Genomic DNA, 56,339 nt, shown 5'->3' with positions numbered 1-56,339 from the left:
CTCCTCCGCGGCCAGGAACCCGGTGTCCACGAGCGTGCGCACGTGGTGCAGCACGGTGGCCGGGTTGCGGCCCAGCGCGGCGGCGAGCTCCTTGTTGGTCAGCGCCCGGTCCAGGCACAGCCGGAGGATCCGCAGCCGGACGGCGGACGCCAGCGCCCTCGCCTCGGCGTCGGTGGCCGGCCGCCGGGGACCCTCGTACTGCGACACGGGCCCAGCCTAGAACCTAGTGATTGACACTCCCCAATCACTGGACCACGCTGCCCGCGTGAGCTCCTCCCGCAGCCTCTGGCGGCACCGCGACTTCGGGCACCTGTGGGCCGCCGAGACGGTCAGCCAGGTCGGTACCCAGGTCACCCAGCTGGCCCTGCCGGTGCTGGCGGTCGGCGTGCTGGCGGCCTCGCCCATGGAGATGGGCGTGCTCACCGCGCTGGAGACCGCGGCGTTCCTGCTGATCGGGCTGCCGGCCGGCGCCTGGGTGGACCGCTGGCGGCGCAAGCGCGTGCTGGTGATCGCCGACCTCGTGCGCGCGGGGGTGCTGGCCTCCATCCCGGTCGCCTGGGCGCTGGACGTGCTCACCCTCGGCCAGCTGTTCGTCGTGGCCGCGGCCACCGGCACCGCGACGGTCTTCTTCGACGTCGCCTACCAGAGCTACCTGCCCGCACTGGTCGACCGGGACCAGATCGTCGACGGCAACGGCAAGCTCGAGGCCAGCCGTGCGGTGGCGCAGGTGGCCGGGCCGGGCGTGGGCGGTGTGCTGCTGCGGGTGCTCGGGGCGCCGTGGCTGCTGCTGGCCGACGCGGTCAGCTTCCTGGCGTCCGCCGCGTTCCTGGCCGGCATCCGGCGCCCGGACGTTGTCCCCGACCGGGCCGTCCGGCGGCCGCTGCGCACCGAGATCGCCGAGGGCCTGTCGTTCGTCGTCCGGCACCCGCTGCTGCGCCGGATCGTGGCGTGCACCGGGACGGCGAACCTGTTCGGGTCGATCACCTCGACGCTGCTGGTGCTGTTCGCGCTGCGCGAGCTGGGGCTGTCGGAGTCGACGCTCGGCCTGGTGCTGTCGGCCGGCGCCGCGGGCGGGCTGGTCGGCGCGGCCACCGCCGCCCGGTTCGCCCGGTGGGTCGGCGAGGGCCGGGCGATCCCCCTGTCGGTGCTGGCGGTCGTGCCCTTCGCGGCACTGGTGCCGCTGGCCGCGCTCGGCGCGCCCGCGGTGCTGCTCGTGGTCGGCCAGTTCGGCACCAGCTGGTGCATCGTCGCCTACAACGTCACGCAGGTCAGCTTCCGGCAGCGGCTGTGCCCGCCGGCGCTGCTGGGCCGGATGAACGCCTCGGTGCGGTTCCTGGTGTTCGGCACGATGCCGGTGGGCGGGCTGCTCGGCGGGGTGCTGGGCAGCACGCTCGGCCTGGCGCCGGCGCTGTGGGTCGCCGTCGCCGGGCAGGGACTGGCGGCGCTGTGGGTCACCGCGAGCCCGTTGCTCGGCATGCGCGAGCTGCCCGACGAGCTGGACGGCGTGCAGCAGGCGGCCGACGTGGCCCCCGCGCGGGACTGACCGTTTCCCGGCCGCCGGGCCGCGGGTAGGCCGCAGCGCATGAGCCTCAACCGCGACGAGATCGACGACCCGGGCGCCGACCCGAAGGGCCTCAACCCGCCCCGCAACCCGCTCGGTGGTCCTGACCAGGACACCGGCCGTGGCGAGCCGCGCGGCGACGACGGGGACGCCCCCGGCGACAACGACGCGGCCGCGGGCGGCGCGGCGAAGCCGTGAGCCGTCCGGGGGTCAGGCGCCCAGCCACTCCCCGGTGAGCGTGCCGGCGGCGACGACGACGGCCGGGCCGGACAGCACCGTCGTCGTCCCGTCGAGCTCCACCGTCAGCCGGCCGCCCGGCACGTCGACCGCGACCGTGCCGGTGGTCCGGTCCCCGGCGACGAGCGCCGCGTAGGCGGCCGCGCAGGCGCCGGTGCCGCACGAGCGGGTCTCCCCCACGCCCCGCTCGTAGACGCGCAGCCGGATGTGGGCGTGCGCGCCGGTGGGCGCGTCCTCCGCCGACAGCACGTTGACCACCTCGACGTTCACGCCCTCGGGGAACACCGCCGGGTCGACCCGGGGCAGCTCGCGCAGGTCGAGGCAGTCGACCGAGACGTCGGTGAGGCAGGCCAGGTGCGGGTTGCCCATCGACACGCCCAGCCCCGGCAGCTCGTGCCCGGGCAACCGGGCGCTGCTGCGGCCGAGCGGGCGGGCCGGCCCCATGTCCACCCAGTAGCCGCCCTCCGCGCGGGCGCCGACGCGGCGCGGGCCGCCGCGGGTGCCGACCAGCACGCCCGCCTCGGCGGTGGCCCGGTCCAGCAGGCCCTCGGCGAGCAGCACGTGCAGGAACAGCCGGATGCCGTTGCCGCACATCTCCGCGTGCGAGCCGTCGGCGTTGCGGTGGTCCATGAACCACTCGCAGGAGGGCAGCGCCTCCCCGAGGACGGCGGCCGCGTCCGGCACGTGGACGCTGCGGACGACGCGCAGCACGCCGTCGCCGCCGAGCCCCGCGCGGCGGTCGCACAGCCGCCGCACCAGCGCCGGGTCCAGCCGCTGCTCCGGCCACACGTCGCCGTCCGGGTCGGGCAGGACGACGAAGTCGTTCTCGGTGCCGTGCCCGAGCAGGACCCGCGGGCCCTGCGCTCCGGTCGAACCGCTGTCGATCACCGCCCGATCGTACGGTCGCCGCCGGTGCCGCCCGCGGCGTCCAGCGCCCGGTGCACCTCCTCGGCGACCCGGCTGGCCAGGTCGGGGGCAGCGGCGTCGAACCAGGTGGTGGCGGGATCGCGGCGGAACCACGACCGCTGGCGGCGGACGAACCGGCGGGTGGTGGTCACCGTCTGCTCGCGGGCCTGCTCCGCGGTCAGCTCGCCGTCGAACTGCCGCAGCACCTGGGCGTAGCCCAGCGCGCGGGAGGAGGTCGGCCCCTCGCGCAGCCCGTCGGCGGCCAGCGCCGCCACCTCGTCGACGAAGCCGGCCGCCCACATCCGGTCGACCCGCACCGCGACCCGCTCGTCGAGCTCGTCGGGCACCCGGTCCAGCCCGACGGTCAGCGCCGGGTAGTGCGGGCGCGGGGCGGGCAGCCGGGCGGTGAACGGCTTGCCGGTCAGCTCGACCACCTCCAGCGCGCGCACCAGGCGCCGTCCGTTGCTGGGCAGGATCGCCGCGGCCGCGTCGGGGTCCAGCCCGGCCAGCCGGGCGTGCAGCGCCCCGGACCCCACCTCGGCGAGCTCGGCCTCCAGGCGGGCGCGCAGCGCGGCGTCGGTGCCCGGGAAGTCCAGCTCGTCGAGGACGGCGCGCACGTACAACCCCGAGCCGCCGACCAGCAGCGGCAGCACCCCGGCCGCGCGCAGCCGGTCGATCTCGGCGCGGGCCCGCAGCCGGTACTCGGCTACGGACGCGGGCTCCCGGACGTGCCACAGGTCCAGCAGGTGGTGCGGCACGCCGCCGCGCTCGGCCTGGGTGGGCTTGGCGGTGCCGACGTCCATGCCGCGGTAGAGCTGCATCGAGTCGGCGTTGACCACCTCGGCGGGCAGCTGCCCGGCCAGCCGGTGCGCCAGCTCGACCGCCAGCGCCGTCTTGCCGGTCGCGGTCGGACCGACGACGGCGACCACCGGGAGGACGGCGCTCACCGGGCGGTCCAGTCGGCGACCAGGTAGCCCACGCCGAACGGGGCGTCGTCGTGGTGCAGCCGCGCCTGGACCGCCCGGCCCGCCAGCGCGCCGCCGACGGCCCGCCACACCGGCACGCCCGCGGCCAGCAGGCGCTCCCCCTCGGCCGCGTCCAGGCCGGCGAGCGCCGCCGCGTCCCCGGCGGCCAGCGCGGTGGCGACCGCGGCGTCGAACGGGGCCGCGGCCGGGTCCAGCGCGCCGGGCGCCTTCGGGCTGCGCCGCGCCGAGCCGTCGCCCATCGCGAGCACCCCGACGGGACCGTCGACGTCGGCGAGGGCGGCGGCCAGGTCGGCCGGACCCACTCCCAGCCGGGCACCGGTGTGCCCCTCGCGCTCCAGCACCCAGGCGCCGAGGGTGTGCGCCAGCGGCAGCGCCCGGCCGCCCGGACGGACGCCGCCGGAGAAGGGAACGGGCAGGTCGACGCCGTGGCCGTGCAGGTCGCCGGCGTCCCCGGGACCGAACCGGACGCCGGGGGCGACCCCGCTGCCGACGACGACGACCACCTCCGGCTGCGCCGCCAGCAGGGCCTGCACGGCGGCGCTCACCGCGGCCCGCAGGAGGGCGAGCGCGGGGGTGCTCGCACCGGACACGGCGGGCACCAGGAGCGGCGGCTGCGGGCAGAAGGCGACCGTCACCGGATCGGGTTGGCTCACGCCAGGGAGTGTCGCCGATGGATCGTGGGAGACTCCCTGGCGTGTCGAGCACGGAGAACACCGCGGACCGGACGCAGCAGCCCACCCCCGCCGTCGAGGAGACCGCGATCACCGAGGTCGCCCCGGTCGACGAGGGCCCGCTGGCCGCCACCCCGGACGCCGTCGTCCCGGATCCTGCAGAGCCCACCACCGACGAGGCGGCCACCTCGTCCGGCGAACCCGCCGGGACCGACGTCCCGGCTGCCGGGGAGGTGACGCCGGAGCCGACCGGGCCCACTGCGGTGGCGCCGGTCGACGAGGGCCCCCAGGCCGCGACGCCGGACGCCGCCGGCCCGGACGCCGCTGGTTCGGCTGCCGTCGAGGAGGCCCCGGCCGGGACCCACGCCGAGGCCGCCACCCCGACGGCGCCGGCCGAGCCCGCGCTGCCGCCGGTCCCGGCGAGCGACCCCACCGAGTGGGGCCGGGTCGACGAGGAGGGCACCGTCTACGTGCGGACGACCGCCGGTGAGCGGGCCGTCGGCTCGTGGCAGGCCGGCGAGCCCGCCGAGGGGCTGGCCCACTTCGGCCGCCGCTACGACGACCTGGCCACCGAGGTGTCGCTGCTCGAGGCACGGCTGGCCGCCCACACCGGCAACCCCAACGAGATCAAGACCAAGGCCGACGAGCTGGCCGAGCAGATCCTCACCGCCGCGGCCGTCGGCGACCTGGACCACCTGGCCGACCGGGCGCGGGCCATCAGCAGCATGGCCGAGACCGCGGTCGCCGCGAACCGGGCCAAGCGCGCCGAGCAGCGGGCCGTCCAGGTCGCCCGCAAGGAGGCGCTCGCCGCCGAGGCCGAGCAGATCGCCGCGGAGTCCAACCAGTGGAAGGCCGCCGGCGACCGGCTGAAGGCCATCGTCGAGGAGTGGCGGACGATCAAGGGGATCGACCGCAAGACCGACGAGGCGCTGTGGCACCGGTTCGCCGCTGCCCGCGACGCCTTCGGCCGCCGCCGCGGGCAGCACTTCGCCGAGCTGGACAAGCAGCGCGGCGAGGCCCGGGCGCAGAAGCAGGAGCTCATCGCCGAGGCCGAGCGGCTGTCGACGTCGACCGAGTGGGGTCCGACCAGCGCCGCCATGCGCTCGCTCATGGACCGCTGGAAGGCCGTCCCGCGCACCGGCCGGGACACCGACGACGACCTGTGGAAGAAGTTCCGGGCCGCCCAGGACGTCTTCTTCGCCGCCCGCACCGCCTCCGACAAGGTCCGCAACAGCGAGCAGGAGGCCAACCAGCGGCAGAAGGAGGAGCTGCTGGCCGAGGCCGAGCAGCTCGACCCGGCCAACCGCGGCGCGCAGAACCAGCTGCGCAAGCTCCTGGAGCGCTACGACGCCATCGGCCACGTGCCCCGCGGCGTGATGCGCGAGCTGGAGGACCGGATGCGCGCGGTCGAGGAGAAGTTCCGCGGCGCCGGCGAGGCCTCCCGGCCGCGGGTGCAGCCGGAGAACCCGCTGCTGGCCTCGATGCGCGCCGCCGTCACCAAGGCCGAGGACCAGCTGGCCAAGGCCCAGGCGTCGGGCAACGCCAAGCGGGTCAGCGAGGCCGAGGCCAACCTGGCCACCCGCCGCGAGTGGCTCGCCGAGGCCGAGAAGGCCGCCACCCGCCGCTGAGGCAGCCGCACGAAGGGCCCCCGTCCAGCCGGACGGGGGCCCTTCGTCGTCCCGGTCGTGTAGCGCACAACTGGTCGGGTAGGGCAACTGACGGCTGTGACCGGTGCGCCGGTCACCACATCCGTCGAGCAGAGGAGCTGACCATGAAGGCCGTCGTCTACCAGGGCCCGAAGCAGGTCGCCGTCGAGGAGCGCCCCGACCCCACGATCCAGGCACCGACCGACGCGATCATCCGGTTGACCACCACCAACATCTGCGGGTCGGACCTGCACATGTACGAGGGCCGCACCTCCGTCGAGGAGGGCAAGGTGCTCGGCCACGAGAACATGGGCATCGTCGAGGCCGTCGGCGACGGCGTCGACCGGATCGAGGTCGGCGACCGGGTCTCCGTGCCGTTCAACATCGCCTGCGGCACCTGCCGCAACTGCGAGACCGGGTGGACGTCGTTCTGCCTGCGGGCCAACCCCACCGAGGGGATGGACGGCGCGGCGTACGGCTACGCCAACATGGGTCCCTACGACGGCGGGCAGGCGGAGTTCCTGCGGGTGCCGTGGGCCGACGTGAACCTGCTCGAGCTGCCGGCGGGCACCGAGCACGAGAACGACTTCACCATGCTGTCCGACGTCTTCCCGACCGGCTGGCACGGCGTGGAGCTCTCCGGCTTCCAGGTCGGCGACCGGGTGGCGGTCTTCGGCGGCGGGCCGGTCGGCCTGATGGCCGCGCACAGCGCGATGATCCGCGGCGCCTCCCAGGTCTTCCTGGTCGACAAGGAGACCGACCGGCTGGCCCTGGCCGAGAAGTACGGCGCCACCCCGGTGGACTTCTCCGCCGGCGACCCCGTGCAGCAGATCCTGGACGCGACCGGTGGCCGTGGCGTCGACCGCGGCGTGGAGGCGGTCGGCTACCAGGCGCACGACCACACCGGCGAGGAGCACCCCGAGCTGGTGCTGGACAACCTGGCGCAGGTGGTGCGCTCGACCGGCGGCATCGGCGTCGTCGGCGTCTACATGCCCTCCGACCCCGGGGCGTCGTCGGACCTGGCCAAGGAGGGCCGGATCCCGTGGCAGTACGGGACGTTCTTCACCAAGGGCCAGTCCATGGGCACCGGGCAGGCTCCGGTGAAGCGCTACAACCGGCAGCTGCGCGACCTCATCGTCGCCGGCCGGGCCCACCCGTCGTGGATCGTCAGCCACGAGCTGGGCCTCGACCAGGCAGTCGAGGGCTACGACAAGTTCGACCGCCGCGAGGACGGTTGGACCAAGGTGCTGCTCAAGCCCTGAGCCACCTCAGGCAAAGGAAGCTCTGCACCCGGTCTGCCGCGCGGAACCGGGTGCAGAGCTTCCTCTGCCTGACGTGTCAGCCGCAGGCGGGGGCGGCGACCGGGAGCGGGGCGGGGACGCCGATCGTGGGCATGCCCAGCGAGACGCCGGGCGTGGTCGGCCGGGTGCCTGCCTCGGCGGCGTCGCCGGCCCGGGTGCGCCGGTGCGAGAGCAGCGCGCCGTCCGCGACCAGGAAGTGCGGCTTGCCCTCGGTGACGACGGTCTCGACCACGTCGCCGGGCCGGACGCCGTCCGCTGCCGTGAAGTGCACCAGCCGGCCGTCGCGGGCCCGGCCGCTCATCCGCCCGCGGGCGGCGTCCTTGTCGCCCTCCCCCGCGGCGACCAGCAGCTCGACGCGGGTGCCCACCAGCGCCTTGTTCTCCGACCAGCTGACGTCGTCCTGCAGGGCGGTGAGGCGCATGTAGCGCTCCTGCACGACCTCCTTGGGCAGCTGGTCGGCCATCTCGGCCGCCGGCGTGCCGGGGCGCTTGGAGTACTGGAAGGTGAAGGCGCTGGCGAACCGGGCCTGGCGGACGACCTCGAGGGTCTGCTCGAAGTCCGCCTCGGTCTCGCCGGGGAAGCCGACGATGACGTCGGTGGTGATCGCCGCGTCCGGCATGGCCGCGCGGACCCGGTCGATGATGCCGAGGTAGCGCTCCTGCCGGTAGCCGCGGCGCATCCGGCGCAGCACGTCGTCCGACCCGCTCTGCAGCGGCATGTGCAGCTGGTGGCAGACCGCGGGCGTCTCCGCCATGGCGTCGATGACGTCGTCGGTGAACTCCCGCGGGTGCGGGCTGGTGAAGCGGACCCGCTCCAGGCCCTCGATCGCGCCGGTGGCCCGCAGCAGGTCGGCGAAGGCGCCGCGGTCGCGGAACTCCACGCCGTAGGCGTTCACGTTCTGCCCGAGCAGCGTCACCTCGAGCACGCCCTGGTCGACCAGCGCCTGCACCTCGGCCAGGATCTCGCCCGGACGGCGGTCCTTCTCCTTGCCGCGCAGCGCCGGGACGATGCAGAACGTGCAGGTGTTGTTGCACCCCACGCTGATCGAGACCCAGCCGGAGTGGGCGGAGTCGCGCTTGGCCGGCAGCGTCGAGGGGAAGACCTCGAGCGACTCGGCGATCTCGACCTGGGCCTCCTCGTTGTGCCGGGCCCGCTCCAGCAGCGCCGGCAGCGAGCCGACGTTGTGGGTGCCGAAGACGACGTCCACCCAGGGCGCGCGCCGGACGATCTCGCCGCGGTCCTTCTGCGCCAGGCAGCCGCCGACGGCGATCTGCATGCCGGGGTGGGCGTCCTTGACCGGCCGCAGGTGGCCGAGGTTGCCGTAGAGCCGGTTGTCCGCGTTCTCCCGGACGGCGCAGGTGTTGAGCACGACGACGTCGGCGTCGGAGCCCTCGACGGCGGCGGTGTAGCCGGCCTGCTCGAGGAGCCCGGACAGTCGCTCGGAGTCGTGCACGTTCATCTGGCAGCCGTACGTGCGGACCCGGTAGGTCTTGCCGTTCACCACCTGATCGTACGGAGCCGCGCTGCGGAGCCGGCCGGACCGCTCCCGGGGACGGATCGTGACCGGATCGATACCCGCACGGGGAACTCTCAGCGGGTCCCCATGTTCGTTACGCCCCCGTGATCGCAGGCGCCCGGCCGTTGCCTAGGGTCGTTCGCTGTGACCGACCGTCCCACCGGAGATCCACTCGTCCGCCTCGCCGGCGTCAACAAGTGGTTCGGCGATCTGCACGTGCTGCAGGACATCGACCTGTCCATCGCCCGCGGGGAGGTGGTCGTCGTGATCGGCCCGTCCGGGTCGGGCAAGTCGACGCTCTGCCGCACCATCAACCGGCTCGAGCCGATCGACCAGGGCGAGATCTCGATCGACGGCGAGCGGCTGCCGGCCGAGGGCAAGGAGCTGGCCCGGCTGCGCAGCGACGTCGGCATGGTGTTCCAGAGCTTCAACCTGTTCGCCCACCGCACCGTGCTGCAGAACGTGGCGCTCGGCCCGGTAAAGGTGCGCAAGCAGTCGAAGGCGGACGCCGAGAAGCGGGCCCGCGAGCTGCTCGACCGCGTGGGCGTGGGCGCCCAGGCCGACAAGGTGCCCGCCCAGCTCTCCGGCGGCCAGCAGCAGCGCGTGGCCATCGCCCGCGCGCTGGCCATGGACCCGAAGGTCATGCTCTTCGACGAGCCGACCTCCGCGCTGGACCCGGAGATGATCAACGAGGTCCTCGACGTGATGACCTCGCTGGCCCGGGACGGCATGACCATGGTCGTGGTCACGCACGAGATGGGCTTCGCCCGCCGGGCGGCCAACCGGGTCGTGTTCATGGACGGCGGCCGGATCGTGGAGTCCGCCGATCCCGAGACCTTCTTCACCAACCCGCAGTCGACGCGGGCGCAGGACTTCCTCAGCAAGATCCTCAACCACTGACGCCTCCGGAGGCCTCCCATGCGCAGGACCCGCACCCTCCTCGCCCTCGCCGCGGCCGGCGCCCTGCTCGCCGCCTGCTCGAGCGACGCCGGTGACGCCGCCGAGCAGCAGGCCGACTCCTCGGCCGCGGTCGAGACCGACGTCGACTTCGCGGCCGGCACCACGATGGCCCGGCTGCACGACGCCGGCTCGATCACCATCGGCACCAAGTTCGACCAGCCCGGCTTCGGCCTGCTGAACCCGACCACCAAGACCCCCGAGGGTTTCGACGTGGAGATGGGCAAGCTCGTCGCCGCGAAGCTGGGCATCCCGGCCGACAAGATCAAGTGGACCGAGACGGTGTCGGCCAACCGCGAGGCCTTCATCGAGAACAAGCAGGTCGACCTGGTCATCGCGACCTACACGATCAACGACACCCGCAAGCAGCGGGTCGACTTCGCCGGGCCGTACTACACCGCCGGGCAGGACATCATGGTCGCCAAGGGCAACCCCGAGAAGATCGAGGGCCCGGACGACCTGGCCGGCAAGAACGTCTGCTCGGTCGAGGGCTCGACCCCGGCGGAGAACATCCGCACCAAGTACCCGCAGGCCCAGCTCACCCTGTTCGACGTGTACTCCAAGTGCGCCGACGCGCTGCGCAACGGCCAGGTGCAGGCGGTGACCACCGACAACGTCATCCTCACCGGCCTGGTCGCCGGCAACAAGGAGGGCTTCGAGCTGGTCGGCAACCCGTTCACCGAGGAGCCGTACGGCATCGGCCTGGCCAAGGGCGACAACGACTTCCGCACCTTCGTCAACGACACCCTCGAGGACTCGTTCGACAACGGCGACTGGGCCGACGCGTGGGACGCCACGGCCGGCTCGATCACCGGTGCCGAGGCGCCGAAGCCGCCGGCGATCGACCGCTACTGACCACCGCGCGACCGGCGCCCGGGAGCTGACCGCTCCCGGGCGCCGGTCGCCGTCTGCACCGCCCCCGTCCCCATCCCACCCGCCCCGAACCGGAGGCCGGCCGCGTGGACTTCCTCGCCGACAACGCGTCACTGCTGTGGCGCGCCTTCCTGACCACGCTGAGCCTGTCGCTGCTGGCGGGGCTCCTGGCACTCGTGCTCGGCACCCTGCTGGCCGCCTTCCGGGTCAGCCCGATCCCGCCGCTGCGCGGTGCTGCCACGTTCTACGTGGAGCTGCTGCGGAACACCCCGCTGACGGTCGTCTTCTTCTTCATCATCTTCGGGCTGCCGCAGATCGACCTGATCATGCCGTTCTTCCCGGGGGCGGTGGCCGCGGTCGCCCTGTACACCGCCGCGTTCGTCTGCGAGGCGATCCGGTCGGGCATCAACACCGTGCCGCCGGGGCAGGCCGAGGCCGCCCGCGCGCTGGGCATGACGTTCCCGCAGACGCTGGGCCAGGTCGTGCTCCCGCAGGCCGTCCGGGCGGCCATCCCGCCGCTGGGCAACGTGTGGATCGCGATGGTCAAGAACACCTCGATCGCCGCCGGCTTCGCCGTCACCGAGCTCACCGCCTCGATGCAGCGGCTGTCCAACGCCCAGGCCGACCAGCTGGTGCTGGTCCTGCTCGCCGTCGTCGTGGGCTACTGCGTGATCACGGTGCCGTCCGCCTGGGTGGTCCACCGGCTGGAGCGGAAGGTGGCGGTGCTGCGATGAGCGCCCCCGTGCTGTTCGACGTCCCGGGCCCGAGGGCGAAGGCCCGCATCCGGCTGTGGACCGCCGTCGGCGCCCTGCTGGTCCTCGCCGTCGTCGCCGTCGTGCTGTGGCGGCTGGCCGGCAACGGGCAGCTGGAGGGTCAGCGCTGGTCGGTGCTGTTCGACCCGAACAGCGGCGTGCCGCAGGCACTGTGGGACGGCCTGCTGTCGACGCTGAAGGTCGCAGCGCTGGGCATGGTGCTGGCCACCGCGCTGGGCCTGCTGCTGGCGGTCGGCCGGCTGTCGGACCACCGCTGGGTGCGGCTGCCGGTGTCGGCGGTCGTGGAGTTCTTCCGTGCCGTGCCGCTGCTGGTGGTCATCTTCACTCTGTTCTTCTTCCTGCCCGGCTTCGGCATCCGGCTGTCGGCCTACCAGGCGCTGGTCGGCGGCCTGACGCTCTACAACATGGCCGTGCTCGCGGAGATCTTCCGGGCCGGCATCCTGTCGATCGACCGCGGCCAGCGGGAGGCCGCGTACGCGCTGGGCTTGCGCAAGACCCAGGTGATGACCTCGGTGCTGCTGCCCCAGGCCGTCCGGCGGATGCTGCCGGTGCTCATCGCCCAGCTGGTCGTGCTGCTCAAGGACAGCTCGCTGGGCTTCATCATCGGGTACTTCGAGCTGCTGCGGCAGGCGCGCAGCCTGGTCGAGTTCTTCACGCCGCGGTTCGGCAGCGAGTACACCTTCCAGCTCTACGTGGCGGCCGGGCTGGTCTACGTGCTGCTCAACGTGCTGCTGTCGCAGCTCGCCCGCTACGTGGAGCGGCGGACCCGGCGCAACACCCGGGCCGGCGGGAAGGCGCCGGACGCCGGCGTGCCCGACGTCGCCTCCGTGGTGGACGACGGGCGCGCGGCGCCCCTGTGACCGTGGTCTGCCGTCGCCCGGCCCGGGCGACGGCAGACCTCCACAGTCACAACCGGCACAACGGCCCCGGGGATGTGGACATCTCGCCGGTGACGCAACGTGGCTTGTCACTTTCAACTGGTGACGACGCGCATGATCTCTGGCGAGATGGACGCATGACCGCTGCCGCCTCGTTCGCCCCGGAGCTGGGTGACACCGCCCAGTTCTTCGTCAGCCGGCTGCGCCGTTCTGCCGCCAGCTTCGCCGCCGCGGCCGGCGCCGAGGAGGCCGTCGTGCGCGAGGCCGTGCCCCCGGCGCGGCACCGCCGTTCGCGCTGCCGCGTGGTGCTGCGGTACCGGGACGGCGCCGAGAGCGATGTGACGTTCCTCGGCCCGGTGGCCTCGCCGACCCGCGCCCGGGAGGTGACCATGTCGCAGTTCGACACCTCGATCCAGCTGTGGCTGGGCACCGGCCAGGAGCGCAGCCGCAAGTGGCTGGTGCCCGACGACGAGGCCGCCGACGGCGTCGCCGTGGACGTCACCGCCTGGCTGGACCGCTGACCCCACCCCGGTCACCCGCGCGGTGACCGCTCCGAGACCGGGGCGCGGCAACGGCGCCGTGCCCCACCTCGGCCCCTTGCCGAGCGAGCCACTCCCCCGCCCTGGTCTCCCGGGCGGGTGAACGGCTCGTCGGCCTCCTGCGGGACGGCCGGCCGGGCCGCCGGCACTCAGGGGGTGTCGTCGCCCAGCCAGTCCGGCGCCGGCGCGGTGGACCGCCGGGCGATGCGGCGCACCTGGCCCTCACCGGTCTCGGTGGCCGGCTCCGCCGCTGCTCCGGCAGCCTTCGCGGCCCGGGCGGCCTCGAGCTCGGCCCACGGGTCGGCCTGCGGCGCCGGGCGGCGCCGGTTGCTCCAGCTCCCGGCCGGCGGGGGCGCGGTCTCCGGCCCGTCGTCGAGCTCGTCGGCCGCCTCGTCGGCGGCGAGCAGCGTGGACTCGCGGTCGTCGAGGGCCTCGCGGACCACCCACCCGGCCAGCCCACCGCCGTAGCCCTTGCGGGCGAGCATGCCGACCAGCCGGCGCTCGGCGGTGACCCGGTCCAGCCGTGCCATCGAGGGCATCTTGCGGGCCACCAGCCGGCGGGCGGTGTCCCACTCGTCCTGCGAGTCGACCTGCTCGAGCGCCTCCTGGGCGAGCTCGCCGTCGACGCCCTTGGCCCGCAGCTCCTGGGCGAGCGCCCGGCGGGACAGCCCGCGGCCGGACTGCCGGGAGGACACCCACGCCGCGGCGAACGCCGCGTCGTCGATCAGGCCGACCTCGGTGAACCGGTCGAGCACCGCGGCGGCGGCCGCCTCGGGCACGTCCTTCTTCGCCAGCAGGTCGGCCAGCTGCTTCCGGGTCTTCATCGCCCCGGTGAGCGCGCGCAGGCAGATCGCCCGGGCGACCTCCTCCGGGTCACGGTCGTCCTCGGGACGCCCCGGTGCGGCACCGTCCCGGCCCCCATCGAGAGCGCCGTCGGGAGACCCGCCGTCGGGTCCGTCGTCGGCCCGGGAGCCGCCCCGGGGCCGGCGCGCACCGCGGTCACGCCCCTCACCCCAGCCGGACCCCCGACCGGAACCGGAGCCCCAGCCGGAGCCGCCCGACCCCGCCCCCGAACGACGCCGGCCGGCGCGGCGGGTTCCCCCGCCGGCCGGCCGCGCGTGCTCGTCGACCGGTCCGTCGCCTTCGTGCTGCGTGTCGGACACGGCCCGGATCAGAAGTCGGCGGGCGCAGCCGGCGCGGCCGCGGCAGCGTCGAGCTGCGGGCCGATGCCCAGCTTCTCCTTGATCTTCTTGTCGATCTCGTCGGCCAGGTCGGGGTTGTCGCGGAGGAACGAGCGGACGTTCTCCTTGCCCTGGCCGAGCTGGTCGCCCTCGTACGTGTACCAGGCACCCGACTTGCGGATGATGCCCTGGTCGACGCCGATGTCGATGAGGCTGCCCTCGCGGCTGAAGCCGGTGCCCCACAGCAGGTCGAGCTCGGCCTGCTTGAACGGGGCCGCCACCTTGTTCTTCACGACCTTGACGCGCACCCGGCTGCCGACCGCCTCGGTGCCCTGCTTGAGGGTCTCGATGCGGCGCACGTCGAGGCGGACGGACGCGTAGAACTTCAGCGCGCGACCACCGGTGGTGACCTCGGGCGAGCCGTAGACGACGCCGACCTTCTCGCGCAGCTGGTTGATGAAGATCGCGGTGGTGCCGGAGTTGTTCAGCGCACCGGTGATCTTGCGGAGCGCCTGGCTCATCAGCCGGGCCTGCAGACCGACGTGGCTGTCACCCATCTCGCCCTCGATCTCGGCGCGGGGCACCAGGGCGGCGACCGAGTCGATGACGATGATGTCGAGCGCGCCGGAGCGGATCAGCATGTCCGCGATCTCCAGCGCCTGCTCACCGGTGTCGGGCTGGCTGACCAGCAGGGCGTCGGTGTCGACACCGATGGCCCGGGCGTACTCCGGGTCGAGCGCGTGCTCGGCGTCGATGAACGCGGCGATGCCGCCGAGCGCCTGGGCGTTGGCCACCGCGTGCAGGGCGACCGTGGTCTTGCCCGAGGCCTCCGGGCCGTAGACCTCGACGACGCGGCCACGCGGCAGACCGCCGATGCCCAGCGCGATGTCGAGGGCCACGGAGCCGGTCGGGATGACCTTGATGGCCTGCGCGGCGTTGTCGCCCAGCCGCATGACCGAGCCCTTGCCGAACTGCTTGTCGATCTGGGCGAGGGCCAAGTCGAGGGCCTTGTCGCGGTCCAGGGTTGCTGCCATGGTGGCCACCTTCAGATGTCGCGTTGAGCGGGTCGGGACCGACGCTAGGGCGGGGGTCTGACAAAACCGAGGGCCCGGCCGGATGTGTGGACGGACACAGGGGCTGTGGATCGGCCACCACGGTAACCCGAACAGGTGTTCGACGGACAGGTCGACACGCCGACACGTCGACGACCGGCTCAGCCGGCGGCCGACCGCTCCCCGTGCGCGTCGCGGGCGGCCAGCACCCGCGGCATCGCCGCCTCGACCAGGCCGATGAGCCCCATCAGCTGCGGGGCGAGCTCGGCGCCGAGGTCGGTGAGGGTGTACTCGACGTGCGGCGGGATGGCCGAGCGCACCTCGCGGTGCACCATCCCGTCCCGCTCGAGCACCTGCAGCGTCTGGGCGAGCATCTTCTCGCTCACCCCGTCGACCCGGCGGCGCAGCTCGCCGAACCGCCGCGGCCCCTCGTGCAGGGCGGCCAGCGCGAGCACCGCCCACTTGCCGGTGACGTGCTCGAGGACCTCCCGCGAGGTGCAGTCCCGGCTGAACACGTCGGCCACCAGCTGCTCGACGGTCTGCTCCACGGAAACCCCTCCTCCCGGCCTCGGGCGCCCAGTGTACGTTCGCGGCCGACGGCACTAACCACGGGTTAGTGCCTCCTGTCCGGAGAGCGCTCAAGGGAGTCCCATGATCACCGTCACCGCTGCCAGCGGCCACCTCGGCCGGCTCGTCGTCACCGGGCTGCTCGACGCCGGCGTCCCGGCCGCCGACGTCGTCGCGGTCGTCCGCACACCCGAGAAGGTCGCCGACCTCGCCGAGCGCGGCGTCCAGGTCCGGCAGGCCGACTACGACGACGCCGCCGCCCTCGAGGCCGCGCTGCAGGGCACCGACCGGCTGCTGCTGATCTCCGGCAGCGAGGTCGGCCGGCGGGTGCCGCAGCACACCAACGTGCTGCAGGCCGCGAAGAGCAACGGCGTGCCGTTCCTCGCCTACACGAGCGCGACCAAGGCCGGCGACACCTCGCTCCCGGTCGCGCCGGAGCACGTCGCCACCGAGCGGCTGATCGCCGACTTCGGCATCCCCGCCGCGCTGCTGCGCAACAACTGGTACCTCGAGAACTACGACCAGCAGATCACCCAGGCCGCCGAGACCGGGGAGCTCTCCGGCAGCACCGGGGCCGGCCGGATCGCCGCCGCCACCCGGGCCGACTACGCCGCGGCCGCGGTCGCCGTCCTCACCGCGGAGCAGCCCACCCCGGGCGTGTACGAGCTGGGCGGTGACCAGGCGTGGACCTTCGCCGACCTCGCCGCCGCCGTCGGCGCCGAGGCGGGCCGGGAGGTCACCTACCGCGAGCTGACCCCCGAGCAGCACGTGCAGACCCTGCTGGAGGCCGGCCTGCCGCAGGGCACCGCGGACTTCGTGGTCGGCCTGGACCAGGCGATCGCCCAGGGCGCGCTGGAGACCGGCAGCACCGCGCTGTCGCAGCTGACCGGCCGGCCGACCACGACGCTGGCCGAGCACGTGCACACCGTGCTGTCCCGCTGAGGGCGACGGCGTCCCGCCGGGGGAACCGGCTCAGCGGTCCTTCGGCGGGACGTCGAACTCCTTGCAGACCTCCAGCCACACCGTGCGCACCGGGACGCCGGCGTCGATCGCCTCGACCGCCGTCCGGCTGCCCAGGGCACCGAACACGTGGTCACGGGCGACGCTCTGGGCGCGCATCGACCCGAACAGGGACTCCATCCGGGACCAGAACTCCTGCAGCCGCACGACGACGACCGTACCCAGCGTGTCGGGGACCCCGCCCCCGGCCGCCCGGTAGACAGGAGGGGTGCGAGGGACCCCGACGCCGGCCGGACGCCGGGCCGGCCGCTGGCCGCGAGCGGTCACGGCCCTGCTGCTGGTGACGGCCGCAGCGGCGTGCGGCGGCGGGGACGCGGACCGGCCGCCGCCGTCCAGCGCGGCCGGCTCGTCGTCCACCGCGGCGGGGTCGACCACGCCGGGGTCGAGTGCGGCGGGGTCGAGCGCCGCCGGGTCGAGTGCGGCGTCGTCCGCACCGGCCGCCACCCCGACCGAGCCGGCGTCCTGCGCCCAGGTGACCCTCGACCGGCTGGACCGCCCCGCGCGGGTCGGCCAGCTGCTCATGGTCGGCGTGCCCGCGACCGACCCCGTCGCCGGCTACCGGCAGCTGGCGGGCGTCCCGGTGGGCGGGGTGTTCCTGCAGGGCCGCAGCACGGCCGGGGTCACCGCGGTCGCCGCCCAGGTGGCGCAGCTGCAGGCCGCGGCACCGCTGCCGCTGCAGGTCGCCGTCGACCAGGAGGGCGGCCTGGTGCAGACGCTCAAGGGGCCGGGCTTCGACCGGGTGCCCACCGGGCTCCGCCAGGGCGCCCTCGCCCCTGACGCGCTGCGGTCGGCCACCGTCGGCTGGGCCGGCCAGCTCCACGCCGCCGGCGTCACCATGGACCTCGCCCCGGTCGCGGACACCGTGCCGGCCGGGACGGCGGCGGCCAACCCGCCGATCGGCGCCTTCGACCGGCAGTACGGCAGCGACCCGGCCCGGGTGGCGAGCGCCGTGCAGACGGTCGTGGGGGCGCTGCAGGACACCGGGGTCGCCGCCACCGCCAAGCACTTCCCGGGCCTGGGGCGGGTCACGGTGAACACGGACGAGGCGACCGGTGCGAGCGATCCGCAGACCAGCCCGGACGATGCGTTCCTGCAGCCCTTCGCCGCCGCCGTGCGGTCGGGCACCGGGGCGGTGATGGTCAGCTCGGCGTCCTACCCGCAGCTGGACCCCGACCGGCTCGCCGTCTTCTCCCCCGCGGTGGTCGGGCTGCTGCGCGGGCAGCTCGGCTTCGACGGGGTCGTGGTCACCGACGACCTCGGCGCCGCGAAGGCGGTGGCCGCCGTGCCGACGGGGCAGCGCGCGGTCGACGCGGTGGCGGCCGGCGTCGACGTCGTCCTCACGGTGCGCACCGCGGACGCCGTCCCGATGAGCCGGGCGCTGGCCGACCGCGCCGCCGCCGACCCCGCCTTCGCAGCCCGGGTCGACGAGTCGGCGCGGCGGGTGCTGCAGCTCAAGGAGCGCTTCGGCCTGCTGCGCTGCTGAGCGGGCGGGGCTACAGCCCCATCGACCGGCCGACGATCTCCCGCATGATCTCGTTCGTGCCGCCGTAGATCGACTGGATCCGGGCGTCCCGCCAGGCCTTGGAGACCGGGTACTCGTCCATGTAGCCGTAGCCGCCGTGCAGCTGCAGGCAGCGGTCGGCGACCTTGTTCTGCAGCTCGGTCGTCCAGTACTTGGCCATCGCCGCGTCGGTCGGGGTCGTGTCGCCGGTGTCGAGCTGGCGGACGCACTCGTCCACGAACGTCCGGGCCATCGTCACCTCGGTCTGCAGCTCGGCGAGGACGAAGCGGGAGTTCTGGAACGAGCCGACCGGCCGGCCGAACGCCGTCCGGCCGGTCACGTACTCGACCGTCTGCGCCAGCACCGTCTCGGCCGCCGCCACCGCGCTCGCCGCGATCGACAGCCGCTCCTGCGGCAGGTTCTGCATCAGGTGGGTGAACCCGCCGTCCTGCTGCCCGAGCAGGTTGGCCGCGGGCACCCGGACGTCGTCGAAGAACAGCTCGGCGGTGTCCTGCGCCTTGAGGCCCACCTTCGCCAGGTTCCGGCCGCGGGTGAAGCCGGGCATGCCGCGCTCGAGCACCAGCAGGCTGGTGCCGCGCTTGGCCGGGACGTCGGGGTTGGTCCGGGCGACCACGATCACCAGGTCTGCGTTGATGCCGTTGGTGATGAACGTCTTCGCGCCGTTGAGCACCCAGCTGTCGCCGTCCCGGCGGGCGGTGGTCTGGATGCCCTGCAGGTCGCTGCCGGCGCCGGGCTCGGTCATCGCGATCGCGGTGATCAGCTCGCCGGAGCAGAAGCCGGGCAGCCAGCGGGCGTGCTGCTCGGGGGTGCCCAGGTCGCGCAGGTAGGGGCCGACGACGTCGTTGTGCAGCGCGAACCCGACGCCGGTGGCGCCGATCCGGGCGAGCTCCTCACCCAGCACCACCTGGTAGCGGAAGTCGCGCACCCCGCCGCCGCCGTGCTCCTCGGGCATGTCGGTGCCGAGCAGCCCCTGCTCCCCCGCCGCGGCCCACACCTCGCGCGGCACGATGCCCTCGGACTCCCACTGGTCGTGGAAGGGGGCGACGTGCTTGCCGAGGAAGGCGCGGACACTGTCCCGGAAGTCCTCGTGCTCGGGCTGGTACAGGTTGCGGCGCATGCGCCCGAGTCTGGCCCAGGCGCCGGCGCCGCAGAAGGCGGTTGCCCGGCTGGCGGGAGGACGTGCGGCCAGGGGGGACGACGGATGACCGAGGTGACCGGACGGGTGGCGGCGACGGCGGCGGAGGTGGACGCCGGCACGGCGGACACCCGCGCCGTGCTCGCGGAGCTGGGCGCCGACGGGCTGCTCGGCCGGCCGGCGACCGCCGATCCGGACGTCGCGCTCGGCAGCGCGGTCGCGCTCGTGCGGGAGGTGTCCGCCGCGTCGCTGGCCGCCGGCTTCTCGCTGTGGTCGCAGACGATGGTGCTCGAGTACCTGCGCTGCTGCCCCACCCCCGGCGGCGCCCCGCTCGCCGAGGCGCTGGCGGGAGGCACCGTGACCGGTGCGACCGCGCTGGCGCCCGCGCTGACCGACCTGGCCGGCGGCGCACCGGTGCCGGTCACCGCCCGGCGCGACGGCGCGGGGTGGCGGCTGTCGGGCACCGTGCCGTGGGCGTCCAACCTGTTCGACGACGCCGTCGTCGTCACCCCGGCGCGCACCGGCGGCGGGCGGCTGGTCGCGGTGTTCCGGTTGTCCGCGGCGACGCGGCAGCCGGCCGGCGAGCTGCTGGCGCTCAACGGGACGGGCACCGGGGCGGTCGAGCTGGACGACGTCCCCGTCGTCGCCGTGCTCTCCGAGGACCTCGCCGCGTTCGTCGGGCTGTGCCTGCCGGCGATGCTGCTCACCCAGTCGGCGCTCGCGCTCGGGGTGGCCGACGCCGCGCTCGACTCCGCGGCCGGTGCGCTCACCGGCCCGAACGCGCTGCTGGTGCCGGACGCCGAGGAGCTGGCCGCCCGGCAGGAGGACGTCGGCGACCGGCTGACCGCGCTGGCCGCCACCCCCGCCGAGGCGCAGCGCCGGCAGCTGGCCCGGCTGCGGCTGGACGCGCTCGCGCTGGCCGGCGACGCGGTGCGGCTGGAGGTCACGGTGCGGCTCGGCGGTGGCTTCCGCGCCGGCAGCCCGACCGCCCGCCGGGTGCGCGAGGCGGCGTTCCTGCCGGTGCAGGCGCCGACGGTCGGCCAGCTGCGGGCCCAGGCCGGCTGACCGGCGTCAGCCCGCCCGGCGGACCGGGCGGACGCGGTAACGCGGCTTGATCCGGCCGTTCACGAACCGGCCGAGGCTGTCGGACTCCAGCAGCGCCAGCGCCTCCTCCGGCGGGACGTCGAGGAAGTCGTAGACACCCCCGCCGACCCACTCGATCTCCAGCACGTGCTCGTCGAGGTCGTAGCCGACCGACCGGATGCTCGAGGACTGCACGTGTGCCCGCCGCATCGCCGCTCCTGGATGACGCCGGTGTAGTTCCACCAGTGTCATCCGGCAGCTGCCGACATGTCGACAGGTCGACGTGTCGCCCGCGGGCGGGTCACCGCGGGGCGGGCCGCCAACTGCGGAACCGGTCGACGACGAGCTGCTGCCGGGTGGGCGCCGCGCCCTCGGCCGGGAACGCGTAGACGTCGAGCATGACCTGCACGCGGTGGTCCGGGGACTGGTCGCTGACGTGCGCCACCTGTCCGTCGACGGCGAACACCACCTCGTCCGGCGTCCAGCGGACGGCGTACTCGTGCCACGCGCGGACGTCGACCGGCAGCTCGGTCCGGGCGAAGTCGTCGCGGACCCGCGGGTTGCCGAACGGGTGCACGCCGGTGCCGACGACCGCGGACGACGGCCGCACGTCGCGCCCGAAGACCTCGAAGACGCAGATCTCCGCGGAGTGCTCGGGCACGTCCTCCACCCCGATCAGCCACAGCGCGGCCATGCCGGTGGCGTCCAGGTCCATCCGGGCGCGCACCTCGACCAGCCCGTAGCGCGGGGTGTGCAGCCACTGCTCGGGCTGCTCCTCCCGGACGACGAGGGCGTCGGAGAACCGGTGCTGGCCATCGGTGCTGCCCACCGGGCCGGAGCGGACGCCGGTCTGCAGGTTCGACACCCGCACGGCGCCGTCGAACTCCGGGCACCACGGCGGCTGGTCGGGCTCCACCACCAGGTGCAGCGCCCCGTCGGCGAGCCGGTACCGGGCCGCGGACGCCGTCCGCGAGCTCCACTGCGGCAGGTAGTGCGGCAGCCAGAGGGTGCGGTCGAGCTCCGGAGAGGTGAAGTCGTCGTCGACGTCGCGGGCCAGGCCGTCGCGGTCGAGGCTGCGCTGCACGGCGGAAGTGTCGTACCTGCAGGGACACTGGTGGGCGTGTCGGCACTCGAGCGCTTCTCCACGGCCACCCAGGCCTGGTTCACCGGCGCCTTCGCCGAGCCCACGGCGGCCCAGGAGGGCGCCTGGTCGGCGATCAGCAGCGGCGAGCACTCGCTCGTCGTCGCGCCCACCGGCTCCGGCAAGACGCTCGCCGCCTTCCTCTGGTCGCTGGACCGGCTGGCGTCGGCACCCCCGCCGGAGGACCCGCTGGCCCGCTGCCGGGTGCTGTACGTGAGCCCGCTCAAGGCGCTCGCGGTCGACGTCGAGCGCAACCTGCGGGCGCCGCTGACCGGGATCGGCCAGGCCGCGGCCCGCCTGGGGCTGCCCCGTCCGGAGATCACCGTCGGCGTGCGCTCCGGCGACACGCCGGCCGACGAGCGGCGCACGTTCGCCCGCCGCCCGCCGGACATCCTGATCACCACCCCCGAGTCGCTGTTCCTGCTGCTCACCAGCCAGGCGCGGGAGGCGCTGCGCGGGGTCGAGACGGTGATCCTCGACGAGGTGCACGCGGTCTGCGGCACCAAGCGCGGCGCGCACCTGGCGGTGTCGTTGGACCGGCTCGACGAGCTGCTGGAGCGGCCGGCGCAGCGGATCGGGCTGTCGGCCACCGTGCGGCCGCTGGAGGAGGTGTCCACCTTCCTGGCCGGCGGCCGGCCGGTGCAGGTCGTCGCCCCGCCGGCGACCAAGCAGTGGGACCTCTCGGTGGTCGTGCCGGTCGAGGACATGTCGGCCCTCGGCCAGCCCACCGGCGAGCTCGACGGCTCGGCGGCCGGCAACCAGCCGCGCACGTCGATCTGGCCGGCGGTGGAGGAGCGGGTGCTCGACCTCATCGAGGGCCACCGCAGCACGATCGTGTTCGCCAACTCCCGTCGGCTGGCCGAGCGGCTCACCAGCCGGCTCAACGAGCTGCACTACGAGCGGACGACGGGCGAGCCGATGCCGCACGGCGCCGCGCCGGCCGAGCTGATGGCGCAGGCCGGCTCCGGCGGCGGCGTGCCCTCGGACTTCCGGCCGATCGCGATGGCCCACCACGGGTCGGTGTCGCGCGAGCAGCGCGCCGTGACCGAGGAGGCGCTGAAGTCCGGGCAGCTGCCCGCGGTGGTCGCCACCTCCTCGCTGGAGCTGGGCATCGACATGGGCGCGGTCGACCTGGTGGTGCAGGTCGAGTCACCGCCCAACGTGGCGTCGGGGCTGCAGCGGGTCGGCCGGGCCGGGCACCAGGTGGGCGCGGTCAGCGAGGGCGTCATCTTCCCGAAGTTCCGCGGCGACCTGGTGCAGAGCGCCGTCGTCGCCGAGCGGATGCGGGCCGGGGCGATCGAGTCCACCCGCTACCTGCGCAACCCCCTCGACGTGCTGGCCCAGCAGATCGTCGCGATGGTCTCCGAGCGGCCGCGCACGGTCGACGAGGTGGCCGCCGTGCTGCGCCGGTCCGCCGCGTTCGCCTCGCTGCCGGACTCCGCGCTGCACGCGGTGCTCGACATGCTGGCCGGCCGCTACCCCTCCGACGCGTTCGCCGAGCTGCGCCCGCGGCTCACCTGGGACCGCGTCACCGACACCCTCACCGCCCGTGCCGGTGCCCAGCGGCTGGCGGTCACCAGCGGGGGCACCATCCCCGACCGCGGCCTGTTCGGCGTCTTCCTCGTCGCCGGGGCCGGCGAGACGGGCGGACGGCGGGTCGGCGAGCTCGACGAGGAGATGGTCTACGAGTCGCGGGTGGGCGACGTCTTCCTGCTCGGGTCGTCGTCCTGGCGGATCGAGGAGATCACCCACGACCGGGTGCTGGTCAGCCCCGCGCCCGGCCAGCCGGGGAAGATGCCGTTCTGGCACGGCGACCAGCTCGGCCGGCCGCTCGAGCTCGGCCGCGCGCTGGGCGCGTTCCTGCGCGAGGTCAGCTCCGCGACGCCGGAGGCCGGCACCGAGCGGGCCCGCGCGGCCGGGCTCGACGAGTGGGGCGCAGCCAACCTGTTCGCGTACCTGGCCGAGCAGAAGGCGGCCACCGGGCACGTCCCCGACGACCGCACGATGCTGGTCGAGCGGTTCCGCGACGAGCTCGGTGACTGGCGGCTCGTCGTCCACTCGCCGTTCGGCGCGCAGGTCAACGGCCCGTGGGCGCTGGTGCTCGCCGCCCGGCTGCGCGAGCGCTACGGCGTCGACGTCGCCTCGATGCACTCCGACGACGGCATCGTGCTGCGGCTGCCCGACACCACCGGCGAGGCGCCGGAGGCCGACCTCGCGATCCTCGACCCGGACGACGTCGAGCGGGAGGTGACCGCCGAGGTCGGCAACTCGGCGCTGTTCGCCAGCCGGTTCCGCGAGTGCGCCGCCCGCGCGCTGCTGCTCCCCCGCCGCGACCCGCGCAAGCGCACCCCGCTCTGGCAGCAGCGCCAGCGCGCCGCCCAGCTGCTGTCGGTGGCCAGCGAGTACTCGTCCTTCCCGATCACCCTCGAGGCGGTGCGGGAGGTGCTGCAGGACGTCTACGACGTGCCCGGGCTGGTCGAGCTGATGCGCGACGTGCGCTCCCGGCGGGTGCGGGTGGTCGACGTGCAGACCCAGTCCGCCTCGCCGTTCGCCCAGTCGCTGCTGTTCGGCTACGTCGGGCAGTTCATCTACGAGGGCGACGCGCCGCTGGCCGAGCGCCGCGCGCAGGCACTGGCCCTGGACACCGGGCTGCTCGCCGAGCTGCTGGGCCGCTCCGAGCTGCGCGAGCTGCTCGACGGCGACGCGATGGCCGAGGTCGAGGCCGAGCTGCAGCGGCTGCCCGCCGAGCGGCACCCGCGCGACGTCGACAACGCCGCCGACCTGCTCCGGTTCGTCGGCGACCTGACCGTCGCCGAGGCCGCCGCCCGGGGGGTGCCCGAGGAGTGGCTCACCGAGCTGGTCGACGCGCGGCGGGCGATCGTCGTGCGCATCGCCGGCGAGGAGCGCCACGTCGCGATCGAGGACGCCGGCCGGCTGCGCGACGCGCTCGGCACCGCGCTGCCGGTGGGCGTGCCCGAGGCGTTCACCGAGCCGGTGGCCGACCCGCTCGGCGACCTGGTGGGCCGCTACGCCCGCACCCACGGCCCCTTCGTGCCGCCCGACGTCGCCAGCCGGCTGGGGTTGGGCATCGCGGTGGTCACCGCCACCCTGCAGCGGCTGGTCGGCACCGGCCGGCTGGTCACCGGCGAGTTCCGGCCCGGCGGTACCGGGCAGGAGTGGTGCGACGCCGACGTGCTGCGCTCCATCCGCCGCCGGTCGCTGGCCAAGCTCCGGCAGGAGGTGGAGCCGGTCCTGATCGAGACCCTGGCCCGGTTCACCCCGAGCTGGCAGTCGGTGGGCAGCCGCACCCGCGGGGTCGACGGTGTGCTGTCCGTGGTGGAGCAGCTGGCCGGGGCGCTGGTGCCCGCGTCGGCGCTGGAGTCGCTGGTGCTCCCGTCCCGGGTGCAGGGCTACTCCCCCGCGATGCTCGACGAGCTCACCAGCGCCGGTGAGGTGCTGTGGGCCGGTGCGGGCAGCCTGTCCGGCGGCGACGGCTGGGTCACCCTTGTGCCGGCGGACCTCGCCCCCCTGCTGCTGCCCGAGCCGCCCGGCGCGGCCGACGTCGAGGGCGGCTGGGGCCCGGCGCTGTTGGAGCAGCTGGACGGCGGGCAGGCGATGTTCTTCCGGTCGCTGTCCGACCGGCTGGGCGCCACCGACGACACCGAGCTGGTCGACGCGGTCTGGGACCTCGTCTGGGCCGGGGCGCTCACCAACGACACCCTCGCCCCGCTGCGGGCCCGGCTGGCCGGCGGCGGCACCCACCGCAAGGCACCGGCCCCACCGCGGGCGCGGCTGGACCGCACCCGGTACGGGCGCACCCGGCTGGGTCGCCCGGCGATGCCCACCCGCACCGGCCCGCCGACCGTCGCCGGGCGCTGGTCGCGGCTGCCCGAGCTGGAGACCAACGGGACCAAGCGCACCACCGCGCGGGCCGAGGCGCTGATGGAGCGGCACGGCGTGCTCACCCGCGGCGCGGTGCAGGCCGAGCAGGTCACCGGTGGTTTCTCCGCGGTCTACCCGGTGCTGCGCGCGTTCGAGGAGAACGGCCGGGCGCGGCGCGGCTACTTCGTCGAGACGCTGGGTGCCGCGCAGTTCGGCAGCGTGGGTGCGGTCGACCGGCTGCGCAGCTTCGCCAGCCCCGACCGGACGCCGGCCGGCGCGGTCGTGCTCGCCGCGACCGACCCGGCGAACGTGTACGGCGCGGCGCTGCCCTGGCCGGAGCGGGTCAGCGGCGGCGCCGACGAGACCGTCGACATCGGCGAGGGCACCGGCACGAGGAAGACCGGGCACCGGGCCGGCCGCAAGGCGGGGGCGCTGGTCGTGCTGGTCGACGGCGAGCTGGTGCTCTACGTCGAGCGCGGCGGCAAGACGCTGCTGTCGTGGACCGAGGACGAGCAGGTGCTCAAGGAGGCGGCGACCGCGCTGTCGGGCGCCGTCGCGTCCGGGGCGCTGGGGCGGATGACGGTGCAGAAGGCCGACGGGGCGTCGGTGCACGAGTCCGGCCCGCTCACCGACGCGCTGCAGGCGGCCGGCTTCGCCGCCACCCCGCGGGGCCTGCGCCTCCGCGCCTGATCGTTGAACGCCAGCGGCCCAGGACCGGTTGGGTCCTGGGCCGCCGGGGTGCAGCGGTCAGCGGCGGCGGGCCTCCAGCCAGGGGGCGAGCAGGCGGCTGAGCCGCGGCATCGCCAGCCGCAGCGCGGTCACCACGAACACCGCCGACACCAGCAGCCGGGCCGGCCACGGCCAGCCGCCCAGGAAAGGCACCGCGACGAGCTGGAAGGTCGAGGTGAACGCCAGCACCGTCGCGACCGTGAGCAGCCAGCTCCGCCAGGCGGGTCCGGGCCGCGGCGGGACGGCGAAGAACGTCTCCAGACCGACGGCGCGGGCGAACCGCTCCCCCTCGGCCAGCTCGTGCACCCGGGCGAGCGCCTGCCGCCGCTCCGCCGAGCGCTCCCAGCCGGCCAGTGCCTCGTCGTCGGTGAACCGGTAGACGAAGTGGTACTCGTCGCTGCCCAGCCCTGGCCGCAGCAGCGACGTCCCGAGGTTGCCGGGGAACGTGGCCACCAGCTCCTGGACCTCGGCGGCCCAGCGCTCGTACGCCTCCCGCTTCTCCACGGGCACGGCCCGGGCCACCGTCACGGTCACCGGCTCGGGGTGCGGGTCGGCGGGGGCGCCGGTCAGGCTGCGCAGTCGCGTGCTCACGTCCACGGGGTGCCTCAGCGCCTCCGCATCGTCGGCTGTTCCCGGATCCGCGCCTGCGCAACGAAGGTCACTCCAGCGGGCAGGATGTTCCCGTGCCGTACCGCGTGTACCTCCCCCTGCGAGAGTGGGACGAGCTCGGTGGCCGGCGCCGACGGCAGGTCGCCCGGCACGCCCGGCGCGGCCGGCCGCACCCCGACCCGCAGGTCGCCGCGGTGGCGCGCGCGTGGGCGCGCCAGGTGCCCGACGTGGCGCGCCCCTGGTCGCGGCGGACGCTGATCCGCGTGGCTGTGTCCTGGTTGCCGACCGTCGTCTTCCTCGGCGTCGCGGCGGTGCTCCAGCTCGACGGGGACCTCGGCGGCACTTCCAGTGCGATCACCGGCTGGCAGGACCGCCGGCTGGCCCGCCGCATCCTCGCGGTGCCGCCTGCCTGACTCAGGCCAGCGCCCATGACAACAGCGCGGCCGCCTCGCCCAGCGCCGCGGTCGCAACCACCCCGACGACCGCCGACCAGCGCACCCGGACGGCGACGTCCGCCTGCGCCCAGCCCAGCGGGGCGGGTCCGCGCACGCTCTCGAGCCACTCCCGGAGGCGCGCCGCTTCACGCCGGCGACGGCGGTTGCGGATGATCGACTGCGCGAGGGACGGCTGGCAGATGGCGAACTCCAGCCGGCGACCACTGCGCAGCACCACCTGCAGGCCGTTCTCGTCGTCCACCCCGACGACATCGTCAGCGCCGACCGTCCAGACGCTGAACAGCCCGACGCCCACGAGCGTGCGGCCGGACGTCGACCAGCGCTCCGTGCTGACCGCCAGGCAGACCGCCGCCAGGGTCGGCAACCAGACCGGTCCGATCAGCCGGGTCGCGAGATCGGCGGGCTGGACGATGCACCAAGCCCCGATGACAGCGCCCGCAACGCCGGTGATCGCCGTCATCACCCACCACAGCGACCCGGCCCGGACGACGGTCTGCTCCGGCTGGAACGTGGTGCGCACGACGGCCACCCCGGCCTCCTCCACGGCTCGCTACTGGTCGACCATCGGCGGTCCGTCGCAAAGATCCAGCCGAACGCGCCGCAGCGGCGGGCGAGGGACCATGGTCGGGTGCCCGAAGGAGACACCGTCTGGCTGGCGGCGAAGCGGATGGACACCGCGCTGGCCGGCCGCACCCTGACCCGGGGTGAGCTGCGGGTACCGCAGCTGGCGGCGGTCGACCTGACCGGCGCCACCGTCACCGAGGTGGTGCCGCGCGGCAAGCACATGCTCACCCGGTTCGCCGACGGCCGGACGCTGCGCACCCACTACCGGATGGACGGCAGCTGGCACATCTACCGGCCCGGCGCTCGGTGGCGCGGCGGGCCGGCGTTCGAGATCCGGGCCGTGCTGGCCACCGGGGAGTACGAGTGCGTCGGCTACCGGCTGCACGACGTGGCGCTGGTGCCCACCGACCGCGAGGGCGAGCTGGTCGGCCACCTCGGCCCCGACGTGCTGGGCCCGGACTGGGACCTCGACGAGGCGCTGCGCCGGCTGCGCAGCCACCCCGACGAGCAGATCGGCGTGGCGATCCTCGACCAGCGGAACCTCGCCGGCCCCGGCAACCTCTACAAGACCGAGGCGCTGTTCCTGACCGGGGTGAACCCGTGGGCACGCGTCGCCGACGTCCCGGACCTGCGGGCGCTGGTCGAGCGTGCCCGCACGCTGATGCTGGCCAACCGCGACCGGCCCGCGCAGAGCACCACCGGGATCACCCGGCGCGGCTGGGACCACTGGGTGGCCGGCCGCAAGGGCCGACCGTGCCGCCGCTGCGGGACGACGATCGAGCTCGGCGACCAGGGCCCGGACCTGCAGGAACGGGTGACCTGGTGGTGCCCCAGCTGCCAGGCGACGCCGCTGCCGGTCGACCCGCGGGCCCGCACCGGCCTGCCCGGCACCGAGCCCCGCCGCGCCTCCTACTGAGGCGCCGCCGCACGCACCGGAGGATCATGGTGCCGTGCCCGAAGGAGACACCGTCTGGCTGGCCGCCCAGCGGATGAACACCGCGCTGGCCGGCGCCACGCTCACCCGGGGTGAGCTGCGGGTGCCCCAGCTGGCCGCCGTCGACCTGACCGGCGCGACGGTCACCGAGGTCGTCCCCCGGGGCAAGCACATGCTCACCCGCTTCGCCGACGGCCGGACGCTGCGCACCCACTACCGGATGGACGGCAGCTGGCACATCTACCGCCGGGGCACGCCGTGGAAGGGCGGCCCCGCGCACAGCATCCGGGCGGTCCTGTCGACCGACCAGTGGGACTGCGTCGGCTACCGGCTGCACGACATGCGGATCGTGCCGACCAGCGCCGAGTCCGAGCTGGTCGGCCACCTCGGCCCCGACGTCCTGGGCCCCGACTGGGACCTCGACGAGGCGCTGCGCCGGCTGCGCTCCCACCCCGACGAGCAGATCGGGGTCGCGATCCTCGACCAGCGCAACCTGGCCGGCATCGGCAACCTCTACAAGGTCGAGACGCTCTTCCTGACCCGCACGCACCCGTGGACCCGGGTCGCCGACGTCCCTGACCTGCCCGGTCTGGTCACCCGCGCGCGCACCCTGATGCAGGCCAACCGGGACCACCCCGAGCAGAGCACCACCGGCTCGACCCGGCGGGGTGAGGACCACTGGGTGTTCGGCCGCCGGGGCAGGCCCTGCCGCCGTTGCCGCACCCCCATCCTGCTCGGCGACCAGGGCCCGGAGACCCAGGAGCGGGTGACCTACTGGTGCCCGAGCTGCCAGGCCGCCCGGAGCCCCATCGACCCGCTGGCCCGGACCGGGGAGCCCGGGCACCCCGCCTCCCTCGCCGCCACCTGAACGACGCAGAGCCCACCCGAACGACGCAGAGCCCCGCCGTCCGCGAGGACGACGGGGCTCTCGAGCCGAGAGGTCAGGCCTGCTCGGGCTGCTGCTGCGGCTGGGCCGCGGGCTGCTCGACGGCCGGCTCACCGGCACCGATCGCGCCGGCGGCCTGGGTGCCGCCGGTGACCGCCTGGGTGCCGCCGCCGCCCATCGAGGCGCGCAGCTCCGCCAGCCGGGAGGCGCCGGCGACGTCGAGGGTCGCCTTCTGCACCTCGAGCATCCGGCCCTCGACCGAGTTCTGCGCGAGCTCCGCCTGGCCGAGGGCGTTGGCGTAGCGGGCCTCGATCTTGTCCCGCACCTCACCGAGCGAGGGCGTGTTGCCCGGCGCGGAGAGCTCGTTGACCTGACGCAGCGAGTCCGAGACCCGCTCCTGCATCTTCGCCTGCTCCAGCTGCGACAGCAGCTTGGTGCGCTCGGCGAGGGTCGTCTGCAGCCGCATCCGGCTCTGCTCGACCGCACCCTTGGCCTGCTCGGCCGCCTGCAGGGCCTCGTCGTGGCTGCGCTTGAGGTCCTCCATCGCCTGCTCGGCGCTCACCAGCTGGGTGGCGAAGGCCTGGGCGGCGTTCTCGTACTCGGCGGCCTTCTGCGCGTTGCCCTGCGACCGCGACTGGTCCGACAGCGTGAGCGCCTGGCGCGCGGAGGACTGCAGCTTCTCGACCTCGCCGAGCTGGCGGTTCAGCCGCATCTCGAGCTGCCGCTGGTTGCCCAGCACCGCCGCGGCCTGGTTGGCCAGCGCCTGGTGCCGCTGCTGCTCGGCCTCGATCGCCTGCGCGATCTGCACCTTCGGGTCGGCCTTCTCGTCGATCTTCTGGTTCGCCGAGGCCGAGAAGTACTTCCAGAACTTCACGAACGGGTTGGGCATGAGTCCTCCTGGTCCGGCGCTCCGCCCGCCGGGTGGCGGACGGCGCAGCGCGGGCGACGCTGTCCTCGATCATCGTCCCAGTCGCCGGTCACGGCCAGCCACCGGGCAACCCCTGAACCTGCCCGGGTGGAGTCCCAGCGCTGCGGAATGCGAGCGCTGGGACTCCACCCGCGGGTCAGGCGCGGCCGCGGAGCTTCCGGTACTCCGCGACGAGCGCCACGGTCGAGGCGTCCTGGTCCATCTCCGGAGCGGTCTCGCTGGTCAGCGCCGGGGCGAGCTGACGGGCCATCACCTTGCCCAGCTCGACGCCCCACTGGTCGAACGAGTCGATCTGCCAGACGGCGCCCTCGACGAACACGGTGTGCTCGTAGAAGGCGATGAGCTGCCCCAGCGTCGAGGGGGTGAGCTTCGGCGCCAGGATCGTCGAGGACGGCCGGTTGCCGGGCATGACCTTGTGCGGGACGACGTCCGCGGCGGTGCCCTCGGCGGCGACCTCCTCCGCCGTCCGCCCGAAGGCCAGCACCGCGCTCTGCGCGAACATGTTGGCCATCAGCAGGTCGTGCATGTCCTCGATGTCGTGGTTGGGCTCACCGAAACCGATGAAGTCGGCCGGGATCAGCGAGGTGCCCTGGTGCAGCAGCTGGTGGAACGCGTGCTGGCCGTTGGTGCCCGGCTCGCCCCAGTAGACCTCGCCGGTCGACGTCGTCACCGGGGTGCCGTCCCACTGCACCGACTTGCCGTTGCTCTCCATCGTCAGCTGCTGCAGGTAGGCGGGCAGCCGCGACAGGTACTGGCTGTAGGGCAGGACGGCGTGGGTCTGGGCGCCGAAGAAGTTCGTGTACCAGACGTTGAGCAGGCCCTGCAGGACCGGCAGGTTCTCCGCCAGCGGGGCGGTGCGGAAGTGCTCGTCGACGGTGTGGAACCCGGCGAGCATGTCGGCGTAGGCGTCCGGGCCGATGGCGACCATCAGCGACAGGCCGACCGCCGAGGTGAACGAGTAGCGCCCGCCCACCCAGTCCCAGAACCCGAACATGTTGTCGGTGTCGATGCCGAACTCGGCGACCGCCTCGGCGTTGGTCGAGACGGCGACGAAGTGCTTGGCCACCGCCGACCCGTCGCCGCCCAGGCCGTCGAGCAACCAGGCCCGGGCGACCTTCGCGTTGGTCAGCGTCTCCAGGGTGGTGAACGTCTTGGAGACGACGACGAACAGCGTGGTCGCGGGGTCCAGGTCCCGGGTCTTCTCGTAGAAGTCGGTCGGGTCGATGTTGGAGACGAAGCGGGCGGTGATGCCGCGGTCGCTGTAGTCGGCCAGCGCCTGGTAGGCCATCGCTGGGCCGAGGTCGGAGCCGCCGATCCCGATGTTGACCACCGCGGCGATCCGCTGCCCGGTGGCACCCCGCCACTCCCCCGACCGCACCCGGTCGGCGAACCCGCGCATCTTGCCGAGCACCGCGTGCACGTCGGCGGTGACGTCCTGCCCGTCGACGGTCAGCGCCTGGTCGGCGGGGTCGCGCAGCGCCACGTGCAGCACGGCGCGGTCCTCGGTGACGTTGATGTGCTCACCGCGGAACATCGCTTCCTTGCGCTCGGCGACGCCGGCCTTCTCGGCCAGGGCGACCAGCAGCTGCAGCGTCTCGTCGGTGACCCGGTGCTTGGAGTAGTCCAGGTACAGGTCGCCGGCGCGGGCGGTCAACCGCCTGCCGCGCTCGGGATCCGCGGCGAACAGCTCCCGGAGCGTGCGGCCCTCGACCGCCGCGTGGTGCTCGGCGAGCGCCGACCACTCCTGGGTCGCCGTGATGTCCATGCTGTGTGCCTCCGAGTACGACGAGCGGGTGCGACGGGAGTCTGCACGGGGTCAGGTGCGCACTGGCAGCAGCCAGCAAACCCCGCGCCGACGATCATGCCCGCACGGGTCGGGCCGGTCCCCGAGGGGACCGGCCCGACCAGGTGGCGGCCTGCGGCTCAGGCGGCGCCGGCGGCGTGGGCGCCACCGGACGGCGACGTGGCGGCCCGCCCGTCGCCGGCCGACTCCGCCAGCTGCTCCTGCCGGTCCTCGGTGGCCAGCTGGGTCAGCCGCGCCCCGGCCTCGGCGTCCCGGGTGAGGTTCTCCCCGGTGTGCGGGTCGAAGACGTGCACCTTGCGGCTGTCCAGCCAGAACTCCGCCTCCCGGCCCTCGCGGATCCGGCTGGTGGAGTCGATCGACACGATCGCCTGGGTGCGCAGCTCCTCGGCGTCCAGCTCCCGGGAGAGCTCGCGCAGCTGGTCGCGGACCGCGTCGGGCGCCTCGTAGGGGATGTAGGCGTACTGCGAGTCGCCGAGCCACTCGGTGACGTCGACCCGGGCCCGGAACACCGAGCCGACCGGGCGCTTGGCCTCGTCGACCAGCGAGGCGTCCTCGAAGTACTCCGGCCGGATCCCGACCAGCAGCACGTCGCGGCCGGCGACGGCCGCCGCCCGCTGCTCGTCCAGCTCGATCGGGCCGAACGGCGTCTGCAGCTGCCGGCCCTCCAGGGTGGCGGGCAGGAAGTTCATCGGCGGCGAGCCGATGAAGCCGGCCACGAACAGGTTGACCGGCTGCTCGTAGAGCTCGCGCGGGGAGGCGACCTGCTGGATGCGCCCCTTCCGCAGCACGCACACCCGGTCGCCGAGGGTCATGGCCTCGGTCTGGTCGTGGGTGACGTACACGGTGGTGATGCCCAGCCGGCGCTGCAGCCGGGCGATCTCGGTGCGCATCTGGCCGCGCAGCTTGGCGTCCAGGTTCGACAGCGGCTCGTCGAACAGGAACGCGTCGGCCTGGCGCACGATCGCCCGGCCCATCGCGACCCGCTGCCGCTGGCCACCCGAGAGGTTGGCCGGCTTGCGCTCCAGGTGCTCGTGCAGCTCCAGCACGTCGGCGGCGTCGTTCACCAGCCGCTGCACCTCGGCCTCCGGGGTCTTCTGCAGCCGCAGCGGGAAGGCGATGTTCTCGAACACCGACAGGTGCGGGTACAGGGCGTAGTTCTGGAAGACCATCGACAGGTTGCGTTCGCGGGGGGCCAGGTCGTTGACCCGCTTGCCGCCGATGACCATGTCGCCGCTGGTGATGTCCTCCAGCCCGACGATCATCCGGAGCAGCGTCGACTTACCGCAGCCGGACGGGCCGACCAGGATCATGAACTCCCCGTCGGCGATGTCCAGGCTGACGTCGTTCACCGCCGGGAAGCCGTCGCCGTACTGCTTGACGATGTTGCGCATCTCGATCGAGGCCATGGGTGTTCTCCCTCAGGGACGTGCGGTCAGCCCTTGACCGCGCCGTTGGTCAGGCCGGCGACGATGCGCCGTTGGAACAGCAGGACGAGGACGACGACGGGGATGGTGACGATGACCGCGGCCGCCGCGATCACCGTGGTCGGGTCCTCGAACTGGGACGCGCCGGAGAACAGGCCCAGGGCGGCGGGCACCGGGCGCGACGCGCTGGTCGAGGTCAGCGAGATGCCGTAGGCGAAGTCGTTCCAGGCGATGAAGAACGAGATGATCGCCGTGGTGAAGACGCCGGGTGCGGCCAGCGGCACGATCACCTTGCGGAACGCCTGCCAGTTGGTCGCGCCGTCGACCTGCGCGGCCTGCTCCATCTCCCAGGGGATCTCCCGGAAGAACGCCGACATGGTCCAGATGGAGATCGGCAGGGTGAGCGACAGGTACGGGATGATCAGCCCCGGCCAGGTGTCGTACAGGCCGATCTGCCGCCACAGGTTGAACAGCGGCGTCACGATCGAGATGACCGGGAAGATGGCCACGCCCAGCGCCGCGGACAGGATCAGCCGCTTGCCCGGGAAGTCCAGCCGGGCGATCGCGTAGGCGGCGAACATCGACAGCACGCAGGAGATCGCGGTGGCGATCAGGCAGATGCCGAACGAGTTGCGCAGCGCCGGCAGGAACAGGTCACTCGCCGTTCCGGTGAGGATCGACTTGTAGTTCTCCCAGGTCCACTTCCCGCTCGACGGCAGGAAGTTGCCGTTGGTGATGTCCGAGGGCGCCTTGAGCGACAGCGACACGATCCAGCCCACCGGGAACAGGGCGTAGACGATGATCGCCAGGCCGCCGATCCACCACCAGATCTTCTCCCGCCGGGACATCAGCGCTCCCCTCGAGCCTGGGCCAGGTCGACCTTGAAGCCCTTGATGAACGCGAGGGCGATCGCCACCACGCAGAGGAACAGCAGCACCGAGACCGCCGAGCCCAGCCCGATCTCCACCCGGGAGATCGTCTGCCGGTAGGCCAGGAACGACACCGACTCGGTGCCGTTCGCGCCGGCGGTCATCACGAAGATGCTGTCGAAGACCCGGAAGGCGTCCAGGGTGCGGAACAGGACGGCCACCATGATCGCGGCCTTCATGTTCGGGATGGTCACCTTGCGCATCCGCTGCCACCAGGTGGCGCCGTCGACCTTGGCCGCCTCCTGCAGCACCTCGGGCACCTGGGCGAGCCCCGCCAGCAGCAGCAGCGAGATGAACGGCGTGGTCTTCCAGATCTCGGCCAGGCAGATGACCAGCAGCGACGTCCACTTGTCGCCGAACCAGTCGGTGTCGGCGCTGACCCCGGGCAGCCAGGCGAACCAGCTGTTGACGAACCCGGTGTTGATGTCGAAGGCGAACTGCCAGGCGAACGCCGAGACGACGGTGATGATGGCGTACGGGATGAGGATCGCCGCCCGGACCACCGGCCGGATCGCCCGCAGCGCCTTGGCCATCACCAGCGCCAGCGCGAAGCCGAGCACCAGCTCGACGGCGACGGTGACCACGGTGATGAAGACGGTGACCCACAGCGACTGCCACCACAGCGAGTCGCTCAGCACCACCCAGTAGTTGCTCAACCCGATGAACGACCGGTTCTCCGGGTCGGTCAGCCGGTAGTTGAACAGCGAGTAGTAGACGGCCTGGGCGATCGGGTACGCGGTGACCAGCAGCATCACCACGAATGCGGGGCCGGCGAGGTACCAGCCCAGCTTGCGCTCGGCCTTGGACCGGTCGCTGGCGCCGCCGGGGGGTGCGGAGACCGGTTCGGTCTTCTCCCGCGGCGGGAGGGTCGTGGACGTCATCGGATTCCCTCCGTCACAGCAGCTGGTCGCCGTGCAGCACGGCGGTGATCAGGTCGGTGGCCTTCTGCGGTGTGCTGTTCGGGTCGACCGACGCCGGTGGGTGGTACTCGCGCTGGACGCCGCCGGAGACCTCGTTGTAGTAGGCGGTCTGCGGCCGGGGTGCGGCCTGCTCCAGCGACTGCCGGATCGTCGGCGCCATCGGGAACTGCTCGACGACCTTCGGGTCGTCGTAGACGGCGGTCGACGAGGCCGGGTTGCCGTTGCTGACGAAGTAGTACGCCTGGTTCTCGTCGGTGGTGATGCACTCGGCCGCGGCGTAGGCCAGCGCGGTGTGCTTGCTGTACGCGCCGACGCCGAGGTTGATGCCGCCGTACGGCGGGGCGCTCGGCTTGTCCGCGTCGACCTGCGGGTACAGCGCCCAGCCGTAGTCGGCCGGGACGGAGGCGTCGAGCGTGCCGCCCTCGACCGCGCTGTTGGCCCGCGGCCAGACGAACGGCCAGTTGACCATGAACCCGGCGTCCGGCCCCTCGAACCCGGTCGCCGCGCTGTCCTCGTTGGACGTCGAGAACGCCGGCCCGGCGGCCTTGGACCGGCCGACCTCGCGCATCACCTCGGCCGCCCGCCGCCCGGCGTCGGAGGTCAGACCCAGCTGGATCTTCTCCGGGTCGGTCGAGTTCTTCTCGATGATCGACCCGCCGGCGGACTCGATCAGCGCGTTCAGCCACACGGTCAGCGACTCCGACCGGATGCCCTGCGCGCCGACCAGCTTCCCCTGGCTGTCGGCCGCCTGGACGATCTGGTCCCAGGTGACCGGCTTGGTCATGTCGAGCCCGGCGGCCTCGGCCACGGACTTGCGGTACCAGAGCAGCTGGGTGTTCGCCCAGAACGGCACCGTGACCAGCTTGCCGTCCCAGGTGGCGCCGTCCAGAGCGCTCTGCACGACGTCGCTGCTCACTCGCTGTGCGACGTCCTCGGGCACCGGGGCGAGGAAGCCGGCCTGGGAGAACTCCGGGATGGTCGGCGGGTCGAGGCTCATCAGGTCGATCGAGTCGTCCTCGGCCGCGAGCCGGCGGACCAGCTGCTCGCGCTGGGCCGGCGCGTCGCGGGGCAGCGTCGTCGTGGTGAGCCGGTACTGGCCGTCGGCCGCCTCGGTGCACCGCTTCGCGATCTCCGCCTGCCCCCCGGAGTCGGGGTTGATGTACCAGGTCAGCGTGGGGGTGCCGCCCCCGGAGCCGCCGCCGCAGGCCGCGAGGACCGACGCCAGGACGGCCGCCGCCGACGCCCCGCTCAAGCCCCGGCGCCACCGGTGGGCCGGCGCCCCGCGGTGCGCTGGGGCACGACCGCCCGTGGGCCGGTCACGACGGACTCTGACTGCTGAGAGCACCCGGCATCGCCTCCGTTGGCGAACCGGTGACCTGCGGTCACCGTGGTCCCGGGATCGTGTCGCCGGTCACGTAGCGTGTCAAGCGGGGACGCTCAGCCGAGACCGAGCCGCCGCTCAGCCGGGCGCGCCGGCCTGCGCGCGGTAGGCCACCACCGAGGGCGTGGTCAGCTGCACGGGGGTGCGCGGCAGCACGTTCTGCACGTAGGAGCGCACCGCCGTCCAGGTGCCGACGTCGAACCCGGCCCGCTCGGACAGGAACCAGCGGTGCTCGAGCACCTCGTGGAAGACCTCCGCCGGCTCGATCCGGCCGGCCAGCTCGTCGGGGATCGCGTTCACCACCGGCAGGTACACCTCGGTCAGCCAGCGGTGCCCGGCCACCGTGTCCGGCAGGTGCCCGCCGCCGCGCTGCTCGAGGTAGGCACGGTAGGACCACAGGTCGTTGAGCAGCCGGCGCGCCTGGTTCTCCTGCACGTCCAGGCCGGTGAGCCGCAGCAGCTCGCGGCGGTGCTGACCGGGCTCGCTCACCCGGGTCTCCACCCGCAGCCGGGCGCCCTCGCCGGAGGTGACCAGCTCGACCTCGCCGACGTCGAACCCGAGGTCGTTGAGCCGCTGCAGCCGCTCGGCGACCCGCACGGCCTGCTCGTCGGTGCGGAAGACGTCCTCCCGGGTCACCTCGTCCCACAGCGCGGCGTACCGGGCCGGCACGCTGTTGGCGACCTCCACCGGGTCGATCCGCCCGGACAGCAGCTCGCCGGCCTGCAGGTCCATCAGCTCCGCGCCGACCCGCTCGCGGGCCAGGTCGACGTCGTACTCGCGCTTGCCGGCCGACAGGGTCGCGTGCCGCTCGGCGGTCTCGGCGTCGACCAGGTAGGCGGCGTAGTTGCCGGCGTCGAGCCGGAAGAGGGTGTTCGACAGCGAGCAGTCGCCCCAGAAGATGCCGGCCAGGTGCAGGCGGACCAGCAGCTGCACCAGCGTGTCCAGCAGCCGCTCGGGCGACTCGGCCGCCCGCGGTCCGGAGAACAGGTAGCGGTAGGACATCGAGTACTCGAGGTACCGGGTGATCAGGACGGCCGGCTGGTCGTCGGGGCGGTCGACGCACACCCCCACCGGGGAGACCGTCGGCAGCCCGTCCTCCTCGAACTCGCCCAGCAGGGCGTACTCGTGGCGGGCGAGCCGCTCGTCGATCTCCTTCAGCGCGTACACCACGCCCTCGTGGGCGGTGAACCGGACGACGTGCCGGGAGATGCCGCGCTGGGGCACCTCGAGCAGGTAGTCGTCGTCCCACTCCTCCAGCGGCTGGGTCCAGGGCAGGGTCAGCAGGCCGGTGGCGTCGGTGGAGGGGTGGCGGAACAGGTACCGCATGGGAGTCGCTCCTGGGAGACCGGGGCGTCGGCCGGCGGGTGGGTCACCGGGCCCGGGACGATGGTCCCGCGGAGCCGGGCTGGACGTGCGAGCGGCCGCGCCCCGAGGGAGCGCGGCCGCCGCCGGGAGGGGTGCCCGTCAGCCGAGCAGGTTCGCCATCGTCGCGGCCTGCGCGGCCCGCTCGGACGGCGTGCCCGGCTGCAGCACCAGGCCGAGCAGCCAGCGGGACACCATCTCGGCCGCCGGGCGGGACAGCCCGAGCGCCGAGCCGATCGCCACGACGATGTCGTCCCAGCGCTCGGCGTCGATGTTGAGCATCCGGGTCAGCGTCTCGGGGTCGGTCTCGGCGAAGCGGCGGAGCACCGCGTGGCCGCCGACCTCCTCGGCGAGCGCCGGGAGCGCCACGGTGAACGGCAGCTCGGCGGCGAGGGTGACCAGCCGGTCCAGCTCGTAGGCGAGCAGCGCGTGCGCCACGTCGTCCTTGGTGCGGAAGTGGTTGTACAGGGTCGCCTTGGCGACGCCGGCCGCGGCGGCCACGTGCTGCATGGTGGTCCGCTTGAGGCCGCGCTCGGCGAAGGCGTCGCGGGCGCCGGTGAGCAGGCCGCGGCGGGTGCGGCTCATCGCCACGCCGGTGCGCGGGGCGGCCGTGCGCCGGCCCTCGGGCCGCGGCGTGGTCGGGCGCGGGGCGGGGACGGCGACGCCCAGCGACGGCACCGGGGTGGTCAGGTGCTGCACCGGCGGCGGGGGCACCAGGCCGGCACCGACCGGCACCGGGGTGGTCAGGTGCTGGCCGGCCAGGGCGGCGGCCTCGGCGGCGGCGGTCTCCGCGGCGTCGGCCTCGAGCACCGTGACCCCGCTGCGCCCGGGGACGGACGGCACCGGCAGGGAAGGGTGCTGCGAGGGCGTGGTGCGGGATCCGGTCGTCGACATGCACTCTGTGTCCCATCCCGGTTCCACCGGGTCAAGGACGCGGCGGTCGAACGGAGATCGTGTCGCTCACGCCCGGACGCCGTCCGACGCGCCGGAGCGGTGACCAGGAAGCCCGTTCACGCTGGTCAGCCGCCCGGAGCGCCGTCCAGCGGCGGCCGGCGGTGGACGTCGGCACCGCGGATCGTCCAGCGGCACCCGCCCGGGACGACGACAGCCCGCCCGGACGTCGTCCGGACGGGCTGTCGGTGGTCGTCAGCGGCCTCAGGCGGCCAGCGACACCGCTCCGGTGCGGAGGGCGCCGCGGGCGGGCTGGCCGCCACCGACGAGCGCGAGCGCGGGCTCGGCCGTGGGGGCCTCCGCCGGCACGTCGGCCGCGCGCTCGGCGCCGGCCGGCGCCTCGTCGGGGAGCTGCTCGGCGGCGGGTCCGCGCAGCGCGCCGGCCGGCACCCGGCGCACCGGGCCGCCGTCGGCCAGCCGCAGCTCGAGGCTGACCTCGGCGAGCAGGTCGGCGAGCTCGACGTCCAGGGCGTCGCAGATCGAGGCGAGCAGCTCGGAGGAGGCCTCCTTCTGCCCCCGCTCGACCTCCGAGAGGTAGCCCAGGCTCACCCGGGCGGCACCGGAGACGTCGCGCAGGGTGCGCCGCTGCCGCAGCCGGTGGCCCCGCAGGGTGTTCCCCAGCTGGGTGCGCAGCAACGTCATGGCCGTCTCCTGTCCAGTCGAACCAGGTCAAGTGAGCGGCGACGCCTCCCGGGGCCGGGGGACGCCGTGCGCTCACGGTACGCGGCGGCGACTCCGGCAGCTCCGCTGGGAGTCCTCCGTCCGCTGTTGGCGTAACGCCGTCAGCGGGGCGTGGCTTCCCGGGCCGTCAGCCGGGCCAGCAGCCGGGTGCACGCCGCCTCGACCGCGCCGGCCCGGACCGCCGCGCGGTCGCCGGGCAGGTCCAGCTGGTGGACGTCGGTGCGCTGCCCGTCGCTGATCCCCAGGTACACCCGGCCGGGCCCGTGGCCGTCGGCCGGATCGGGCCCGGCGACGCCGGTGAGCCCGACGCCCCAGGTGGCCGTGCAGCGCTCCCGGATGCCCTCGGCCAGCGCCCGGGCGGTCGGCTCGCTCACCGCGCCGTGCTCGGCCAGCAGGTCGGCCGGCACCCCGGCGAGCGTCGTCTTCAGGTCGGTCGCGTAGACGACCGCGCCTCCGCGCAGGGTGCCGCTGGCGCCGGGCACCGCGGCCAGCGTCGCGCAGAACAGCCCAGCGGTGAGCGACTCGGCGGCGGCGACGGTCTCCCCGCGGCCGAGCAGGGCGGCGTGCAGCCGGGCGGCCGAGGACGCCTCCTGGGAGGTCACGCCGCGGTGTCCGTGCGGGTCCCGCCGGGTGCGGTCCCACCGGCCGAGCGGCGCGCCGCCGCGGCGGCCATCGCCCGCGCGCTGGTGCGGCGCAGCGTCACCGCGCGCCAGACGTAGTCGGCGCCGGTGATCACGGTGAGCACCAGCGCGGCGCCCATGACCCACCAGCGGGCCGAGGCGAGCACCCCGGTGAGCGGGAGGATGTACAGCCCGATGGCGAGCGCCTGCAGCACGGTCTTGGCCTTGCCGCCGCGGCTGGCGGCGATCACCCCGTGCCGGATGACCCAGAAGCGCAGGACGGTCACGCCGACCTCCCGCACCAGGATCACCAGGGTGACCCACCACGGGAGCAGCGCGAGCACCGACAGCCCGACGAGCGCGGTGCCGGTGAGCGCCTTGTCGGCGATCGGGTCGGCGAGCTTGCCGAACTCGGTGACCTGGTTGCGCCGCCGGGCGATCATCCCGTCGTAGCGGTCGGTGATGATCGCCAGCCCGAACACGACCGTCGCCCAGATCCGCTGCCGGGTGTCCAGCCCGTCGGCCGACAGCAGCAGCAGCGCGAACAGCGGCACCACGAGCAGCCGCAGCAGGGTCAGCGCGTTGGGCAGGTTCACCAGCCGCACCGTCTGCGGCGGGGTGGCCGCGGGATCGGCCGCCGGCCCGGGGACGACCGCGCTCATCCCCGGGTCACTCCCCGGCGGCGGCGATCGCGGGCACCAGGGCCGCCGCGACCAGGTCGACGCCCTCGGTCGCCACCACCTCGGCCACCACCAGCCGGCCGGCCACGGCGTCGGCGGGCACCCCGGTGACCGTCGTCGTCCCGTCGGCGTCCGGGTCCTGGTGGGCGGCGTGACCCGCCCACGTGCCGGTGCCCTCCTCGGCGGACAGGTCCTCGGTGAGCAGCACCTCCACCCGGTCGCCGATGCGCTCCTCCGCCCGCTGGGCGGTGAGCTCCTCGACCAGGTCGGTGATCCGCCGGACCCGCTCGTCGATGACGGTCTGCGCCAGCTTGCCGGGCAGGTCCATCGCCTCGGTGCCCTCCTCGTCGGAGTAGCCGAAGACACCGACCGCGTCCAGGCGGCCCTCGGTGAGGAAGCGCTCGAGCTCGGCGACGTCCGCCTCGGTCTCCCCGGGGAAGCCGAGGATGACGTTGGTGCGGAAGCCGGCGCCCGGCGCCAGCGCCCGGGCGCGCTCGATGATGCCCAGGAAGTCGTCGGTGCCGCCGAACCGGCGCATGCGGCGCAGCAGGGTCGGCGACGAGTGCTGGAAGGACAGGTCGAAGTAGGGCGCGATGCCCGGCGTCGCGGCGATGACCTCGAGCAGCCCGGGGCGCAGCTCGGCCGGCTGCAGGTAGGCCACCCGCACCCGGGCGATGCCCGGGACCGCGGCCAGCTGCGGCAGCAGCTTCTCCAGCGAGCGCAGGTCGCCGGTGTCCTTGCCGTAGGACGTCGAGTTCTCGCTGACCAGCACGATCTCGGTGACGCCCTGGGACGCCAGCCACTGGGCCTCGCCGAGCACCTCGCCGGCCGGGCGGGAGACGAACGCGCCGCGGAAGGCCGGGATCGCGCAGAACGCGCAGCGGCGGTCGCAGCCGGAGGCGATCTTGAGCGCCGCCGACGGCCCGCTGGCCAGCCGCTTGCGCTTGAGCCAGTCGTGGCCGGGGATGACCGGGGCCTCGACCGAGGCGACCGCGGCGGTGCGCGCCACCGGGCTGATCGGCAGCAGGGTGCGCCGGTCGGTGGGCGTGTGCGGCACCAGCGGGCGCCCGGTGAGGACGTCGTCCAGCCGGTCGCCGATCGCGGCGTAGTCGTCGAAGCCGAGGACCGTGGCCTCGGGCAGCGCACCGGCCAGCTCGGAGCCGTAGCGCTCGGCCATGCAGCCGACCGCGATCACCTCGGCTCCCGAGTCGGTGGCGGCGAGGATGGCGTCGACGGAGTCCTTCTTGGCGCTCTCGATGAACCCGCAGGTGTTCACCAGGACGGCGTCGGCGGCGTCGGCGTCCTCGACGAGCTCGTAGCCGTCGCCGGCCAGCCGGCCGGCGAGCTCCTCGGAGTCGACCTCGTTGCGGGCGCAGCCGAGGGTGACCACGGCGACGCGGCGGCGCGGACCGGCAGCGGGGAGGGACGAGGGCTGCCCGTCGCGGGTGTTCACAGGACTGGGCAGAGCAGGCACCCCGCCATCCTAGGCGCCGTGGGCGGAGCGGCCAGGGTCGACGCTCAGCCTTCTCCCCCGCCGCGCAGCAGGAACATGACCGACTCGAGCTCGTCGGGCTTGATCAGCACGTCCCGGGCCTTGGACCCCTCGGACGGGCCGACGATGCCGCGGCTCTCCATGAGGTCCATCAGCCGGCCCGCCTTGGCGAAGCCCACGCGCAGCTTGCGCTGCAGCATCGACGTCGACCCGAACTGGCTGGTGACGACCAGCTCGACGGCCTGGACCAGCAGCTCCAGGTCACCGCCGATGTCCTCGTCGATCTCCTTCTTCTCGCCGGCCGCGGCGGTGAAGACCTCTTCCCGGTACTCGGGCTCGGCCTGCCGCTTGGTGAACTCGACGACCGCCTCGATCTCCGCGTCGGAGACGTAGGCGCCCTGCACGCGCATCGGCTTGCCGGCGCCGATCGGCAGGAACAGGGCGTCGCCCATGCCGATCAGCTTCTCCGCGCCCGGCTGGTCGAGGATGACCCGGCTGTCGGTGAGGCTGGAGGTGGAGAACGCCAGCCGCGAGGGCACGTTGGCCTTGATCAGGCCGGTGACGACGTCGACCGAGGGCCGCTGCGTGGCCAGCACCAGGTGGATGCCGGCGGCGCGGGCCTTCTGGGTGATCCGGACGATCGACTCCTCGACGTCGCGCGGGGCGACCATCATCAGGTCGGCGAGCTCGTCGACGATGGCGAGGATGTACGGGTAGGGCCGGTACACGCGCTCGCTGCCGGGCGGCGCGGTGATCTCGCCGCGCTCGACCTTCTTGTTGAAGTCGTCGATGTGCCGGACGCCGGTGGCCCGCATGTCCTGGTAGCGCTGCTCCATCTCCTCGACCAGCCAGGCGAGCGCGGTGGCCGCCTTCTTCGGGTCGGTGATGATCGGCGTGATCAGGTGCGGGATGCCGTCGTAGGGCGTCAGCTCGACCATCTTCGGGTCGACCAGGATCATCCGCAGCTGGTCGGGCGTGGCCCGCAGCAGCAGCGAGGTCAGCAGCGAGTTCACGCAGCTGGACTTGCCCGCGCCGGTGGCACCGGCGACCAGCAGGTGCGGCATCTTCGCCAGGTTGGCGCAGACGAAGCCGCCCTCGATGTCCTTGCCCAGGCCGACCAGCATCGGGTGCGGGTCCTGCTTGGCCACGCCCGAGCGCAGCACGTCGCCGAGGCTGACCATCTCGCGGTCGGTGTTGGGCACCTCGACGCCGACCGCCGACTTGCCGGGGATCGGGGCGAGGATGCGGATGTTGTCGTTGGCCACCGCGTAGGCCATGTTCTTGGTCAGCGCGGTGATCTTCTCGACCTTGACCGCCGGGCCCAGCTCGATCTCGTAGCGGGTGACCGTCGGGCCGCGGGTGAAGCTGGTGACGGCGGCGTCGATGTTGAACTGCTCGAGCACGCCGGTGATGGCCTCGATGGCCGCGTCGTTGGCCTTCGACTGCTTCTTCGGCGGGTCGCCGGCGCGCAGCACGCTGACCGAGGGCAGCGTGTACTGGCCCTCGACCGGCTCGATGCGCAGCTGCTCGGGCTCGGTGATCGGCTCGAGCTCCTCCGGCGGGGCGGTCCGGTCGACGACGGCCGGACGGCGCGGCGCGGGCACCGGTGCCGCGGCCTCGGCGGCCGGCTCGTACCGGACCGCCTCCTTGGTCTCCTCGAAGGGGACGTGGTCCAGGCCGGTGGTGTCGACGACGCCGGTGTCGAGGGCGTCCTCGTCGACGGCCTTGCGGCCGCGGCGCCGCTTCGGCGCGGGCTCGGGCTCCTCGACGTCCTCGTCGTCGTACTCGTCGTAGTCGTCGTACTCCTCGTCGCGGCCGAGCACCCGGTCGGTCCAGCCGCGCAGCCGCTCCGGGATCTGGTGCACCGGGGTCGCGGTGACCACGAGGACGCCGAAGAAGGCCAGCAGCACGAGGATGAGCACGCTGACGACCTCGCCGAGGCCGGCGATCAGCGGGCTGCCGACCGCCCAGCCGGCGAAGCCGCCGGCGCCGGTGCGGCCCTGCCCGGGCTGGGCGTGCGGGCCGACCGCGTGCGCGATGCCGACGACCGCGGCGAGCACGCAGGCCCAGCCGATGACCAGCCGGCCGCGGGCCTCCGGGCGCGGTGGGTGCCGCAGCAGCCGCAGCGCCACGAACAGCAGGGCGACCGGCAGCACCACGACCAGCGCGCCGATGACCGCGTGCACGCCGCGGGTGACCGCGTCGCCGAACGGGCCGATGCGGGAGGTCCAGGTGGAGGCGCCGATGATGATCGCCAGCGCCAGGACGGCGAGACCGACCCCGTCGCGGCGGTGCTCGGGCGCGAGCGGCTCGCTCCCCGCCGGCCGGGCCACCGAGCGGGCCAGGCTGCCGACACCGCGGGCGAGCAGCCCCCAGGTGCTGGCGGCGGCCCGGCCGGCGCTGGCGCCGAAGGACCGCTGCGGCGCCCTGGCCGGGGCCTTGCGGGTGCTGCCGGACCGCTTCGCCGGGGGCCGCTTGGCCGGTGTCCGGGAGGAGGTGGGCCGCGAGCGCGACGAGCTGCCGCGCGCCGCGCCCGTCTTCGACGTCGTCGTGCGCGCAGGCATGCGTCGACGGTAAGCGCTGGACTGGTGCTCGTGGGGCAGGCGGGGCAGCGTGTCCTCAGCGTGCGCTGGGTTACTACGGTCGCCCTCGTGACCGAGACGCGCCCGTACGGCAGCTGGCCGACGCCCATCACCTCCGAGCTCGTCGTCCGGGCCGGGGTCCGGCTCGGGGAGGTGCGGGCCGACGGCGGCGACGTGTGGTGGGCCGAGGGCCGCCCGGCCGAGGGCGGCCGGACGGTGCTGGTCCGCCGCGCCGCCGACGGCACGACGACCGACCTGCTGCCCGCGCCGTGGAACGCCCGCACCCGCGCGCACGAGTACGGCGGCGGCGCGTGGACGGTCGCCGACGGCACCGTCTGGTTCACCGACTACCCGTCGCAGCGGCTGCACCGGGTCGCCCCCGGCGGGGAGCCGGTCGCGGTCACGCCGGAGCCGCAGATCGCGGCCGGCGTGCGGTTCGCCGACCTGGAGGTCGTCGACGGGGGCGCGGCGGTGCTCGCCGTCCGGGAGACGCACACCGCGTCCGGCGCCGCGGCCGACGTCGTCCACGAGGTGGTGCGCGTGGCCGCCGACGGCACGACCGAGGTGCTCGTCGCCGGCAACGACTTCGTCTCCGACCCGCACCTGTCCCCCGACGGCTCGCTGGCCTGGTTGCAGTGGCAGCACCCGGACATGCCCTGGGACGCGGCCGAGCTGGTGGTGCGGGCGCCGGACGGCACCGAGACCGTGGTGGCCGGCGGCCGGTCGGGTGCGCAGCCGGAGTCCGTCGTCCAGCCGCTGTGGGCCGCCGACGGCACGCTGTGGTTCCTCGCCGACCGCACCGACGTGTGGGCGCTGTACCGGTGGCGGTCCGGCGGCACCCCCGAGCTGGTGTTCGATGCCGGCAGCGACATCGCCGGCCCGCAGTGGGTGTTCGGGCAGAGCCGGTACGCGCTGCTGCCCGACGGCCGGGTCGTGGTGGCCTACGGTCGGGACGGCGCCGACCGGCTGGGCGTCGTCGGCACCGACGGGCAGGTGCGGGAGCTCCCCTCGGAGCACGCGAGCTTCGCCCAGCTGCGCACGGCCGGCGACGCGGTGGTGTGCGTGGCCGGCGGCCCGGCGTCCGAGGCGGTCGTCGTCCGTGTCTCGCCGGACGACGGCGCGACCGAGGTGCTGCGCCCGGCCCGCGACCTGGGCCTCGACCCGGCCTGGTTCTCCCGGCCCGAGCACGTCACGTTCCCGACCGAGGACGGCGGCAGCGGCGTCGCCGAGGCGCACGCGCTGTTCTACCCGCCGACCAGCCCGGACTCCACCGGTCCGGACGACGAGCGCCCGCCGCTGGTGGTCATGGTGCACGGCGGCCCGACCGCCGCGGCGACGGCCGTGCTGGACCTGCGGGTGCAGTACTGGACGTCGCGGGGCTTCGCCGTCGCCGACGTCGACTACCGCGGCTCGACCGGCTACGGCCGCCGCTACCGGGACGCGCTGCAGGGGCGGTGGGGCATCGCCGACCTCGACGACGTGGTCGCCTGCGCCCGGTACCTGGCATCGGCCGGCCGGGTGGACCCCGCCCGGCTCACCATCCGCGGCGGCTCGGCCGGCGGGTACACGACGCTGGCGGCGCTGACCTTCCGGCCCGGGGTGTTCGCCGCCGGCGCGAGCCACTACGGCGTCGCCGACCTCGCCGCCCTGGCCGCCGACACGCACTCGTTCGAGTCGCGCTACCTCGACGGGCTCATCGCGCCGTGGCCGTCGGGCGAGGCGGTGTACGCCGAGCGCTCCCCCATCCACCACACCGACGCGCTGGACACCCCGCTGGCGGTGTTCCAGGGCGACGAGGACCGGGTCGTGCCGATGGAGCAGGCGGAGATGCTGGTCGCCGCGCTGCGGGAGAAGGGCGTCCCGCACGCCTACGTGCTCTTCGCCGGCGAGCAGCACGGGTTCCGCAAGGCGGAGAACATCCGCGCCGCGCTGGACGGTGAGCTGAGCTTCTACGCCCAGGTGCTCGGCTTCAACCTCCCCGCCGAGGAGGGCATCGAACCGATCGAGGTCGTGCGGTGAGCGGAGTGCGGGAGCGCAGGTTCTGTGCGCTCCCGCACTACGCTCAGACCTCGAGGACGGTGGGCACGATCATCGGGCGGCGGCGGTGGGTGTCGGACACCCACTTGCCGAGCGTCCGGCGGATCACCTGCGCCAGCCGGTGGGTGTCGACCTCGCCGTCGTCCAGCGCGCGGCGCAGCGAGTCCTCGACCAGCGCGAGCGCGGGGTCGAACACCGAGGGGTCGTCGGAGAACCCGCGGGTGGACAGGTGCACCGGCCGCACGATCGTGCGGGTGGACGGCTCGATCACCACGGTGACGGCGACGAAGCCCTCGTCACCGAGGATGCGGCGGGCCTGCAGCGACTCCTCGCCGACGTCACCGACGTTGAGCCCGTCGACGTAGACGTCGCCGACCGGCACCGACCCGGTGATCGCGGCCTTGCCGTCGACCAGGTCGACGACGACGCCGTCCTCGGCGAGCAGGATGCGGTCGCGGCCCATGCCGGTCTGCTCGGCCAGCGCGGCGTGCGCCCGCAGGTGGCGCCACTCACCGTGCACCGGCATCAGGTACTTCGGCTTGGCCACGTTGATCAGCGTGCGCAGCTCGCCGGCCGGGGCGTGCCCGGAGACGTGCACCCGCGCGGTCTCCTTGTGCACCACGGTGGCACCGAGCCGGGCCAGCTGGTTGATGACCTTGTAGACCGACGTCTCGTTCCCCGGCACCAGCGAGCTGGCCAGGATGATCGTGTCGCCGGCCTCGATGGTGATCTGGTGGTGCTCGCCGCGGGCCATCCGGCCCAGCGCCGACAGCGGCTCGCCCTGCGAGCCGGTGCTGATCAGCACCACCTGCTCCGGCGGCATGGCGGCGGCCTCGTCGAGCTTCACCATCAGCCCGGGGGCCACCCGCAGCAGCCCGAGGTCCTGCGCGACGCCCATGTTCCGGACCATCGACCGGCCCACGAACGCGGCCTTGCGGCCGTGCTTGACCGCGCAGTCGAGCACCTGCTGGATGCGGTGCACGTGGCTGGCGAAGCTGGAGACGATCAGCCGCTGGGTGGCCCGCTCGAACACCGAGTCCAGCACCGGGCCGATCTCGCGCTCGGAGGTGACGAAGCCGGGCACCTCGGCGTTGGTGGAGTCGGCCAGCAGCAGGTCGATGCCCTCGACGCCGAGCCGGGCGAACGCGCCCAGGTCGGTGAGGACGCCGTCCAGCGGCAGCTGGTCCATCTTGAAGTCGCCGGTGTGCACCAGGGTGCCGGCCGGCGTGTGGACGGCGACCGCCAGCGCGTCGGGGATCGAGTGGTTGACGCTGATGAACTCGGTGTGGAAGGCGCCCGCCAGGTGGTCGTCACCGGCGGCCACCTCGACCAGCACCGGGTCGATGCGGTGCTCCCGCAGCTTGGCCTTGACCAGCGCCAGGGTGAACCGGGAACCGATCAGCGGGATGTCGCCGCGCAGCCGCAGCAGGTAGGGCAGCGCGCCGATGTGGTCCTCGTGGCCGTGGGTGAGCACGACGCCGGCGACGTCGTCCAGGCGGTGCTGGATGACCCCGAAGTCCGGGAGGATCAGGTCGACGCCGGGCTGCTCGGCCTCGGGGAACAGGACGCCGCAGTCGATGACCAGCAGCTGGCCGTCGAACTCCAGGACGGCCATGTTGCGGCCGATCTCGCCCAGGCCGCCCAGCGCCATGACCCGCAGCCCGCCGGCCGGGAGCGGCGGCGGGGCCTTGAGGTCGAGGTGCGGTTGGGGGTTGGTGGTGGTCACAGCTGGACTCCTCCGGCAGCCAGGTCGGCGCGCAGCTGCACCAGTTCGTCAGGGGTGGCGTCGACCAGCGGCGGGCGCACGGGGCCGGCGGGCAGCCCGAGCGCGCGCAGCGCCGCCTTGACCGACACCAGCCCGGGGATGCGGAAGACGCCGGTGTAGACCGGCAGCAGCGACTCGTTGACCGCGCGGGCCTTGACCAGGTCGCCGGACTCGACGGCGGCGACCAGCTCGGCCAGCCGGGTGCCGACGAGGTGGCTGACCACGCTGACCACGCCGACCGCGCCGACGGCCAGCAGGGGCAGGTTGAGCATGTCCTCGCCGGAGTAGTAGGCGAGGTCGGTGCGGGCGAGCGTCCACTGCACCGCGCCGAGGTCGCCCTTGGCGTCCTTGACCGCGACGATGTTCGGGTGCTCGGCGAGCCGCACGAGCGTCTCGACCTCGATCGGCACGACCGACCGGGGCGGGATGTCGTAGAGCATCACCGGCAACTCGGTGGCGTCGGCGACCGCGGTGAAGTGCCGCAGCAGCCCGGCCTGGGTGGGCCGGCTGTAGTAGGGGGTGACGACGAGCAGCCCGTCGACGCCCAGCCGCGCGGCGGCCTGCGCCTTCTCGATCGAGTGCGCGGTGTCGTTGGTGCCGACACCGGCGATCACGGTGGCCCGGTCGCCGACGGCGTCGAGCACCGCCTCCAGCACCGCGTGCTGCTCGCTGTCGCTGATGGTGGGCGACTCCCCCGTCGTCCCGAAGACGACCAGCCCGTCGTTGGCCTGCCGGTCCACGAGGTGGGCGGCCAGCTGCTGGGCGCCCGCGAGGTCGATGGTGCCGTCCTCGGCCAGCGGGGTGACCATCGCCGTGATCACACGCCCGAAGGGCCGGGCGGGGTCGGTGGTCATGGCGCAGAATCTACCGGCCCGCGCCGACGTCCTCGCCGGACCGTCCACCGGTCGGCCAGGTCGTGGCGTGCTCGGCCAGGACGGCCGGGACGGGAGGCCCCTCGGTCCCCCGCCGCCACGCGGTGACCCGGAAGCGCGGGCCGCCGGCCGACGCCGCCCAGCCCGCCGCCGGGTAGCGCCCGGCCGCCTCCCACGTGGGCCCCAGCTCCGGCGCCCAGGTGTCGCCGGCCGGTGCCGCGTCGACCTCGGTGACCACGACCTGGTCGGCGTGCGGCAGGAACGCGCGGTAGACCGCCCCGCCGCCGATCACCCACACGTCGGGGTGCGCGGCGAGCACGTCGTCCACCGACCGGGCCACCTCGACGCCCGCGGCGGCGGGGTCCAGCGTCGCGCTGAGGACGACGTTGTGCCGCCCGGGCAGCGGCCGCACCCGCGGGGGCAGCGACTCCCAGGTGCGCCGGCCCATCACCACCGTCGCGCCCAGGGTGAGCGCCCGGAACAGCCGCAGGTCCTCCGGCACGTGCCAGGGCAGCGCGCCGTCCGCGCCGATGACGCCGCCGTGCCCCTGCGCCCAGACCAGCCGGACGGCGGGCGGGGTCAGACCGCCACCGCCCCGCGGATCGCCGGGTGCGGGTCGTAGCCGGTCACGGTGAAGTCGGCGTACCCGTGGTCGAACAGCGACGGCGCCGGGGCGATCGTCAGCCGCGGGAACGGCCGTGGCTCGCGGGTGAGCTGCTCGCGCACCTGGTCCAGGTGGTTGGTGTAGACGTGGCAGTCGCCGCCCACCCAGATGAAGTCACCGGGCTCCAGCCCCACCTGCTGGGCGACCATCTGGGTCAGCAGCGCGTAGCTGGCGATGTTGAACGGCACGCCGAGGAACAGGTCGGCGCTGCGCTGGTAGAGCTGGCAGGACAGCCGGCCGTCGGCGACGTGGAACTGGAACAGCGCGTGGCAGGGCGCCAGCGCCATCTCCGGCAGCGCGGCGACGTTCCAGGCCGACACCAGCATCCGGCGGGAGTCGGGGTCGCGGCGCAGCGTCTCCAGCACCTGGGCCAGCTGGTCGACGGTGCCGCCGTCCGGGGTCGGCCACGACCGCCACTGGACGCCGTAGACCGGGCCCAGGCTGCCGTCCTCGGCGGCCCACTCGTCCCAGATCGTCACCCCGTGCTCCTGCAGCCAGCGCACGTTGCCCTCGCCGCGCAGGAACCACAGCAGCTCGTAGGCGACCGACTTGAAGTGCACCTTCTTGGTGGTGACCAGCGGGAAGCCCTGCGACAGGTCGTAGCGCAGCCGCTCGCCGAACAGGCTCAGCGTGCCGGTGCCGGTGCGGTCGGACTTCGGCGTGCCGGTCTCCAGCACCCGGCGCAGCAGGTCCTCGTACTGGGTGTCGACGCGGGTGTCGACGCGGCTCTCGGTCTGGGTCATGCCCTGCTCATCCCTCGCTGACGTAGGGGCTGGCGGCGACCTCGGTGCCGTCGGCCAGCTCGCTGATCCGGAAGTCCTCGAACACGTGGCCGGCGACCCGCTGCAGCTCCCGCAGGCAGGCGACGGCGAGCGCGCGGATCTCGACGTCGGCGTGCTCGCTGGCCCGCATGGCCACGAAGTGCCGCCAGGCGCGGTAGTTGCCGGTGACGACGATGCGCGTCTCGGTGGCGTTGGGCAGCACCGACCGGGCGGCCTGCCGGGCCTGCTTGCGCCGCAGGGTGGCGTTCGGCCCGTCGGCGAACCGCTCCTCCAGCGCCGCGAGCAGCTCGGTGTAGGCGGCCACCGCGGCGTCGGTGGCGGCGAGGAAGCGCTCGTGCAGCTCGGGGTCCTCGGCGATCACCGCCGGCTCGACGACCGCGGCGTCGTGCTCGGGCACGTAGCGCTGGGAGAGCTGGCTGTAGGAGAAGTGCCGGTGCCGGATCAGCTCGTGGGTGAGCGACCGGGAGATGCCGGTGAGGTACATGCTCACCGTGCCGTGCTCGAGCACCGACAGGTGGCCCACCTCGAGGATGTGCCGCAGGTAGCCGGCGTTGGTCGCGGTGGCCGGGTTCGGCTTGTCCCAGGACTGGTAGCAGGCCCGGCCGGCGAACTCCGCGAGCGCCTGGCCGCCCTCGGCGTCGGTCTCCCAGGGCACGTCCGCCGGTGGGGTGAACTGCGTCTGGGCGACCACCTGGACCTTCAGCGGGGCGATCGCGGGCACGGACCCGACAGTACGGCCCGGCACGGACAGGATCCCGCAGGCGCTTGCGGTGACGCCACGATGACGTCATGCTGACGTCATGGACCTGAGCGAGTACGTCGAGGCGCTGCGCAGCCACCTCACGACCGCTGCGGCCGCCGGCACCGAGCAGACCCGGGAGACCGCGCGGTTGCTGGCCGACACCCTCGAGCCGGCCGTCCGGCTGACCGTCACCGACGCGTTGTCGGCGGCCGCCGCCGAGGTCACCGCGGCCCTCGACGGCACGGTCGTCGACATCCGCTTCCGCGGGCGCGACCCCGAGGTGGTCGTCACGCCCGTGCCGCACACCGAGCCCGACGACCCCCCGGCCGCCGGGCCCGAGCCCGAGCCCGCCGCGGACGACGGCACCGTCGCCCGGATCAGCCTCCGGCTGCCCGAGCACCTCAAGACCCGGGCCGAGGCCGCCGCGGCCGACGCCGGGGTGTCGCTGAACGCCTGGCTGGTGCGCGCCGTCGACGCCGGGCTGCGCGCACCCGCCGACCCGCCCCGCTCCGGGCGCGGTCCCCGCCGCTACTCCGGTTTCGCCCGCAGCTGACCTCAGGAGGCCCCCGTGTCCGCACCCACCACGTCCGTCCGCGAGCACCGCGCCCCGCTCACCGCGGCGCCCCGCTCGATCGACGTCCGCAACCCCGCCGGCTCGGTCACCGTCCGGGCCGACGAGCACGCACCGGAGGTCGTCGTCCGGCTCACGGCGCTCGACCGCGCCGCCGAGGAGGTGCTCGACCGCGTCCAGGTGGTGGCCACCGGGTCGGCGCTGCGCGTCGCCGTGCCGCAGCGCCGCCTCGGCCGGTCCCCCGAGGTGGCGGTCGAGGTGCTCACCCCACCGGGGGCCGAGGTCGCGGTCACCGCCGGCTCGGCCTCGGTGACGCTGGAGGGGCGGCTCGGTGCCGGGGTCGTCACCGCGGCCAGCGGGGCCGTCGCGGTCGAGCGGTGCGCCGGCCTGCAGGTGCGGTCGGCCGGCGGCGACGTGCGCCTCGGCTCCGTGGCCGGCGCGGCGACCGTGGCCACCGCGTCGGGCGACGTCCGCATCGGGTCGGCCGCCGGGCCGGTGCAGGTGCGCACCGCCTCCGGCGACGTGACCGTCGGCGACGCCGCGACCGACGTCCGGGTGTCCACCGCCTCCGGCGAGGTCGTCATCGGCCGGGCGCGCGCCGGCACCGTGCAGCTCAAGACCGTCTCGGCGGGCGCGTCCGTCGCCGTCGAGCCGGGCCTGCGCGTCTGGCTGGACGTGCAGAGCGTGTCCGGGCGGCTCGACCTCCAGCTGCAGGACGACACCACGGGCCCCGACGGGGCCGCGGACCTGCGCGTGCTGGTGTCGTCGGTGTCCGGGGACGTGCGGTTGCGGCGGGCCGCCCGGGAGGGCTGAGTCGGCCCGCTGCGGCGGGTCAGCCGACGGCGACCGCGACCGCGAGGTCGGCGGCGAGGTCGCCTCGCGCGGCGACGGCGACCTCGTCCAGCTCCAGCCAGGCGGCCATCAGCCGCAGCTCCTCGGCCAGGGCCAGGGCGACCGGCGGGGCATCGACCCCGGTCTCGGCGTGGGCGGCCTGCACCCGGAGCACGCCTACCTTGCGGTCGGCCTTGAGGTCGACGCGGGCGACGAGCCGGTCGCCGAGCAGGAAGGGCAGCACGTAGTAGCCGTGCACCCGCTTCTCCGCCGGGGTGTAGATCTCCAGCCGGTACCGGAAGCCGAAGATGCGCTCCACCCGCGGCCGCTCCCAGACCAGCGAGTCGAACGGCGAGAGCAGCGCCCGGGCCCGGATCCAGCGGGGCCGGCGGGCGGCGGGGTCGAGCCACGCGGGGCGCCCCCAGCCCTCGACCTCCACGGGCAGCAGCTCACCGGCCTCGGCCAGCTCGGCGATCGCGGTGCGCGCGTCGCCGGGCGAGAGCCGGAAGTAGTCGCGCAGGTCGGTCTCGGTGGCGACGCCCAGCGCCCGGGACGCGGTGCGCACCAGCTCGCGGACGGCGTCCGGCCGGTCGGGGGTGGGCGCCTGGACGACGACGGCCGGCAGCACCCGCTCGGGCAGGTCGTACACCCGCTCGAAGCCCGCCGTCCGGCCGCGCGCGGTCAGCGCGCCGGTGAAGAACAGGTACTCCAGCGCCGCCTTGCCCGCGTGCCAGTTCCACATGCTGCCGGGGAGGTTGGGCCGCTCCTCGTCCAGCTGGCTCGCGCGCAGCGGCCCGTCCCGCCGCACCCGCTCCAGCAGGGACGCCACGAACTCGGGGCGCTCCCGCTGCACCCGCGTCATCGACCCCCACGCCTCCTGCTCGGCGGCCGCCATCCGCCAGCGCAGCGCCGGCTGCAACGCCACCGGGAGGAACGACGCCTCGTGCGCCCAGTACTCGAACACGTCGTGCCGCCGGTTGGACAGCTGGTCCAGCGCGGTCCTCGGGTAGGGGCCAAGCCGGCTGAAGAACGGCAGGTAGTGCGACCGGGACAGCACGTTCACCGAGTCGATCTGGACGACGCCCAGCCGCTCGGCGGTGCGGCGCAGCTGCCGGGTGCCGACCGGTCCGCTCGGCCGCGGGTCGGCGAACCCCTGGGCGGCCAGCGCGATGCGCCGGGCCAGCGGCGCGGACAACCGGTCGACGGGAGTGGTCACGGCCGCCGATCCTGCCTGGCGGGGGTGACAGCGGGCCACCGGGCGCCCGTCGGGCTGCCTAGGCTGCGGCGGTGGACCTGCCCCCGTTCCCGGACCGCGGCCGGGCCGTCGGGGTGCGCGCGGCCACCGCGGCGGACGCCCCGCTCATCGCGGGGGTCCAGCGGATCACCTGGACCACCGCCTACCGGGACCTGCTGCCGCCGACCGTCCTGGCCGGGTGGGACGACGTCGCGACCACCGCGTCGTGGGCCGCCGCTGTCACCGACCCGCCCACCCCGGCGCACCGGGTGCTGGTGGCCGTCGACGGGGCGGAGCTCGTCGGCCTCGCCGCGGTCGCCCCGGCCGACGCGGGGCCGGACGCCGCCGAGCTCGTGGCCCTGCTGGTCGAGCCCCGCTGGGGGCGCCGCGGGCACGGCAGCCGCCTGCTCGCCGCCGCGACCGACCTGGCGCGCGCAGACGGCACCCGGCGCATGATCATGTGGGTGCCGGAGGCGGACCCGGCCACCAGCGGCTTCCTCGCCTCCGCCGGCTGGGCGCCGGACGGGCGAGCCCGCTCGCTGGCCGCAGGGACGACGACGGTCCGCCAGCTGTGCTGGCACACCGAGCTGGACGACGACCGGCCGACGGCCGGTGGAGGAGAAGGAGCACCGTGAGCTTCCGCGGCTTCCCCGACGAGGGGCTGGTCTTCTACGAGGGCCTGGAGGCCGACAACAGCAAGACCTACTGGACCGAGCACCGGACCACATGGGAGTCCGCGGTACGGGCGCCTATGCAGGCCCTGGTCGACGACCTGGCGGCGGAGTTCGGCACGCCGAAGCTGTTCCGCCCCTACCGCGACGTGCGCTTCAGCCACGACAAGACCCCGTACAAGACGCACCAGGGCGCCGTCCTCCACCAGGACGGCGCGGGTGCCGGCTCGGTGTACGTGCAGTTCTCCGCCGACGGGCTGCTCGTGTCCGGTGGGTGCTGGCGGCTCCAGCCCGACCAGGTCGAGCGCTACCGGCGGGCCGTGGACGACGACCTGCAGGGCGCCCGGCTCGTCGCGGAGGTGGAGCGCCTGCGGGACGCCGGGTTCGCCATCGAGGGCGAGCGGCTGGTGCGCGCACCGCGGGGCTACCCGACCGACCACGAGCGGATCGAACTGCTGCGGCACAAGGCGGTGCACGGGTCGCGGGCGTGGGAGCCGGCCGAGTGGTTGCACGGGCCGGAGGCGCTCGAGCGGGTGCGGGACGCCTGGCGGGAGTTCGCCGACCTCAACCGGTGGCTGGCCGACAACGTCGGCGCCAGCACCGCCCCACCCGACCGCCGCCGCTGACCCCCGCTTTCGGCGCCGAAAGCGGGGGTGTGCGTGCGTGCGTAGTCCGCTGCCCACCGCGCCGCTTCTCGCGACGACCCGGGAAGGGGTGCGGACTCGGGGGTGGGTATGCGAAACGGGGGCCGGAGCATGATGCTCCGACCCCCGTTTCGAATGATTGTCCGGCGGCGTCCTACTCTCCCACCC

At 74.4% G+C, this 56,339-nt stretch carries 54 protein-coding genes (1 of these 54 running past the window's edge); 21 read left to right on the top strand and 33 right to left on the bottom strand.

Annotated elements, in window-relative coordinates; genetic code table 11:
• On the bottom strand, positions 1-207 hold the 5' portion of the coding sequence (locus tag AB0J00_RS19325; protein ID WP_357747916.1) for a winged helix-turn-helix domain-containing protein. The gene continues 423 nt to the left of window position 1, outside the view; 207 of the gene's 630 nt are visible here — the first part of the coding sequence; the start codon lies at positions 205-207; its stop codon lies off the left edge, out of view.
• 58 nt (positions 208-265) lie between these two features.
• Here AB0J00_RS19325 and AB0J00_RS19320 point away from each other — a divergent pair, with 58 nt between their 5' ends.
• Positions 266-1,543, top strand: a complete 1,278-nt coding sequence (locus AB0J00_RS19320; protein ID WP_357747914.1) for an MFS transporter — start codon at positions 266-268, stop codon at positions 1,541-1,543.
• A gap of 39 nt (positions 1,544-1,582) precedes the next feature.
• Positions 1,583-1,759, top strand: a complete 177-nt coding sequence (locus tag AB0J00_RS19315) for a hypothetical protein (protein ID WP_357747911.1) — start codon at positions 1,583-1,585, stop codon at positions 1,757-1,759.
• Positions 1,760-1,771: 12 nt separating this feature from the next.
• Here AB0J00_RS19315 and dapF read toward each other — a convergent pair whose 3' ends face one another.
• The 3 genes from dapF to AB0J00_RS19300 are packed head-to-tail and all read right to left on the bottom strand — an operon-like array spanning position 1,772 to position 4,343.
• Positions 1,772-2,686: a diaminopimelate epimerase gene (gene dapF / locus AB0J00_RS19310; protein ID WP_357747909.1), complete on the bottom strand. Its 915-nt coding sequence runs from the start codon at positions 2,684-2,686 to the stop codon at positions 1,772-1,774.
• The gene (miaA, locus tag AB0J00_RS19305) at positions 2,683-3,651 is read right to left on the bottom strand and encodes a tRNA (adenosine(37)-N6)-dimethylallyltransferase MiaA (RefSeq protein ID WP_357747907.1); all 969 of its coding nucleotides are present in this window, start codon (positions 3,649-3,651) and stop codon (positions 2,683-2,685) included. The genes dapF and miaA overlap by 4 nt, the downstream gene beginning before the upstream one ends.
• Entirely contained in the window at positions 3,648-4,343 is a 696-nt protein-coding gene (locus tag AB0J00_RS19300; RefSeq protein ID WP_357747904.1) for a hypothetical protein, read from the bottom strand. The genes miaA and AB0J00_RS19300 overlap by 4 nt, the downstream gene beginning before the upstream one ends.
• Positions 4,344-4,384: 41 nt before the next feature.
• Between AB0J00_RS19300 and AB0J00_RS19295 the strand changes: the two genes are divergently transcribed.
• Both AB0J00_RS19295 and AB0J00_RS19290 read left to right on the top strand, forming a co-directional pair.
• The gene (locus AB0J00_RS19295) at positions 4,385-5,989 is read left to right on the top strand and encodes a DUF349 domain-containing protein (protein ID WP_357747902.1); all 1,605 of its coding nucleotides are present in this window, start codon (positions 4,385-4,387) and stop codon (positions 5,987-5,989) included.
• Positions 5,990-6,132: 143 nt separating this feature from the next.
• Positions 6,133-7,269: a glutathione-independent formaldehyde dehydrogenase gene (locus AB0J00_RS19290; RefSeq protein WP_357747900.1), complete on the top strand. Its 1,137-nt coding sequence runs from the start codon at positions 6,133-6,135 to the stop codon at positions 7,267-7,269.
• A gap of 76 nt (positions 7,270-7,345) precedes the next feature.
• Here the strand turns inward: AB0J00_RS19290 and miaB are convergent, their stop codons facing one another.
• Entirely contained in the window at positions 7,346-8,812 is a 1,467-nt protein-coding gene (gene miaB / locus AB0J00_RS19285; RefSeq protein ID WP_357747897.1) for a tRNA (N6-isopentenyl adenosine(37)-C2)-methylthiotransferase MiaB, read from the bottom strand.
• 156 nt (positions 8,813-8,968) lie between these two features.
• Here miaB and AB0J00_RS19280 point away from each other — a divergent pair, with 156 nt between their 5' ends.
• The 5 genes from AB0J00_RS19280 (at position 8,969) to AB0J00_RS19260 (ending at position 12,826) form a co-directional block, all read left to right on the top strand.
• Positions 8,969-9,724, top strand: coding sequence for an amino acid ABC transporter ATP-binding protein (locus tag AB0J00_RS19280; RefSeq protein WP_357747895.1), 756 nt, complete (start codon positions 8,969-8,971; stop codon positions 9,722-9,724).
• Positions 9,725-9,742: 18 nt separating this feature from the next.
• Entirely contained in the window at positions 9,743-10,636 is an 894-nt protein-coding gene (locus AB0J00_RS19275; RefSeq protein ID WP_357747893.1) for a glutamate ABC transporter substrate-binding protein, read from the top strand.
• Positions 10,637-10,740: 104 nt separating this feature from the next.
• Complete coding sequence (locus tag AB0J00_RS19270; RefSeq protein ID WP_357747891.1) at positions 10,741-11,388, top strand: amino acid ABC transporter permease; 648 nt, start codon at positions 10,741-10,743, stop codon at positions 11,386-11,388.
• Positions 11,385-12,287, top strand: a complete 903-nt coding sequence (locus tag AB0J00_RS19265; RefSeq protein ID WP_357747888.1) for an amino acid ABC transporter permease — start codon at positions 11,385-11,387, stop codon at positions 12,285-12,287. Before AB0J00_RS19270 ends, AB0J00_RS19265 begins: the two co-directional genes overlap by 4 nt.
• 155 nt (positions 12,288-12,442) lie before the next feature.
• Positions 12,443-12,826, top strand: coding sequence for a hypothetical protein (locus tag AB0J00_RS19260; RefSeq protein ID WP_357747885.1), 384 nt, complete (start codon positions 12,443-12,445; stop codon positions 12,824-12,826).
• A 167-nt stretch (positions 12,827-12,993) separates the two neighbouring features.
• Here the strand turns inward: AB0J00_RS19260 and AB0J00_RS19255 are convergent, their stop codons facing one another.
• The 3 genes from AB0J00_RS19255 to AB0J00_RS19245 form a co-directional block, all read right to left on the bottom strand.
• Positions 12,994-13,668 carry a regulatory protein RecX gene (locus tag AB0J00_RS19255; RefSeq protein WP_357747882.1) on the bottom strand — a complete coding sequence of 225 codons (675 nt, stop codon included), beginning with the start codon at positions 13,666-13,668 and terminating at the stop codon, positions 12,994-12,996.
• A 347-nt stretch (positions 13,669-14,015) separates the two neighbouring features.
• Entirely contained in the window at positions 14,016-15,059 is a 1,044-nt protein-coding gene (gene recA, locus AB0J00_RS19250; RefSeq protein ID WP_357747880.1) for a recombinase RecA, read from the bottom strand.
• A gap of 179 nt (positions 15,060-15,238) precedes the next feature.
• Positions 15,239-15,625, bottom strand: a complete 387-nt coding sequence (locus AB0J00_RS19245; RefSeq protein ID WP_357747878.1) for a helix-turn-helix domain-containing protein — start codon at positions 15,623-15,625, stop codon at positions 15,239-15,241.
• Positions 15,626-15,728: 103 nt separating this feature from the next.
• Here AB0J00_RS19245 and AB0J00_RS19240 point away from each other — a divergent pair, with 103 nt between their 5' ends.
• Positions 15,729-16,586, top strand: a complete 858-nt coding sequence (locus AB0J00_RS19240) for an NmrA family NAD(P)-binding protein (protein ID WP_357747876.1) — start codon at positions 15,729-15,731, stop codon at positions 16,584-16,586.
• A 30-nt stretch (positions 16,587-16,616) separates the two neighbouring features.
• Here the strand turns inward: AB0J00_RS19240 and AB0J00_RS19235 are convergent, their stop codons facing one another.
• Entirely contained in the window at positions 16,617-17,186 is a 570-nt protein-coding gene (locus AB0J00_RS19235; protein WP_357747874.1) for a DUF3046 domain-containing protein, read from the bottom strand.
• Between AB0J00_RS19235 and AB0J00_RS19230 the strand changes: the two genes are divergently transcribed.
• Positions 17,137-18,147: a glycoside hydrolase family 3 N-terminal domain-containing protein gene (locus AB0J00_RS19230; protein ID WP_357747871.1), complete on the top strand. Its 1,011-nt coding sequence runs from the start codon at positions 17,137-17,139 to the stop codon at positions 18,145-18,147. The two genes, AB0J00_RS19235 and AB0J00_RS19230, sit on opposite strands and share 50 nt — an antisense overlap.
• A gap of 10 nt (positions 18,148-18,157) precedes the next feature.
• Here AB0J00_RS19230 and AB0J00_RS19225 read toward each other — a convergent pair whose 3' ends face one another.
• Complete coding sequence (locus tag AB0J00_RS19225; protein ID WP_357747868.1) at positions 18,158-19,303, bottom strand: acyl-CoA dehydrogenase family protein; 1,146 nt, start codon at positions 19,301-19,303, stop codon at positions 18,158-18,160.
• Between the two features lie 84 nt (positions 19,304-19,387).
• Between AB0J00_RS19225 and AB0J00_RS19220 the strand changes: the two genes are divergently transcribed.
• A complete protein-coding gene (locus AB0J00_RS19220) occupies positions 19,388-20,386 on the top strand; it encodes an acyl-CoA dehydrogenase family protein (RefSeq protein WP_357747865.1) in 999 nt (332 codons plus the stop codon).
• 6 nt (positions 20,387-20,392) lie between these two features.
• On the opposite strand, the gene AB0J00_RS19215 is transcribed toward AB0J00_RS19220, so the two are convergent.
• Together AB0J00_RS19215 and AB0J00_RS19210 are read right to left on the bottom strand one after the other, a co-directional pair.
• Positions 20,393-20,614 (bottom strand): KTSC domain-containing protein, encoded by a 222-nt coding sequence (locus tag AB0J00_RS19215; RefSeq protein WP_357747863.1) that lies wholly within the window; start codon positions 20,612-20,614, stop codon positions 20,393-20,395.
• Between the two features lie 91 nt (positions 20,615-20,705).
• On the bottom strand, positions 20,706-21,488 hold the full coding sequence (locus AB0J00_RS19210; RefSeq protein WP_357747862.1) for a glycoside hydrolase family 16 protein: 783 nt from the start codon (positions 21,486-21,488) through the stop codon (positions 20,706-20,708).
• A gap of 36 nt (positions 21,489-21,524) precedes the next feature.
• On the opposite strand from AB0J00_RS19210, the gene AB0J00_RS19205 reads away from it, so the two are divergent.
• Positions 21,525-26,117 carry an ATP-dependent helicase gene (locus tag AB0J00_RS19205; protein WP_357747861.1) on the top strand — a complete coding sequence of 1,531 codons (4,593 nt, stop codon included), beginning with the start codon at positions 21,525-21,527 and terminating at the stop codon, positions 26,115-26,117.
• A gap of 57 nt (positions 26,118-26,174) precedes the next feature.
• Here AB0J00_RS19205 and AB0J00_RS19200 read toward each other — a convergent pair whose 3' ends face one another.
• A complete protein-coding gene (locus AB0J00_RS19200; protein ID WP_357747858.1) occupies positions 26,175-26,747 on the bottom strand; it encodes an antibiotic biosynthesis monooxygenase in 573 nt (190 codons plus the stop codon).
• A gap of 92 nt (positions 26,748-26,839) precedes the next feature.
• Here AB0J00_RS19200 and AB0J00_RS19195 point away from each other — a divergent pair, with 92 nt between their 5' ends.
• The gene (locus AB0J00_RS19195) at positions 26,840-27,178 is read left to right on the top strand and encodes a hypothetical protein (RefSeq protein WP_357747856.1); all 339 of its coding nucleotides are present in this window, start codon (positions 26,840-26,842) and stop codon (positions 27,176-27,178) included.
• Position 27,179: 1 nt separating this feature from the next.
• Here AB0J00_RS19195 and AB0J00_RS19190 read toward each other — a convergent pair whose 3' ends face one another.
• Positions 27,180-27,749: a hypothetical protein gene (locus tag AB0J00_RS19190; protein ID WP_357747853.1), complete on the bottom strand. Its 570-nt coding sequence runs from the start codon at positions 27,747-27,749 to the stop codon at positions 27,180-27,182.
• A gap of 99 nt (positions 27,750-27,848) precedes the next feature.
• On the opposite strand from AB0J00_RS19190, the gene AB0J00_RS19185 reads away from it, so the two are divergent.
• Entirely contained in the window at positions 27,849-28,700 is an 852-nt protein-coding gene (locus AB0J00_RS19185; RefSeq protein ID WP_357747850.1) for a DNA-formamidopyrimidine glycosylase family protein, read from the top strand.
• 34 nt (positions 28,701-28,734) lie between these two features.
• Entirely contained in the window at positions 28,735-29,586 is an 852-nt protein-coding gene (locus AB0J00_RS19180) for a DNA-formamidopyrimidine glycosylase family protein (protein ID WP_357747848.1), read from the top strand.
• Between the two features lie 73 nt (positions 29,587-29,659).
• Here AB0J00_RS19180 and AB0J00_RS19175 read toward each other — a convergent pair whose 3' ends face one another.
• The 13 genes from AB0J00_RS19175 to AB0J00_RS19115 all read right to left on the bottom strand — a co-directional run bounded on the left by AB0J00_RS19175 (position 29,660) and on the right by AB0J00_RS19115 (position 45,340).
• The gene (locus tag AB0J00_RS19175; RefSeq protein ID WP_357747845.1) at positions 29,660-30,493 is read right to left on the bottom strand and encodes a PspA/IM30 family protein; all 834 of its coding nucleotides are present in this window, start codon (positions 30,491-30,493) and stop codon (positions 29,660-29,662) included.
• 175 nt (positions 30,494-30,668) lie between these two features.
• Positions 30,669-32,297, bottom strand: a complete 1,629-nt coding sequence (pgi, locus tag AB0J00_RS19170; protein ID WP_357747843.1) for a glucose-6-phosphate isomerase — start codon at positions 32,295-32,297, stop codon at positions 30,669-30,671.
• Positions 32,298-32,455: 158 nt separating this feature from the next.
• Positions 32,456-33,742, bottom strand: coding sequence for a sn-glycerol-3-phosphate ABC transporter ATP-binding protein UgpC (gene ugpC, locus AB0J00_RS19165; protein WP_357747841.1), 1,287 nt, complete (start codon positions 33,740-33,742; stop codon positions 32,456-32,458).
• A 26-nt stretch (positions 33,743-33,768) separates the two neighbouring features.
• Positions 33,769-34,608, bottom strand: coding sequence for a carbohydrate ABC transporter permease (locus AB0J00_RS19160; protein WP_357747839.1), 840 nt, complete (start codon positions 34,606-34,608; stop codon positions 33,769-33,771).
• On the bottom strand, positions 34,608-35,570 hold the full coding sequence (locus tag AB0J00_RS19155) for a sugar ABC transporter permease (RefSeq protein ID WP_357747837.1): 963 nt from the start codon (positions 35,568-35,570) through the stop codon (positions 34,608-34,610). The genes AB0J00_RS19160 and AB0J00_RS19155 overlap by 1 nt, the downstream gene beginning before the upstream one ends.
• A gap of 13 nt (positions 35,571-35,583) precedes the next feature.
• Positions 35,584-36,861, bottom strand: a complete 1,278-nt coding sequence (locus AB0J00_RS19150; RefSeq protein ID WP_357747834.1) for an extracellular solute-binding protein — start codon at positions 36,859-36,861, stop codon at positions 35,584-35,586.
• A 207-nt stretch (positions 36,862-37,068) separates the two neighbouring features.
• Positions 37,069-38,316, bottom strand: coding sequence for a DUF4032 domain-containing protein (locus AB0J00_RS19145; protein WP_357747832.1), 1,248 nt, complete (start codon positions 38,314-38,316; stop codon positions 37,069-37,071).
• Positions 38,317-38,454: 138 nt separating this feature from the next.
• Complete coding sequence (locus AB0J00_RS19140; protein ID WP_357747830.1) at positions 38,455-39,195, bottom strand: TetR/AcrR family transcriptional regulator; 741 nt, start codon at positions 39,193-39,195, stop codon at positions 38,455-38,457.
• 312 nt (positions 39,196-39,507) lie between these two features.
• Complete coding sequence (locus AB0J00_RS19135) at positions 39,508-39,945, bottom strand: helix-turn-helix transcriptional regulator (protein ID WP_357747828.1); 438 nt, start codon at positions 39,943-39,945, stop codon at positions 39,508-39,510.
• A gap of 140 nt (positions 39,946-40,085) precedes the next feature.
• The gene (locus AB0J00_RS19130) at positions 40,086-40,586 is read right to left on the bottom strand and encodes a nicotinamide-nucleotide amidohydrolase family protein (RefSeq protein WP_357747825.1); all 501 of its coding nucleotides are present in this window, start codon (positions 40,584-40,586) and stop codon (positions 40,086-40,088) included.
• The gene (gene pgsA / locus AB0J00_RS19125; RefSeq protein WP_357747823.1) at positions 40,583-41,266 is read right to left on the bottom strand and encodes a CDP-diacylglycerol--glycerol-3-phosphate 3-phosphatidyltransferase; all 684 of its coding nucleotides are present in this window, start codon (positions 41,264-41,266) and stop codon (positions 40,583-40,585) included. Before pgsA ends, AB0J00_RS19130 begins: the two co-directional genes overlap by 4 nt.
• A gap of 7 nt (positions 41,267-41,273) precedes the next feature.
• Entirely contained in the window at positions 41,274-42,758 is a 1,485-nt protein-coding gene (rimO, locus tag AB0J00_RS19120; RefSeq protein WP_357747821.1) for a 30S ribosomal protein S12 methylthiotransferase RimO, read from the bottom strand.
• Between the two features lie 44 nt (positions 42,759-42,802).
• The gene (locus tag AB0J00_RS19115) at positions 42,803-45,340 is read right to left on the bottom strand and encodes a DNA translocase FtsK (protein ID WP_357747818.1); all 2,538 of its coding nucleotides are present in this window, start codon (positions 45,338-45,340) and stop codon (positions 42,803-42,805) included.
• 87 nt (positions 45,341-45,427) lie between these two features.
• On the opposite strand from AB0J00_RS19115, the gene AB0J00_RS19110 reads away from it, so the two are divergent.
• Complete coding sequence (locus tag AB0J00_RS19110; protein WP_357747816.1) at positions 45,428-47,377, top strand: S9 family peptidase; 1,950 nt, start codon at positions 45,428-45,430, stop codon at positions 47,375-47,377.
• A gap of 43 nt (positions 47,378-47,420) precedes the next feature.
• On the opposite strand, the gene AB0J00_RS19105 is transcribed toward AB0J00_RS19110, so the two are convergent.
• The 5 genes from AB0J00_RS19105 to thyX are packed head-to-tail and all read right to left on the bottom strand — an operon-like array spanning position 47,421 to position 52,199.
• The gene (locus AB0J00_RS19105; protein WP_357747813.1) at positions 47,421-49,121 is read right to left on the bottom strand and encodes a ribonuclease J; all 1,701 of its coding nucleotides are present in this window, start codon (positions 49,119-49,121) and stop codon (positions 47,421-47,423) included.
• The gene (dapA, locus tag AB0J00_RS19100; RefSeq protein ID WP_357747811.1) at positions 49,118-50,014 is read right to left on the bottom strand and encodes a 4-hydroxy-tetrahydrodipicolinate synthase; all 897 of its coding nucleotides are present in this window, start codon (positions 50,012-50,014) and stop codon (positions 49,118-49,120) included. The genes AB0J00_RS19105 and dapA overlap by 4 nt, the downstream gene beginning before the upstream one ends.
• A 10-nt stretch (positions 50,015-50,024) precedes the next feature.
• A complete protein-coding gene (locus AB0J00_RS19095; protein WP_357747987.1) occupies positions 50,025-50,594 on the bottom strand; it encodes a dihydrofolate reductase in 570 nt (189 codons plus the stop codon).
• A 17-nt stretch (positions 50,595-50,611) separates the two neighbouring features.
• Positions 50,612-51,439 carry a thymidylate synthase gene (locus tag AB0J00_RS19090; RefSeq protein ID WP_357747808.1) on the bottom strand — a complete coding sequence of 276 codons (828 nt, stop codon included), beginning with the start codon at positions 51,437-51,439 and terminating at the stop codon, positions 50,612-50,614.
• A gap of 7 nt (positions 51,440-51,446) precedes the next feature.
• Positions 51,447-52,199 (bottom strand): FAD-dependent thymidylate synthase, encoded by a 753-nt coding sequence (gene thyX / locus AB0J00_RS19085; protein ID WP_357747805.1) that lies wholly within the window; start codon positions 52,197-52,199, stop codon positions 51,447-51,449.
• Positions 52,200-52,278: 79 nt separating this feature from the next.
• Between thyX and AB0J00_RS19080 the strand changes: the two genes are divergently transcribed.
• A complete protein-coding gene (locus AB0J00_RS19080; RefSeq protein WP_357747802.1) occupies positions 52,279-52,773 on the top strand; it encodes a toxin-antitoxin system HicB family antitoxin in 495 nt (164 codons plus the stop codon).
• Positions 52,774-52,788: 15 nt separating this feature from the next.
• A complete protein-coding gene (locus tag AB0J00_RS19075; protein ID WP_357747799.1) occupies positions 52,789-53,604 on the top strand; it encodes a DUF4097 family beta strand repeat-containing protein in 816 nt (271 codons plus the stop codon).
• 19 nt (positions 53,605-53,623) lie between these two features.
• On the opposite strand, the gene AB0J00_RS19070 is transcribed toward AB0J00_RS19075, so the two are convergent.
• The gene (locus AB0J00_RS19070; RefSeq protein WP_357747797.1) at positions 53,624-54,838 is read right to left on the bottom strand and encodes a crosslink repair DNA glycosylase YcaQ family protein; all 1,215 of its coding nucleotides are present in this window, start codon (positions 54,836-54,838) and stop codon (positions 53,624-53,626) included.
• A 71-nt stretch (positions 54,839-54,909) separates the two neighbouring features.
• Here AB0J00_RS19070 and AB0J00_RS19065 point away from each other — a divergent pair, with 71 nt between their 5' ends.
• On the top strand, positions 54,910-55,491 hold the full coding sequence (locus tag AB0J00_RS19065; RefSeq protein WP_357747794.1) for a GNAT family N-acetyltransferase: 582 nt from the start codon (positions 54,910-54,912) through the stop codon (positions 55,489-55,491).
• On the top strand, positions 55,488-56,153 hold the full coding sequence (locus AB0J00_RS19060) for a DUF2461 domain-containing protein (protein ID WP_357747791.1): 666 nt from the start codon (positions 55,488-55,490) through the stop codon (positions 56,151-56,153). The genes AB0J00_RS19065 and AB0J00_RS19060 overlap by 4 nt, the downstream gene beginning before the upstream one ends.
• The last annotated feature ends 186 nt before the right edge of the window (positions 56,154-56,339 follow it).

The sequence above is a fragment of the Modestobacter sp. NPDC049651 genome (assembly GCF_040659695.1).
Lineage (GTDB): Bacteria > Actinomycetota > Actinomycetes > Mycobacteriales > Geodermatophilaceae > Modestobacter.
The sequence above is the reverse complement of the archived record's forward strand: the minus strand, read 5'-3'. Positions and strand labels throughout refer to the sequence as shown.

What these genes read in the sequence shown, in the direction of transcription:
- AB0J00_RS19315 (WP_357747911.1), top strand. Translation starts at nt 1,583, where the DNA reads ATGAGCCTCAACCGCGACGAGATCGACGACCCGGGCGCCGACCCGAAG.
- AB0J00_RS19290 (WP_357747900.1), top strand. Translation starts at nt 6,133, where the DNA reads ATGAAGGCCGTCGTCTACCAGGGCCCGAAGCAGGTCGCCGTCGAGGAG.
- AB0J00_RS19275 (WP_357747893.1), top strand. Translation starts at nt 9,743, where the DNA reads ATGCGCAGGACCCGCACCCTCCTCGCCCTCGCCGCGGCCGGCGCCCTG.
- AB0J00_RS19265 (WP_357747888.1), top strand. Translation starts at nt 11,385, where the DNA reads ATGAGCGCCCCCGTGCTGTTCGACGTCCCGGGCCCGAGGGCGAAGGCC.
- AB0J00_RS19260 (WP_357747885.1), top strand. Translation starts at nt 12,443, where the DNA reads ATGACCGCTGCCGCCTCGTTCGCCCCGGAGCTGGGTGACACCGCCCAG.
- AB0J00_RS19255 (WP_357747882.1), bottom strand. Translation starts at nt 13,668, where the DNA reads ATGAAGACCCGGAAGCAGCTGGCCGACCTGCTGGCGAAGAAGGACGTG.
- recA (WP_357747880.1), bottom strand. Translation starts at nt 15,059, where the DNA reads ATGGCAGCAACCCTGGACCGCGACAAGGCCCTCGACTTGGCCCTCGCC.
- AB0J00_RS19240 (WP_357747876.1), top strand. Translation starts at nt 15,729, where the DNA reads ATGATCACCGTCACCGCTGCCAGCGGCCACCTCGGCCGGCTCGTCGTC.
- AB0J00_RS19235 (WP_357747874.1), bottom strand. Translation starts at nt 17,186, where the DNA reads ATGAGCAGCTGGCCGACCCGCGCGGGGCGGTCCAGCCGGTCGAGGGTC.
- AB0J00_RS19225 (WP_357747868.1), bottom strand. Translation starts at nt 19,303, where the DNA reads ATGCGCCGCAACCTGTACCAGCCCGAGCACGAGGACTTCCGGGACAGT.
- AB0J00_RS19220 (WP_357747865.1), top strand. Translation starts at nt 19,388, where the DNA reads ATGACCGAGGTGACCGGACGGGTGGCGGCGACGGCGGCGGAGGTGGAC.
- AB0J00_RS19215 (WP_357747863.1), bottom strand. Translation starts at nt 20,614, where the DNA reads ATGCGGCGGGCACACGTGCAGTCCTCGAGCATCCGGTCGGTCGGCTAC.
- AB0J00_RS19175 (WP_357747845.1), bottom strand. Translation starts at nt 30,493, where the DNA reads ATGCCCAACCCGTTCGTGAAGTTCTGGAAGTACTTCTCGGCCTCGGCG.
- pgi (WP_357747843.1), bottom strand. Translation starts at nt 32,297, where the DNA reads ATGGACATCACGGCGACCCAGGAGTGGTCGGCGCTCGCCGAGCACCAC.
- ugpC (WP_357747841.1), bottom strand. Translation starts at nt 33,742, where the DNA reads ATGGCCTCGATCGAGATGCGCAACATCGTCAAGCAGTACGGCGACGGC.
- AB0J00_RS19160 (WP_357747839.1), bottom strand. Translation starts at nt 34,608, where the DNA reads ATGTCCCGGCGGGAGAAGATCTGGTGGTGGATCGGCGGCCTGGCGATC.
- AB0J00_RS19155 (WP_357747837.1), bottom strand. Translation starts at nt 35,570, where the DNA reads ATGACGTCCACGACCCTCCCGCCGCGGGAGAAGACCGAACCGGTCTCC.
- AB0J00_RS19145 (WP_357747832.1), bottom strand. Translation starts at nt 38,316, where the DNA reads ATGCGGTACCTGTTCCGCCACCCCTCCACCGACGCCACCGGCCTGCTG.
- AB0J00_RS19135 (WP_357747828.1), bottom strand. Translation starts at nt 39,945, where the DNA reads ATGACGTTGCTGCGCACCCAGCTGGGGAACACCCTGCGGGGCCACCGG.
- pgsA (WP_357747823.1), bottom strand. Translation starts at nt 41,266, where the DNA reads ATGAGCGCGGTCGTCCCCGGGCCGGCGGCCGATCCCGCGGCCACCCCG.
- AB0J00_RS19115 (WP_357747818.1), bottom strand. Translation starts at nt 45,340, where the DNA reads ATGCCTGCGCGCACGACGACGTCGAAGACGGGCGCGGCGCGCGGCAGC.
- dapA (WP_357747811.1), bottom strand. Translation starts at nt 50,014, where the DNA reads ATGACCACCGACCCCGCCCGGCCCTTCGGGCGTGTGATCACGGCGATG.
- AB0J00_RS19090 (WP_357747808.1), bottom strand. Translation starts at nt 51,439, where the DNA reads ATGACCCAGACCGAGAGCCGCGTCGACACCCGCGTCGACACCCAGTAC.
- AB0J00_RS19080 (WP_357747802.1), top strand. Translation starts at nt 52,279, where the DNA reads ATGGACCTGAGCGAGTACGTCGAGGCGCTGCGCAGCCACCTCACGACC.